The organism is Flavobacterium praedii (genome assembly GCF_026810365.1).
Classification (GTDB): Bacteria; Bacteroidota; Bacteroidia; order Flavobacteriales; family Flavobacteriaceae; genus Flavobacterium; species Flavobacterium praedii.
Map to the genome: position 1 here is coordinate 3,374,062 of NZ_CP113948.1, position 57,671 is coordinate 3,431,732.

General features: G+C 34.2%; 41 protein-coding genes and 2 tRNA genes (2 of these 43 only partly in view). 31 read left to right on the forward strand and 12 right to left on the reverse strand.

Annotated elements, in window-relative coordinates:
* From gdhA to OYT91_RS14345, 10 genes are all read left to right on the forward strand, one after another.
* Positions 1-883: the 3' portion of an NADP-specific glutamate dehydrogenase gene (gdhA, locus tag OYT91_RS14300; protein WP_281238501.1), read on the forward strand. Its footprint begins 461 nt before the window's first position; 883 of the gene's 1,344 nt are visible here — the last part of the coding sequence; its start codon lies off the left edge, out of view; it ends in the stop codon at positions 881-883.
* 485 nt (positions 884-1,368) lie between these two features.
* Positions 1,369-1,884: a GNAT family N-acetyltransferase gene (locus OYT91_RS14305; RefSeq protein ID WP_281238502.1), complete on the forward strand. Its 516-nt coding sequence runs from the start codon at positions 1,369-1,371 to the stop codon at positions 1,882-1,884.
* A gap of 287 nt (positions 1,885-2,171) precedes the next feature.
* Positions 2,172-4,466 carry a type IX secretion system anionic LPS delivery protein PorZ gene (porZ, locus tag OYT91_RS14310; protein WP_281238503.1) on the forward strand — a complete coding sequence of 765 codons (2,295 nt, stop codon included), beginning with the start codon at positions 2,172-2,174 and terminating at the stop codon, positions 4,464-4,466.
* 71 nt (positions 4,467-4,537) lie between these two features.
* Positions 4,538-5,251 carry a DNA repair protein RecO gene (recO, locus tag OYT91_RS14315; RefSeq protein WP_281238504.1) on the forward strand — a complete coding sequence of 238 codons (714 nt, stop codon included), beginning with the start codon at positions 4,538-4,540 and terminating at the stop codon, positions 5,249-5,251.
* 174 nt (positions 5,252-5,425) lie between these two features.
* A complete protein-coding gene (locus OYT91_RS14320; protein ID WP_281238505.1) occupies positions 5,426-6,544 on the forward strand; it encodes a peptidase associated/transthyretin-like domain-containing protein in 1,119 nt (372 codons plus the stop codon).
* Positions 6,545-6,724: 180 nt separating this feature from the next.
* On the forward strand, positions 6,725-8,611 hold the full coding sequence (locus OYT91_RS14325) for a BamB-related PQQ repeat family beta-propellar protein (protein WP_281238506.1): 1,887 nt from the start codon (positions 6,725-6,727) through the stop codon (positions 8,609-8,611).
* A gap of 49 nt (positions 8,612-8,660) precedes the next feature.
* Entirely contained in the window at positions 8,661-10,580 is a 1,920-nt protein-coding gene (locus tag OYT91_RS14330) for a hypothetical protein (RefSeq protein WP_281238507.1), read from the forward strand.
* Positions 10,581-10,913: 333 nt separating this feature from the next.
* The gene (ileS, locus tag OYT91_RS14335; RefSeq protein WP_281238508.1) at positions 10,914-14,363 is read left to right on the forward strand and encodes an isoleucine--tRNA ligase; all 3,450 of its coding nucleotides are present in this window, start codon (positions 10,914-10,916) and stop codon (positions 14,361-14,363) included.
* Positions 14,364-14,367: 4 nt separating this feature from the next.
* Complete coding sequence (locus OYT91_RS14340; RefSeq protein ID WP_264566230.1) at positions 14,368-14,748, forward strand: TraR/DksA family transcriptional regulator; 381 nt, start codon at positions 14,368-14,370, stop codon at positions 14,746-14,748.
* Positions 14,749-14,833: 85 nt separating this feature from the next.
* Positions 14,834-15,436 carry a lipoprotein signal peptidase gene (locus tag OYT91_RS14345; protein WP_281238509.1) on the forward strand — a complete coding sequence of 201 codons (603 nt, stop codon included), beginning with the start codon at positions 14,834-14,836 and terminating at the stop codon, positions 15,434-15,436.
* A 268-nt stretch (positions 15,437-15,704) separates the two neighbouring features.
* On the opposite strand, the gene OYT91_RS14350 is transcribed toward OYT91_RS14345, so the two are convergent.
* The 3 genes from OYT91_RS14350 to OYT91_RS14360 form a co-directional block, all read right to left on the reverse strand.
* A complete protein-coding gene (locus OYT91_RS14350) occupies positions 15,705-16,268 on the reverse strand; it encodes a 5-formyltetrahydrofolate cyclo-ligase (RefSeq protein WP_281238510.1) in 564 nt (187 codons plus the stop codon).
* Complete coding sequence (locus tag OYT91_RS14355; RefSeq protein ID WP_281238511.1) at positions 16,237-17,499, reverse strand: pyridoxal-dependent decarboxylase; 1,263 nt, start codon at positions 17,497-17,499, stop codon at positions 16,237-16,239. Before OYT91_RS14355 ends, OYT91_RS14350 begins: the two co-directional genes overlap by 32 nt.
* Positions 17,500-17,578: 79 nt before the next feature.
* Entirely contained in the window at positions 17,579-18,565 is a 987-nt protein-coding gene (locus OYT91_RS14360; protein WP_281238512.1) for a succinylglutamate desuccinylase/aspartoacylase family protein, read from the reverse strand.
* 151 nt (positions 18,566-18,716) lie between these two features.
* Between OYT91_RS14360 and uvrC the strand changes: the two genes are divergently transcribed.
* From uvrC to OYT91_RS14420, 12 genes are all read left to right on the forward strand, one after another.
* Complete coding sequence (gene uvrC, locus OYT91_RS14365) at positions 18,717-20,510, forward strand: excinuclease ABC subunit UvrC (protein WP_281238513.1); 1,794 nt, start codon at positions 18,717-18,719, stop codon at positions 20,508-20,510.
* A 51-nt stretch (positions 20,511-20,561) separates the two neighbouring features.
* Positions 20,562-22,715 (forward strand): patatin-like phospholipase family protein, encoded by a 2,154-nt coding sequence (locus OYT91_RS14370; RefSeq protein WP_281238514.1) that lies wholly within the window; start codon positions 20,562-20,564, stop codon positions 22,713-22,715.
* Between the two features lie 244 nt (positions 22,716-22,959).
* Positions 22,960-24,123 carry a homogentisate 1,2-dioxygenase gene (locus OYT91_RS14375; protein ID WP_281238515.1) on the forward strand — a complete coding sequence of 388 codons (1,164 nt, stop codon included), beginning with the start codon at positions 22,960-22,962 and terminating at the stop codon, positions 24,121-24,123.
* Positions 24,124-24,241: 118 nt separating this feature from the next.
* Positions 24,242-25,402, forward strand: coding sequence for a 4-hydroxyphenylpyruvate dioxygenase (hppD, locus tag OYT91_RS14380; protein WP_281238516.1), 1,161 nt, complete (start codon positions 24,242-24,244; stop codon positions 25,400-25,402).
* A gap of 281 nt (positions 25,403-25,683) precedes the next feature.
* The gene (locus OYT91_RS14385; RefSeq protein WP_281238517.1) at positions 25,684-26,457 is read left to right on the forward strand and encodes a DUF3108 domain-containing protein; all 774 of its coding nucleotides are present in this window, start codon (positions 25,684-25,686) and stop codon (positions 26,455-26,457) included.
* Positions 26,454-27,392, forward strand: coding sequence for a tryptophan 2,3-dioxygenase family protein (locus OYT91_RS14390; RefSeq protein WP_281238518.1), 939 nt, complete (start codon positions 26,454-26,456; stop codon positions 27,390-27,392). The genes OYT91_RS14385 and OYT91_RS14390 overlap by 4 nt, the downstream gene beginning before the upstream one ends.
* A gap of 13 nt (positions 27,393-27,405) precedes the next feature.
* Complete coding sequence (locus OYT91_RS14395; RefSeq protein ID WP_281238519.1) at positions 27,406-28,623, forward strand: M23 family metallopeptidase; 1,218 nt, start codon at positions 27,406-27,408, stop codon at positions 28,621-28,623.
* Positions 28,624-28,873: 250 nt separating this feature from the next.
* On the forward strand, positions 28,874-30,517 hold the full coding sequence (gene pgi / locus OYT91_RS14400) for a glucose-6-phosphate isomerase (RefSeq protein ID WP_281238520.1): 1,644 nt from the start codon (positions 28,874-28,876) through the stop codon (positions 30,515-30,517).
* Between the two features lie 300 nt (positions 30,518-30,817).
* Positions 30,818-34,147 (forward strand): TonB-dependent receptor, encoded by a 3,330-nt coding sequence (locus tag OYT91_RS14405; RefSeq protein ID WP_281238521.1) that lies wholly within the window; start codon positions 30,818-30,820, stop codon positions 34,145-34,147.
* A 49-nt stretch (positions 34,148-34,196) separates the two neighbouring features.
* Positions 34,197-35,252: a fasciclin domain-containing protein gene (locus tag OYT91_RS14410; RefSeq protein ID WP_281238522.1), complete on the forward strand. Its 1,056-nt coding sequence runs from the start codon at positions 34,197-34,199 to the stop codon at positions 35,250-35,252.
* Positions 35,253-35,342: 90 nt separating this feature from the next.
* Positions 35,343-35,771, forward strand: a complete 429-nt coding sequence (locus tag OYT91_RS14415) for a hypothetical protein (protein WP_269224227.1) — start codon at positions 35,343-35,345, stop codon at positions 35,769-35,771.
* A gap of 74 nt (positions 35,772-35,845) precedes the next feature.
* Positions 35,846-36,340, forward strand: coding sequence for a septal ring lytic transglycosylase RlpA family protein (locus OYT91_RS14420; RefSeq protein WP_281238523.1), 495 nt, complete (start codon positions 35,846-35,848; stop codon positions 36,338-36,340).
* 41 nt (positions 36,341-36,381) lie between these two features.
* Here OYT91_RS14420 and OYT91_RS14425 read toward each other — a convergent pair whose 3' ends face one another.
* Positions 36,382-36,849, reverse strand: a complete 468-nt coding sequence (locus OYT91_RS14425) for a CYTH domain-containing protein (protein WP_281238524.1) — start codon at positions 36,847-36,849, stop codon at positions 36,382-36,384.
* A 195-nt stretch (positions 36,850-37,044) separates the two neighbouring features.
* Here OYT91_RS14425 and dinB point away from each other — a divergent pair, with 195 nt between their 5' ends.
* Both dinB and OYT91_RS14435 read left to right on the forward strand, forming a co-directional pair.
* Positions 37,045-38,127: a DNA polymerase IV gene (gene dinB, locus OYT91_RS14430; RefSeq protein WP_281238525.1), complete on the forward strand. Its 1,083-nt coding sequence runs from the start codon at positions 37,045-37,047 to the stop codon at positions 38,125-38,127.
* Positions 38,128-38,220: 93 nt separating this feature from the next.
* Positions 38,221-38,736 (forward strand): PAS domain-containing protein, encoded by a 516-nt coding sequence (locus OYT91_RS14435; protein ID WP_281238526.1) that lies wholly within the window; start codon positions 38,221-38,223, stop codon positions 38,734-38,736.
* 26 nt (positions 38,737-38,762) lie between these two features.
* On the opposite strand, the gene OYT91_RS14440 is transcribed toward OYT91_RS14435, so the two are convergent.
* The 4 genes from OYT91_RS14440 to OYT91_RS14455 form a co-directional block, all read right to left on the reverse strand.
* Positions 38,763-39,710, reverse strand: a complete 948-nt coding sequence (locus tag OYT91_RS14440; RefSeq protein ID WP_281238527.1) for a transglutaminase family protein — start codon at positions 39,708-39,710, stop codon at positions 38,763-38,765.
* 6 nt (positions 39,711-39,716) lie between these two features.
* Positions 39,717-40,670 carry an alpha-E domain-containing protein gene (locus tag OYT91_RS14445; protein ID WP_269224223.1) on the reverse strand — a complete coding sequence of 318 codons (954 nt, stop codon included), beginning with the start codon at positions 40,668-40,670 and terminating at the stop codon, positions 39,717-39,719.
* Positions 40,671-41,188: 518 nt separating this feature from the next.
* Positions 41,189-41,548 (reverse strand): hypothetical protein, encoded by a 360-nt coding sequence (locus OYT91_RS14450; RefSeq protein WP_281238528.1) that lies wholly within the window; start codon positions 41,546-41,548, stop codon positions 41,189-41,191.
* Between the two features lie 29 nt (positions 41,549-41,577).
* The gene (locus OYT91_RS14455; protein WP_281238529.1) at positions 41,578-43,014 is read right to left on the reverse strand and encodes a circularly permuted type 2 ATP-grasp protein; all 1,437 of its coding nucleotides are present in this window, start codon (positions 43,012-43,014) and stop codon (positions 41,578-41,580) included.
* A gap of 479 nt (positions 43,015-43,493) precedes the next feature.
* Between OYT91_RS14455 and OYT91_RS14460 the strand changes: the two genes are divergently transcribed.
* Together OYT91_RS14460 and OYT91_RS14470 are read left to right on the forward strand one after the other, a co-directional pair.
* Complete coding sequence (locus OYT91_RS14460; protein ID WP_432419413.1) at positions 43,494-43,865, forward strand: ISAon1 family transposase N-terminal region protein; 372 nt, start codon at positions 43,494-43,496, stop codon at positions 43,863-43,865.
* A 22-nt stretch (positions 43,866-43,887) separates the two neighbouring features.
* Positions 43,888-44,841, forward strand: a complete 954-nt coding sequence (locus OYT91_RS14470; protein WP_432419420.1) for an ISAon1 family transposase — start codon at positions 43,888-43,890, stop codon at positions 44,839-44,841.
* 122 nt (positions 44,842-44,963) lie between these two features.
* Here OYT91_RS14470 and OYT91_RS14475 read toward each other — a convergent pair.
* The 3 genes from OYT91_RS14475 to rseP form a co-directional block, all read right to left on the reverse strand.
* A tRNA-Asn gene (locus OYT91_RS14475) sits at positions 44,964-45,037 on the reverse strand.
* A 425-nt stretch (positions 45,038-45,462) separates the two neighbouring features.
* Positions 45,463-45,536, reverse strand: a tRNA-Asn gene (locus OYT91_RS14480).
* Between the two features lie 83 nt (positions 45,537-45,619).
* Complete coding sequence (rseP, locus tag OYT91_RS14485) at positions 45,620-46,963, reverse strand: RIP metalloprotease RseP (protein ID WP_281238532.1); 1,344 nt, start codon at positions 46,961-46,963, stop codon at positions 45,620-45,622.
* A 199-nt stretch (positions 46,964-47,162) separates the two neighbouring features.
* Here rseP and OYT91_RS14490 point away from each other — a divergent pair, with 199 nt between their 5' ends.
* The 5 genes from OYT91_RS14490 (at position 47,163) to OYT91_RS14510 (ending at position 55,525) form a co-directional block, all read left to right on the forward strand.
* The gene (locus tag OYT91_RS14490; RefSeq protein ID WP_281238533.1) at positions 47,163-48,233 is read left to right on the forward strand and encodes an NADH:flavin oxidoreductase/NADH oxidase; all 1,071 of its coding nucleotides are present in this window, start codon (positions 47,163-47,165) and stop codon (positions 48,231-48,233) included.
* 114 nt (positions 48,234-48,347) lie between these two features.
* Entirely contained in the window at positions 48,348-49,388 is a 1,041-nt protein-coding gene (locus OYT91_RS14495) for a Gfo/Idh/MocA family oxidoreductase (protein ID WP_281238534.1), read from the forward strand.
* Positions 49,389-49,679: 291 nt separating this feature from the next.
* A complete protein-coding gene (locus tag OYT91_RS14500) occupies positions 49,680-50,918 on the forward strand; it encodes an MFS transporter (protein WP_432419427.1) in 1,239 nt (412 codons plus the stop codon).
* A gap of 401 nt (positions 50,919-51,319) precedes the next feature.
* On the forward strand, positions 51,320-54,157 hold the full coding sequence (locus tag OYT91_RS14505) for a TonB-dependent receptor (RefSeq protein WP_281238535.1): 2,838 nt from the start codon (positions 51,320-51,322) through the stop codon (positions 54,155-54,157).
* 18 nt (positions 54,158-54,175) lie between these two features.
* On the forward strand, positions 54,176-55,525 hold the full coding sequence (locus tag OYT91_RS14510; RefSeq protein WP_281238536.1) for a DUF5689 domain-containing protein: 1,350 nt from the start codon (positions 54,176-54,178) through the stop codon (positions 55,523-55,525).
* Positions 55,526-55,642: 117 nt separating this feature from the next.
* Here OYT91_RS14510 and OYT91_RS14515 read toward each other — a convergent pair whose 3' ends face one another.
* Positions 55,643-57,671 carry the 3' portion of a glycoside hydrolase family 97 protein gene (locus OYT91_RS14515; protein ID WP_281238537.1) on the reverse strand. The gene runs 89 nt beyond the window's last position, so 2,029 of the gene's 2,118 nt are visible here — the last part of the coding sequence; its start codon lies off the right edge, out of view; the stop codon is at positions 55,643-55,645.

Sequence of the window (57,671 nt, forward strand, 5' to 3'; positions counted from 1 at the left end):
ACACATTGGTGCCAACACCGATGTACCTGCAGGAGATATCGGAGTGGGTGGAAGAGAAGTTGGATACATGTTTGGTCAATACAAAAGACTTAGAAACGAATTTACTGGAGTTTTAACCGGTAAAGGAATTTCGTTTGGAGGTTCATTAATCCGTCCAGAAGCTACAGGATACGGAGATGTATATTTTGCACAAAGTATGTTGGCTACCAAAGGAGAAAGTTTTGCTGGTAAAACAGTTGTAATCTCAGGTTCTGGAAACGTAGCACAATATGCTGCTGAAAAAGCAACTCAATTGGGTGGTAAAGTAGTAACAATGTCTGATTCTGCTGGATATATCTACGATGCAGACGGAATTGATGCTACCAAATTAGCACACGTAATGGAAATCAAAAATGAGTTAAGAGGAAGAATTAGCGATTATGTTGCCAAATATCCAAATGCCAAATATGTAGCAGGTAAGCGTCCATGGGAAGTAAAATGTGATGTAGCCTTGCCATGTGCGACTCAAAATGAGTTAAACGAAGACGAAGCCAAAACTCTTGTGGCCAACGGATGTATCTGTGTTGCCGAAGGAGCAAATATGCCTTCTACGCCAGAAGCAGTTCACGTTTTTCAAAAAGCAAAAATCTTATTCGCTCCAGGAAAAGCATCAAATGCTGGTGGAGTTGCAACTTCAGGACTTGAAATGTCACAAAACTCATTGCGTTTAAACTGGACTTCAGAAGAAGTAGACGAAAAACTAAAAACCATCATGAAAGACATTCACGCATCTTGTGTGAAATACGGTTCGGATGCCGCAGGTTATGTAGACTACGTAAGAGGAGCCAACATCGCAGGATTTGTAAAAGTTGCCGATGCTATGCTTGCTCAAGGAGTAGTATAATTTTTGACTTCAGAATATAAATATATTGAAATGCCTTTTTTCTGTAAAGATTAAAGGCATTTTTTTGTGCTTATAGCGAACTGAATTCAAAAATTGTTAATCATAACTCTGCAGTCTAAAATCTAAAATTTCTGGGCGAAACCCCATTATAGTAAGTGGGCAACTTTAGACCCCGCTTATTCGCCCACTTTCCATAATGCGGTCGGGCTCTCCACGCTACTTCGGTAGCTAGTTCCTATCCCTTTCGCGAACACCACAACTTCAAGGAAAACGAGATATTTATATTTTTTTAAGACCAAAAGTAAAATCACATATTCAAAAATTTTTCAAGAAATTATAAGTATTATTGAATATATTTGAGAACAGTACAGGTAAGTTATGAAGATGTATGTGTTCATTCAGTTTTCGGTGGATTTAATTAATCCCAACCTCTTTTTGCAGCACTAGATAGTTACTGCAATTGTATAAATAAATAAATTACACTAATGGAATACCACTTTAGAAAAGCCAAAATAGCTGAAATCCCTTCAATATGGGCTATTTTGCAATTGGCTATAGAAAGGAGAAAAAAGGACGGAAGTAATCAATGGCAGGATGGTTATCCAAACCCCGATGTGGTACAAAAAGATATTGAAAAAGAGACAGGATTTGTATTGACCGATGGAGAAACAATAGTTGGTTATTGCGCCATATTGATCAATGATGAACCTGAATATGCAAAAATTGAAGGAAAGTGGTTGACCAATGATGATTTTGTTGTGTTTCATCGTGTGGCTATTTCCGAGGCTTATTTAGGGAAAGGTTGTGCCCAAAAAATGATGGAACATATAGAAGACTTTGCTCGCCAGAATAATATTTATAGTATAAAAGCAGACACAAATTTTGACAACTTTGCCATGATTAAAATTTTCGAAAAGTTGGGTTACACTTTTTGTGGCCACGTTTATTTCCGAGGTGGACAAAGAAAAGCATACGAAAAAATGTTAGTTAAATTTTTCTAAGATTGGATAGGTACAAAATCTCCTAAAACCATCAGCAGTCATTTTTTAAACGGAGACTCCTCAATAGGAAAAATATCACAAAGATGCGCAAAGGATTCGCAAAGACACGCAAAGGGAAATCGAATTCATTGAATGGAGCTTAAAAAACTTTGTGATTCTTCGTGTGACTCTGCGTAATAATGTCTAATGCTGAATCCGGGTTAAACTAATGCGTTTAACCGAGAATCATTATTCCAGAATCTTTATTTCTTTCCTTTGTACTATATTTGTGAATCAATATCCATTCCATGCAAAAAAGGCTTTTATACCTACTTTTTTTATTCGTATTACAAAACACTTTTGCCCAAAGTAATTTGTCTTGGCAAGGCTATTTTTCTTTTACCCAAATCAAAGCATTATCTCAATCGCCAACTGCTATTTATGCTGCTTCCGAGAATGTACTGTTTTCCAAAGACAGCAATACAAATAGCATAAAAACCACCACAACTGTTGATGGACTTTCAGGTGAAACCATTACAGCACTTTATTACAGTCCAACTTTTAACAAAACGATTGTTGGCTATCAGAATGGATTGCTCATGGTCATCAACGAAGCCGATGGATCGATGCTCAAAGTGGTCGATATTATTAATAAAAATTTACCTGCCAACATTAAGCGAATCAATAACTTTGATGAATTTAATGGAATTGTTTATGTTGCAACAGACTTTGGAATCGTGCAATTCAATTTGGCCACGTCCAAGTTTGGAGACACCTATTTTATTGGTGACAATGGATCCGAAATAAAGGTAACTCAAACTACAGTTTTCAATGGAGTTATTTTTGCTTCCACTTCGAGCGGAATTCGAAAAGGGGATACCGCCAATCCTAATTTAATCGATTTCAAACAATGGCAAGTGACAACCGCAGGTGATTGGTCAGGGATCACTGCTTTTGGCACCGATTTATATGCAGTAAATTCAGTAGGTTACGTTCATAAATACGATTCGGGTTCCAATACGTTTATTGGTTTTTTGCCATTGGCGGAAGTAATCACTAATTTTCGTTCTACTACCGATTACTTTATCATAACGACAGCCTATAACATCTTTATTTATAACAATCAAATGGTATTGCAACGGCAAATTAACAGAAACCAAATTTCAGAAATAAATTCAAGTTTTAGCAGTACAACGATAATAAAGGATACGATTTATATTGGTACAACCGCAAACGGATTGATTACGACTTCGCTTTTGTCCACATCAACCTATGAAAATATAACACCAATTGGGCCTTCCCGCAACAATATTTTCTCGTTGCAAGTGACTCCAACACAACTTTGGACTGTATATGGTGATTATGATGTTTTTTACAATCCTTATCCATTGGATGATTTTGGAATCAGTAAATACAGTACTTCGGGTTGGTTGAATATTCCTTATGATTCAGTTTTTGGAGCCAAATCGATGACCCGAATTGCAATCAATCCAACCAATGAGAATAATGTGTACGCCAGTTCATTTTTCTCGGGTTTGTTAAAAATTGAAAATGATATCCCAACAATTTTATACAATAAATCCAATAGTAGTTTAGAATCATTAGCTATCAGTCCGCCAGATCCTAATTATATTGATATCAGGATCAATGGTTCTGCCTTTGATAAATCGGGTAATTTATGGGTGACGAATTGCAGGGTTGCCAATGGTTTAAAAATGCTTAGCTCTAGTGGGCAATGGAAAAGTTATGCCATGGATAAAATATTATCGGACTTTAATAGCAATGATTTTGCCACTATGGTCATCGATAAATATGGTACAAAATGGATGGCAACCAATAAAAACGGTATAATCGGATTTAATGAAAGCAGCAATACCTTCAAGAAAATCACTTTTGGCACAGACCAAGGAAATTTACCGATTCAAGATGTTCGAGCAGTTGCTGTAGACACCAAAAACCAACTTTGGATAGGAACAACAAAAGGGTTAAGGGTTTTATCAAACGTAAATAGTTTTCAAACCGAGAGCCAGTTGACAACCCAAAGCATTATTATTTTGGAAGATAATTTGGCTCAAGAATTGTTATACGAACAATTTATAACCGACATAGAAGTTGATGGAGCGAATTATAAATGGATAGGAACTGCCGATGCAGGTGTATTTATGGTGTCACCCAATGGTCAGGAAACCAAGTACCATTTTACGACAGACAATTCGCCATTACCGAGTAATGTAATAAACGATATTAGTATCAACAGCAGTACAGGAGCCGTTTTTATAGCGACTTCCAAAGGATTGATTTCTTTCAAAGGAATTGCAACAACGGCCAGTAATGACCTGAGTAATGTATATGTGTATCCCAATCCCGTTCGCCCTGAATATGAAGGTACTGTAAAAATTAACGGATTACTCAATAAAGCCAATGTAAAAATTACAGACGTGGCAGGCAATCTGGTTTATGAAGCGACTACCGAAGGTGGAACTTTAGAATGGGACACAACTGCTTTTGGAAAATACAAAGTAGCATCGGGAGTATATATGATTTTTGTTTCTGCTCAAGATGGCGTAGAAACCAAAGTCAAAAAAGTGATGATTATAAGGTAGTGTTCAGTGTTCAGTTTTTTAGTGATCAGTGAGCCGTATAACTGATAACGTATAACACATAACCCAACAAAATGCTAGTTAAAACCAAAGCCATAGTCATTTCGTCTTTAAAATTTCAAGAGAAAAGCTTGATTGTAAAATGTTTTACCTTATCGAGCGGACTGAAATCTTATTTTGTTCGGGATGCTTTTTCGTCTCGAAAGGCGAGTCAAAAAATGGCCTATTTTCAACCTTTGACGATCATCGAAATTGAAGCGGTTCATAAAAACAAAGGGACTTTAGAAAACTTCAAAGAAGTAAAAATTTCGTCTCCTTTTCATTCCATCCATTCCGATATTTACAAAAGTACCATGGTGATGTTTCTTTCCGAAATTTTAAACCATTCAATACATGAGGAAGAAAAAAACGAATCCTTGTTTACTTTTCTAGAAACAGCTTTGCATTGGTTGGACCAACACGATGAAATTGCCAATTTTCATTTGATTCTAATGCTGGAAACCTCAAAGTACCTTGGTTTTTATCCAGACACTTCGGATATGGATATGCCTTTTTTCGAAATGACCGAAGGAGTTTTCGCTCCTTTTCATGCCATTAGTTCCCTTAGTGAACATGAAAGCCAATTGTTTAAAAAACTAATTCAATTGAAATTCGACACCGACCAAAAAACGTTTCATGTCATAGAAAGACAATTGCTTTTGAAAATTTTAATCGATTATTACAGTTTTCATCTCGACGGATTCAAAAGACCAAAATCTTTGGATGTTTTGAAAGAAGTTTTTTCTTGATTGTTTAAGTTTTATGCAGTTCATTTTATAGTTGAATTGAAAGTAAAAAAGATAAGTACTTAAGAAGTTATAAGTATAAGAAAATAGTTTATTTTCGCTTTCTAATTCTTACATATTTGGTTTATGCGACTTTTTTCTTTAAGATTATTTTTTGTCATTTTTATTTGTTTCTCTATGCAATCGCAAACTTTGCGAACCAGCAATATAATCGTTGATATCTCGACTAAGTTACCTTTGGGGAATGTAAATATATTTAATGAGAGTGATAATTCTGCAACGAATGAAGATGGTTTATTTTCTTTTGTTTCTGGCAATAACGAAATCAATTTTAATTTACTAGGCTACATTCCGATTAAAACAACTTTTGAAGAAATAAAAAAGCTGGACACCATTTTTATGCAGGCTAAAACGTTTGAATTGAAGGAAGTTGTTGTGTCTAACCTAGATCCATTTATGAAAAAAGTATATGATAAAATGGGTGAAAATTCTATTCCAAATTACACCTCAAACTTTTTTTTAAGAAATGTTTTAAAGAACGACAATACAATTGTTAAGTTACAAGATGTTTACGGTAAAAGAAATAAAAACAACAGCCAAAAAGACAAGACAAAGATTGATATTTTGAATATGAGGAAAATAAGCCTTTTTGAGAAAAAAAACCGTGTAGATTTAAAATTTCCTGATTTTAATGAATTTTTCACGCCACCATTTCCTGCAATTGATAAATGCACTTTTGAGGAAGTAGTTTATAATGATAGTAACTATAAAAAAATTGAATTTGAGGCAAATGAGAAAGATGGATGGGGACAAATTATGAAAGGGTACTTTATTATTAATCGTAATGATTATGCAATAATTGAATTCTATATTTCAATGCTTGATAATTCGGAGGTAGTACCGTATAAAAAAATAATGCTTTTGGGAACACAATACAGGACAGTAAAATATAATAGACTTATACAGTTTGCCAAAAGCGCAACTTTAAATAAATATTATTTGAGTAATTCCAAACTTGATAGCGAAGTAGAAGTGCTAGCCGATAAAAAAATAGAGAAAACATTTTATTATAAGCTTGCGATGGATTATTTCACAACAAACAGTCCAACAAATGAAAATATAAATTCAAATTTTTCTGTTGACCAAGATCTATTCAAAGCGAAATTCTCTTATTCAGAAGATTTTTGGAGTAATCAAAATCAATTGCCTCTGACAAATGAATTAAAATATTTTTTGAAACGAGTTTCTGAAAGTAAAGAGAAGAAAAAAGAATTTGAGATAATTGGAAATTTTTAAAAAAACGTCACTAAATTAATAGATTATTTTAAAATCTTTGGATGTTTTGAAAGAAGTTTTTTCTTAAAATAAATATAAAATTATATATTTGCTTTCAATCAAAATGCATTACTTTTTTTGTGAATTTATTGCATTTTAATAGAAAAAACAAACCAAAAGTTATTTAAAAAAACCAACAAAATGAAAAAAATGAAGTTTTCAATGTTGCTGATTCTATTTGTCAGCATATCGGTGTTTTCACAAAGAAGTTTCGATGAAGTTATTAAGACAGATAGCAATATCTCAGATTTGGTCCAAAACGAAATTACTGGAATTATTGTGTTTAAAGGAAGTGGAAAAATTAGCGGGATAGATGCTGAAACCAAAAAAGTAGTATGGACATTAACCAAAGAGGATTATGGAAATCCATCAACTATGGAAATTTTAGGGGATGGCGATTTTGACAAGATGTTTAAAGAAAAAAAAGAATTAAAAAGTGTTCCTAATAGCCCTTATGTAGAAGCTTATATCAATTCTAAATTCTTAATCATAAACACTGATACTGGAAAAATAGTTTACAATTCATCCAATGAATCTTTTTGGGTTGTACAATCTGATTTTCTTCCTGAAACGAATGAATATTTGATCACTGTAAGAGAAAAAGGGAATATGAATATTGCCTTAATAGATATGTCAACAGGAAGTATCAAGTGGAAAACTGCTGTTGATAAAGCAAAATCTATATTTAGTTTGTCTCTAAAATCAATTATCAATAAAGCTCAGGTAAATGGAGCTACAATTTATTACCTATTATACGGAAAACTATATTCTTTTAATAGAGAATCAGGAAAATTAAATTGGCAAGCCGAAGAAGAATATACTAAATTTTTCCCAACTCAAAACGATAATAATATTGTTGTAATTAATTCTGCTGGAACATTTTCATCAAAAGAGTACCTAAATGTTTTGAGTACTGAAACTGGAAAAAGTATCTGGAAAGAGTCTATAAAAACAAAATATGTAGTTTATCTTGAAGATTGGGGAACCAAATTATTGATAGCGCATTTCGGAGGATTTAACTTTTTCGACCTAAAAACAGGTGAAAAAATATGGAAAAAAGATGCTCGTGGAGATGGATTGAAAAAAGTGATTCCTATCGATAAAGACTTTTTGTATGTTGCCGAAAATGAAATGATGTTGATCAACAAAGACGGAGAAAAACTTTGGAAAAACTTTATTGAAATTGCAGATGACAAAGAAGATCCTATTTTCTACTTAGGAAAAGTGGGAGAAAAAGTAATGTATCTTACTGGAACTTATGGGAATATGGTAGATTACAAAACGGGTAAAAAATTATGGAAACGTAACATACAGTTTAATAAAGATCGTCCAGTTTTACCAACTTTTGATGAATTAACCAATTCGTACTTAGTATATAATGACGAGAAATTATACAAATTCAATCCAACAATTGATGATAAACCAGAGCCCTTTGCAAAAGTGAATATCAAAAGAGAGAAAGAATTAAACAGTATCGAAATGTTTCCTTGGGGAGTTGCGCTTTCTGGACCTGTAGAAGTAATGGGTGTTGCACTTGATGGAACAATAAAATATCATGTTACGTACAGTCAACCGGGTGAAACTGGAAGACAGTTTATAAAAGGAGGTGCAATGTTAGCTAGTTTTGCATTGGGAGCCACATCTGTAGCCACAGGAATTCAAGGTTCTGAATGGACTATGACTACTCGTGATGCCGATGGTAACGAAACTACATCTGTAGTAAAACAAAAAGACAAAGCAAAACTAAATCAATCTGCTGCTGCTGCTGCTGGAGCTGGTGCAATGGCAATGGTAGCCGAAAAATTTGGATCTCGTTTTAATGCGATGAAACAAAATAAAGATTTTGCCTATATTTTTGCAAAAACCGAAACTGGTGAAAAAATGCTAGTAAAAGTTAGAAAATCAGACGGAGTTGAAGTTGATAAATTAATATTTAAAAACAATCACCCCGTTTATGAAATTGATCCAGCCACACAAAACATTTTTTATGTGTTAGATGATTCAATTGAAATTTTTAATAAGAAATAAAAACGTAAGAGCCATCAAAATTTACTTTGATGGCTTTTTTTTTACACATATGAAAAAAGCACTACTTATATTTTTATTATTTCTAGGATTTAACAGCATCAATGCACAGGATAAAGTTACCTCCAAAAAAGGTAAATTCTTTATACCTACTGTCCTTTATTCTCAATATCCTTGTTTAGACAATGCAATTACTCAAACTACTTTTTATCAAATAGATCCGGAATTAAAAACGGAAGAGCAAGTTCTGAAAAAAAACTATTTCAATATTGATGGTTATTTAAAAGATCCTTCAAATGGGAAGTTAAAAATTTACATCACTATTCCTCTTCCAAAATATACCGTTACCCAAATGGATAGTGTTTACAATAGCAAAACCAAAGATTGGAATTATTATCCATATTCTAAATTTGATGTAAAAATTAATATTGAAGTGAAATGTGCCGATAAATTAATTTATTCCAATGAATTTGTAAGTTCTGAGAAAAACGTTTTTCAAGGGAATTATAAAAAAAGTGAAGCCACAGAAGCCGTATCCAACAATAGAAAAATAATGAGTCATTCGGATATTAAAAATGACTTCAGTATTGAGGAATTAGGAATGGATGTGGTCATTTATGCAACAATGGATCGTATTCAAAATTTATTAAATTATAAATTGGGATATTCAAGTGAAGAAAGAAAAGAAAAGTTTGAGTTTATGACCTCCAAGTCGCATCCTGAATACCAACAAATGCTAGCATATGAGAATGAGATTACCCAGCAAATGAATAAAGTGACTTTAGAAAACGGTTTAAATGCCAAAGCATTAATGCCTCATTTGCAGTATTTGGAAAGTCTTTTGACTAAATACCCTCAAGTTCCTGAAAATGAAAACATTCGATTTATAGTCTCTTATGATTTGGCTTTGACGTATTTGCTTTTAGAAAATAAAGAGAAAGCATTGTATTTTGCTGATGTTTTAATAAAAAACGACAAACAAAGTTCGAAAGGAACAAATATTATAGATCGTGTCAATAAAGCTAACTTTGTTGATAAAATAGTCAGAACACATACCAATCGTTTTGTTGAATTAAAAAAATTAGGTTTTAAAATTAAGGAAGAAAAGGAAGAAGCTCGACTTGCTTTTTTTGAGCGAATAATTCAAGAAGATGCCGATTGGGAACAAGAGAAAATAGACAGACGAAACGCTATTGAGAAAAGTATTTCGGAAAGAATGAATATACTTGACTCTGTTTATTTTCAAAAAAATTCTGAATTATTGAGCAAAATCATAAATAGTTTGGGAGGAAATGAAGCTATAAAGAAAATAGAAAAAACACATATTTTATCGAAATTAAAATTAGATGATAATAACATGCCTCAAACGGAAGAAAAGTGGTCAACGGCAACAAATTATCTTTTAAAGAAAAAAACACCCAATAATTATTTTGAAATTGTGAATGGACCAGAATCATGGATGCATGACGATTTGGATAACAGTACCGAAAAATGGAAAAAAATAAATAGTTCCGATTATTCCAATATTGTTACCAATCTAGATCCACTAAATTTGTTGACCTCATTTCGTATTGACTTATGGAATAAGTTTGATTTAGTTGCGGATGAAATGGCAGACGGGAGATCGTGTTATCACCTTACTTATTTTGAGAAAACACTGAATTCCAGTAACCGAATGGTTCCTAAAGCTGAATACAATCTCTATGTAGACAAGGAAAATTTCACCATTGTTTCTTTTGAAAAAACAGAATATTTCAAGGGTAACAAAAGTTCATTTGAACGTAAAATATTTCAAGATTACAGAGAAATTGTAGCGTTAAATAACGGAAAAATTCCACATAAAATTCTGAATGAAATAGAAGATTATTATGGAGAAACCTCCTATCAAGAACTTAGAGAAAAAGTAGAGGTAAATCCTGTTTTTGGCAATAGGATTTTTATGAAAGAAGTTTATTTTGGTGGATTTAAATAAAACTAAATTTTTAAAAACCCGAACTGAAATTGTATTTAGTCGGGTTTTTTTATGCAAATTAAAATCTCTTTGCACACCAAAGTCGTTATAAAGGAAAATCAATTTTGGGTTTTTAAAAGTCCTTTTTCGATTCATGACCTTGTTTCCGTTATGGAAACTGTCAGAATCAGTATTATTTTCAATAGTTTCAAGCACTTCAGTGTGAAGGATAGTTTTTTTTACGTTGGAAATTAATTCAAAAAACAAAAAAAGCAATATGTAACTTTTGCCCATGTCTTTGTCTTTTTATTTTAAAATTTCTTACTTTCGCACCACGATTAAGAAAAGGATAAAATGAGCACAAAATTTACTGAATACAAAGGACTTGACTTGCCAACAGTGGCGTCAGAAGTACTGGATTTTTGGAAGGAAAAAAACATCTTTGAAAAAAGTGTAACCACTCGCGAAGGAAAAGAACCTTTCGTGTTTTTTGAAGGTCCTCCTTCGGCTAACGGATTACCAGGAATTCACCACGTAATGGCACGTGCGATTAAAGATATTTTTTGCAGATATAAAACCCAAAAAGGGTTCCAAGTAAAGCGTAAAGCAGGTTGGGATACCCACGGATTGCCTGTAGAATTGGGTACAGAGGCAGCACTTGGAATTACCAAAGAAGATATTGGAAAAAAAATAACCGTAGCCGAGTATAACGAAGCGTGTAAAAAAACCGTAATGCGTTATACCGATGTATGGAATGACTTGACCGAAAAAATGGGATATTGGGTCGATATGGAAGATCCGTATGTGACTTACAAATCCAAATACATGGAATCGGTTTGGTGGTTGTTGAAACAAATCTACAATAAGGATTTGATGTATAAAGGGTACACCATTCAGCCGTATTCTCCAAAAGCAGGAACTGGTTTGAGTTCTCATGAAGTGAACCAGCCTGGAAGTTACAGAGATGTAACTGATACTACAGTTGTGGCACAATTTAAAAGCCCCCTAACCCCCGAAGGGGGAAATGAGGAGAACTCAATTTTAAAAGCATTCGGTCTTAGCTCCCCTCTTTCGGAGGGGCTGGGGGAGGCTTTTTTCTTAGCATGGACCACTACACCATGGACATTACCAAGTAATACTGCCTTGACTGTTGGTCCTCGAATAGAATATGTTTTGGTAAAAACATTCAATCAATATACTTTTCGTCCATCGAATGTGATTTTGGCTAAAAATTTGGTTGGGAAACAATTTGGCAAAGGATTTTTCGAAAGTAGTGAACCATCCGATTTTGAAAATTTCAAAGAAGGAGACAAAAAAATACCATTTCTAATCCTTGCCGAATGCAAAGGAGCTGATTTAGTTGGAATTCGTTACGAACAATTAATGCAATATGCATTGCCTTACCAAAATCCAGAGAATGCTTTTAGAGTAATTTCAGGAGATTTCGTAACCACCGAAGACGGAACCGGAATTGTGCACACTGCCCCAACTTTTGGAGCCGATGATGCCAAAGTAGCCAAAGAAGCTACACCAGAAGTTCCGCCAATGTTGGTATTGGATGAAAATGAAAATCCAGTTCCATTAGTCGATTTACAAGGAAGGTTCACCTCACACATGGGAGAATTTGGCGGTAAATATGTTAAGAACGAATATTATACTAATGGTGATGTGCCAGAACGTTCTATCGATGTAGAAATTGCCATTCGATTAAAAGAAGAAAACAAAGCATTCAAAGTAGAAAAATACGTGCACAGTTATCCACATTGCTGGAGAACCGACACGCCAATTTTATATTATCCTTTGGATTCTTGGTTTATAAAAATTACCGAGGTCAGAGACCGTATGTTCGACCTGAACGAAACCATCAATTGGAAGCCGAAAGCTACAGGAGAAGGTCGTTTTGGGAATTGGTTGAAAAACGCCAACGATTGGAATCTATCCCGTTCTCGTTTTTGGGGGATTCCATTGCCTATTTGGAGAACCGAAGACGGAACCGAAGAAATGCTAATAGGATCCGTAGAAGAATTATACAACGAAATCGAAAAAGCAATTCAGGCTGGTGTTCAAGTTGAGAATCCTTTTAAGGAATTTCAGATTGGAAACATGTCCGAAGAAAATTATGATTTGATTGATTTGCATAAAAATGTTGTCGATGAAATTACCTTGGTTTCTGCTTCTGGAAAAGCAATGAAGCGTGAGGCTGATTTGATAGATGTTTGGTTTGACTCAGGTGCCATGCCGTATGCGCAATGGCATTATCCTTTTGAAAACAAAGATAAAATAGACGAAAACAAAGATTTTCCAGCCAATTTTATTGCCGAAGGTGTGGATCAAACCCGTGGTTGGTTTTATACACTACACGCTATCGGAACTTTGGTTTTTGATAAAATAGCGTATAAAAATGTAGTTTCCAACGGTTTAGTGTTAGATAAAAACGGACAAAAAATGTCCAAACGTTTAGGAAATGCCGCAGATCCTTTCGAAACCTTAAAAGAATACGGTCCAGATGCTACGCGTTGGTACATGATATCGAATGCCAATCCTTGGGACAATTTAAAATTCGATTTAGAAGGAATTGCTGAGGTGCGTCGTAAGTTCTTTGGGACTTTATACAATACCTATTCATTCTTCAGTTTGTATGCCAATATTGATGGTTTTAAATACGCAGAAGCTGAGATTCCTGTAAACGAAAGACCGGAAATTGATCAATGGATTATTTCAGAATTAAATACTTTGATTGCAGCCGTTGATAGCTATTATGACGATTATGAACCTACAAAAGCGGCTCGTGCGATATCCGAATTTGTACAAGAGAACTTGAGTAACTGGTACGTTCGTTTGTGTCGTCGCCGTTTCTGGAAAGGAGACTATGCACAAGATAAAATTGCAGCTTATCAAACACTTTATACCTGTTTGTTAACCATAAGTAAATTAGGTGCACCAATTGCTCCTTTCTTTATGGATAAACTTTACAAAGATTTAACAGGAGCTACACAGAGCGAAAATTTTGAGTCTGTACATTTGGCACTGTTTCCAGTTTCAGTTGAAAAGTATGTTAATAAAATGTTAGAGAGCAAAATGCAGAAAGCACAGACGATTTCGTCACTGGTTTTGTCACTCAGAAAAAAGGAGATGATCAAGGTACGCCAACCATTGCAAAAGGTAATGATTCCAGTACTTGACGTGAATCAAAGACTCGAAATTGAAGCCGTTTCAGACCTCATAAAAGCAGAAGTAAATGTGAAAGAAATCGTACTTTTGGACGATGCTTCGGGAATTTTGATCAAACAAATAAAACCAAATTTCAAAGCTTTAGGGCCTCGATTTGGAAAAGATATGGGATTGATTTCCAAAGAGATACAAAATTTATCTACGGAACAAATCTCACAATTTGACAAGGAAGGATCTTTAACTATTGTAATTGCGGGAAATAGTGTAATTTTATCACTAGAAGATGTTGAAATATCCTCTCAAGATATCGAAGGATGGTTAGTCGCTAATTCAAACGGAATAACAGTTGCGTTAGATATTACGATTTCTCCCGAGTTGAAACAAGAAGGAATTGCAAGAGAATTGGTCAACAGAATTCAGAATATCCGTAAAGATGCAGGTTTTGAAGTAACGGATAAAATTAAAGTGCATTTGCAAAAGAATGATACTTTGGAAACAGCAGTAAAGGCCAACGAAGACTATATAAAATCGGAAACATTGACAGAAGTGCTTGTTTTTGAAGAGAATATAGCTCAGGGCACGGAAATTGAGTTTGATGGAATAACAACAAATATAATCATAACAAAAAATTAGTATTATGGTAGATGAAATTGCAAGATACTCTGACGCTGATTTGGCAGAGTTTAAGGAGATCATTCAAAACAAAATCGAAAAGGCTCAAGCCGATTTGGATTTGATAAAAAGTGCCTATATGAATGACCTTAACAATGGAACGGATGATACATCTCCCACTTTTAAAGCATTTGAAGAAGGTAGCGAAATCATGTCTAAAGAAGCTAACTCTCAATTGGCCATTCGTCAAGAAAAGTTTATTCGTGATTTGAAAAACGCACTTTTCCGTGTTGAAAATAAAACATACGGAGTTTGTAGAATTACAGGAAAATTAATCGGAAAGGAAAGATTAAAAATCGTTCCTCATGCCACAATGAGCATCGAAGCCAAAAATTTACAACGATAAATTTCTTTTCATAAAATAATTAACGCTCCTTTGGGAGCGTTTTTTTTGATTAAATTAGTACTTTTACGCCATTAAATTTTCAAAAATGTCATTATTCAAAGCATACTTTCTCATCATTATTATATTATTAGTTGATCAATTTTCTAAAATTTATATAAAAACAAATTTTATTTTAGGCGAAGAAGTCCATGTCTTCAATTGGTTTCAAATTCATTTCATCGAAAATGAAGGGATGGCTTGGGGCACCAAAATACCGGGGGAATACGGAAAATTAATTTTAACCGTTTTTAGACTGTTTGCCGTTGTCGGAATTGGATATTGGTTGTGGGACGCCGTAGAGAAAAACAGCTCTAATTATCTCATAGTTGCCATCGCTTTAATACTTGCCGGCGCATTCGGGAACATCATCGACTCTGTTTTTTATGGCGTGATTTTTGACGACAGCCACCAGCAATTAGCCACTATATTTTCAGACAAACCCTATGGCACATGGCTCAACGGTCAAGTAGTCGATATGTTTTATTTTCCATTCATAAAAGACTATCCAATGCCAGAATGGGTTCCATATTTTGGTGGACGAAATTTCACTTTTTTCAATGCCATTTTCAACGTTGCCGATATGGCCATTTCAACTGGAGTTGGAATTTTAATCGCTTTCAACAAAAAAGCATTTCATAAAAGTCATTAGTATTTATATCCCATTTCTTTTCAGAAGAATTTGGGCAAGACCACAATAAAAAATGGGGCTACTTTGCATACGTGCTAGTGGCCCCATTTTTTATTGCGGTCGGGCTGTATGCGCTACTTCGGTAGCCAGCGTCCATCCCTCTTGCGGTCGTAAACCAAGATCATTTGTTTAATAAGAATCCTTTTGATTTTAAACCATTAAGGCATTAAGAGTAATTAAGCTTCAAAACTTAATTGCTCTTAATGCCTTTTAATTTTTGCTTCATATTCTAAAACGCCCAAACTCCATTTGGAGTCACACAAAAATCCAGTAACACATCATTCTCAAAAACATCCGAAATGAGTTCTTCGGGTGCAAAGAACGAAAGACCAATTTTAATGGTTTCTGGTTTGCAGTCGGTCAAGAATTTATCATAGAAACCTTTGCCGTAACCTACACGGTTTCCCTTTTTGTCAAAAGCCAAAAGCGGGACAAAAACAACATCAATTTTTGTAGTAGGAACTTCTAGACCATCAACAGGTTCGGGAATGTTGTACTTGTTTTTCTTTATTTTGGTATTGTCTGTCAAAAGAAAATGAGTCATTTCTCTAGTTTCAAAATCACTTTTTGAAATCACAATTTCTTTGTCTTTTCCAGCCAGTAGGTGAAGAATAAATTCAGTATTGATTTCCTTTTGCTCTTCAATAGGTAAAAAAATGTGGAAATAGGTTTTCTCCCAAATAAGTAGTTTGATAATTTCATTGGCAATAGCCAAACTCTTTTCTTCAATTTCAATTTCAGAAAGGTGGTTGCGTAAGGCCTTATATTTCGCTCGTAATTCTTTTTTTAGCATAAAGTGATTCTTTTAGATCGGTGATAAAAGTACTCAAATGATCTACTTCTACGTGATCCATAATCACAATTTTATACCAGGAATTATCACCATTGTGTTTTTGAGGAACCAAATCGAATTTTTTGACCAAACTTTCTTCGATAAATTGCGCTTGAATGGTTACAATATTCATAAACGGTTCTCTAAAATACCCTACTTTCAATTCGTCCAATTGATCACAGAGCCACTGTGTTCTCATTTGTAAAATTCGAACTTTTTCACACCATCCAAAAGGTCCATAAGTAAACAAAATCATCCAAACTGCAACTGCATTGGCTCCCGATCGACTGCCACAAAGGGTTAAGTCCATTCCTTCTACATACTCAGCTTCTTTGGTCAAAACGTTTTCTATTAAGCCTTTTCGGCATAAAAATATTCCGGTTCCATAAGGAGCTTGGAGCATTTTATGTGCATCAATGGTTATTGAACTAATTTTTGGATTTTCAAAATTCAGATCACTTTCTTTATTGCTAAAAGGGTAGATAAAACCTCCGTAAGCACCATCAACATGGATTTTATACAGTAAATTGTGTTTTTCCAGTATATGGATATAATCGTTAGGATCATCAATAGCACCAAACATAGTAGTTCCCATATTTGATATTACGATAAAATATTTCTTTCCTTTTTCCTTGGCTTTTATAATGATATTTTCCAATTGAAACGTGTCAATTTCACGGGTATTAAAATCAACAGGGACTTTCAGCCAATCCAACATTAGTATATTGGCAGCTTTTGGAATAGAGTAGTGGGTATCTTCAGAGGCAAGTATGGCAATTTCTTGAGGATTTGCGCCAAGTTTATAGTTGAAATAATTGCGATACATCCAAATGGCTTGAATGTTGGCTTCAGTTCCACCTGGAGAAATGTAGCCGTCAAAGGAATTGGGTTGCGCTTTAAAAACATCTACGGCGAGTACATTCAAGACCTCACGTTCCATCTCTTGAGTGCCTTTAAAAGCTTTTTCTGACGTGCCTAATGTGTGGCATCCTATATGATTAGGATTGGCTACATAGGTTTTCAGAGTTGGAGCGTCTTTTAAGAAGGAAGCTTCCTCATTGTAGACTTTACTGTCGAGTTTTGAGGCGGGATATCCTAAAGAAGTATCTAAAGAAAAATTTACATTCTCTTCTAGGGCTTTTTCAATGCGGGCTTTTTTCTCTTTTTGAGATAATTTTTTCCAATACAACATAATCGCTATAATTTGTCCAAAATTACAAGTATAGAATTTTAGAAAATATGATAAATGTTAGTTTTTGGTTTTCAGATTTTTAAAAGACTAATTCTTGATTGTCTTCAGCAGTATTCGAAAGGTGATAAATGGCATCTCCTTGATATACAATTGGTGAGTGGTTGGCATTGAGTACATAACCGTCGTTTGGTGCTTTTATTTTTCGTTCAAATTTTCCAAAAGGGTCAGTTATCATGCCTAATACGGTTCCTTTTTTGACAAATTGCCCTACCAAATTTTGATCAATTAACAAACCTGAACATTTGGCTCTTAACCATCCTGATTTTTCAATATATATAGTTGGTTTTTTTTGGATTGGTACATCATGTTTTGGATCGAGCATGTCTAAATGGTTCAAAAGTCGCTTGATTCCATTGATTCCTTCTTGTGCAACATCGTGATTAATATCTAAAGATTTTCCACCTTCAAAGAGCAACATTTTTACATTCAGTTTCTCGCTGGAACTTCTAAAAGAGCCTGCAATATTTTTTGAAAATAAGGTAAAAGGCGCATTAAAAGCATCGGCCAATATTTTTACATTAGGGTTATTTGGTGTAAGCCTAATTTGTGGCGCGTTAAATCGGCTGGCACCGCCCGCATGAAAGTCGACGGCATAATCTACAAGCGGCATGATGTCGGTGATGATATGATAGGCAAATCGGCTGGCTAATGATCCTTTTTTGCTGCCAGGAAAGACCCGATTCAAATCCCTTCCATCGGGGAAATCTCGAGATCGATTGATGAATCCGTATATATTTATAATGGGAATGCAAATGATGGTGCCTTTTTTGGGTTTGTTTATTTTTTTACTAATGAGTTGTCTTACGATTTCGATGCCATTAAATTCGTCTCCATGAATTCCTCCAGAAAAGAGAACAACAGGACCAGCAATTTTGGAACGTTTAATAATTATCGGAATTGTTAATTTTGTTGTGGTATGTAGTCGAGCTATTTCCAGTTGGATGGTTTTACTTTCGCCAGGCAAAACACTTTCGCCAAAAATTACTAAAGGTTTATAATCTTTCATGGTTTAAAAATAAAAGCTAAATATAGAAATTATTTATTTGGTATTAAAAATTTGATTTTGGTTTACGTCAATGTTATTTGTAAATTTGAAAAAATGAAGAATTGAGATTTGTCTACTGCAATCTATTAATTATCAGAAGTTTTAAAAAAAAATGACCAATCCTAATTTAGCCCTGCAAATACAAACCCTACCTGACGGTCCTGGTGTATATCAATATTACGATAAAGAAGGGAAAATTTTATATGTAGGTAAAGCTAAGAATTTAAAAAAACGAGTTTCTTCTTATTTTAATAAAATTCACGATACTGCGAAAACCAATGTATTGGTCAAGAAAATTGTTACTATCAAGCATATCGTGGTTCCTACGGAAACAGATGCTCTTTTGCTAGAAAACAATTTGATAAAAACCTTGCAACCCAGATACAATGTGTTATTGCGTGATGATAAAAGTTACCCTTGGCTGTGTATCAAGAAAGAGCCTTTTGCGCGCATTTTTGCCACCCGAAGAATGGTAAAAGACGGGTCAGAATATTTTGGGCCTTACACCAGTTTTAAGACCGTACACACTATTTTAGATTTGATAAAAGAATTGTATCCCTTGCGGACTTGTAATTATGATTTAAGTAAAAATAATATTGACAGCGGTAAATTTAAAGTCTGTTTAGAATACCATATTGGCAATTGCAAAGGCCCTTGCGAAGGGTTTGAAACATTAGAAAATTATCAAAAACAAGTCGATGCGATTCGGGAAATTTTAAAAGGGAATTTCAAGGAAAGCATGAAAGATTTCAAACGTCTCATGACCAGTTTGGCACAAGACATGCATTTTGAAGAAGCCCAAAAAATAAAAGAAAAAATAGAAGTGCTCGAGAATTACCAATCTCGTTCTACAATTGTAAATCCGAAGATAACCAATATTGATGTTTTTTCTATCGTTTCTGATGAAAGTGCGGCTTTTGTCAACTTTTTGCAAATTTCTCATGGTTCCATTATTCGATCGCACACGATGGAAATTAAAAAGAAGCTTGAAGAAACAGATGAGGAATTATTAGAATTGGCTATAATCGAATTGCGGGAGCGCTTTCAATTATTGTCCAAAGAAGTGATTGTTCCTTTTGAAGTAGATTTGGGACCAACATTAAAAATTACAGTACCACAACTGGGAGACAAAAAACAGATACTTGATTTATCCATTCGAAATGCTAAGTTTTATAGAATAGAACAACTCAAACAATTGCAAATTGTAGATCCAGATCGCCATACCAATAGAATTATGGCACAAATGAAAAGTGATTTGCGTTTGCCAGTGGAGCCGAGACATATAGAATGTTTTGACAACTCTAATATTCAAGGAACCAATCCCGTGGCGGCTTGTGTGGTTTTCAAAGATGGGAAAGCAAGCAAAAAGGATTACAGACATTTTAATATAAAAACGGTAGTGGGTCCAGATGATTTTGCTTCGATGGAAGAAATCGTTTATCGCCGTTACAAAAGATTGTTGGACGAAAACGAGCCTTTGCCCAATCTAATTATTATTGACGGAGGAAAAGGGCAATTGTCATCAGCATTAAAGAGTATTGACGCTTTGGGACTTCGCGGTAAAATTGCTATTATCGGAATTGCCAAAAGGCTAGAAGAATTGTTTTATCCTGGAGATTCTATTCCATTATATCTGGATAAAAAGTCTGAAACACTGAAAGTCATTCAACAATTGCGTAATGAAGCCCACCGTTTTGGAATTACATTTCACCGCGACAAAAGAAGTAAAGCGGCATTGAATTCTTCTATAGAAAGTATTCCAGGAATTGGCGAAAAAACAATGCTTACGTTAATTCAACATTTTAAAAGTGTTAAAAGATTGAAACTGGCAACCGAAAAAGAAATTTCGGACGTTATAGGAGTATCAAAAGCCAAAAAAATTACCGACTTTTACAACACAAAGTAACCTGCCCTTATGTATAGAATAGTGTTTTTTATTATTTTATTTTTTTCTTGTTTGAATTCATTTTCTCAAGACACTGTAAAAAAACCTAAAATAGGTTTGGTGTTGAGTGGAGGTGGAGCCAAGGGACTAGCGCATATCGGAGTTTTAAATGTGCTTGAGGATGCTGGAATTAAGTTGGATTATATAGGTGGAACCAGTATGGGGGCTGTTATTGGAGGTCTTTACGCAATGGGATACAATGCCAAACAGATTGATTCTATAATTGATGTGACCAATTTTAGTAATGTTATAAATGATTTTATTCCACGTTCTTCTAAAAATTTTTATGAAAAAAGGAATGATGAATTATATGCATTGACGCTTCCATTTAATAAGTTTAGTATTGGTACGCCTGAAGCATTGTCCAAGGGGATGTATAATTTTAATATGTTAAGCCGATTGACCTTGCCAGTGCGTCATGTTAGGGATTTTAAAACCCTTCCTATTCCTTTTTTGTGTGTTGGAACTAATATTGCAATAGGAGAACAAGTGGTGTTTGATAAAGGAGTTTTGGCACAAGCAATAACAGGAAGTTCATCCTTGCCTTCGGTATTTTCACCAGTGATAATTGATAATAATCTTATTGTGGATGGTGGCGTGATAAATAATTATCCGATAGATGAAGTTCGAAAAATGGGAGCTGATATTATAATTGGTGTAGATGTTCAATCCGGTTTACTTAGTAAAGACGAATTAAAAAGTGCTTCAAAAATTTTCTTTCAAATCACCAATTTGCAAATGATTGAAAGGATGAAATTAAATGCAAATTTAACAGATGTTTATATCAAACCCGATGTAAAAAATTACGGAGTGGTTACTTTTGATAAAGCTACAGAAATAATAAAAAAAGGAGAAGATGCCACATTTGCTGTTTATGAAAAAATAGATCTTTTGGCAGATAAAACAAACCCGTATCATAAACCTAAATTAAAGATCGAAACCGATAGTTTGACTATTGTTGATATCAAAGTAAATGAATTGATAAATTATTCTAGGGATTATGTTATCGGTAAATTAAATTTTAAACCAGGTGCCAAAATAAGTTTCAAAAACTTAGAAACAGGAATTAATAATCTGAATGCCACTCAAAACTTTAGTGCGGTGAGTTATTATTTTGAAAAAAATGGTATGTATGATGATTTGATTCTGACATTGACCGAAAGTCCTGTAAAAACTAATTTAAAATTTGGATTGCATTATGACGGTTTGTTCAAAAGTGCTATTTTGGCTAATGTTACCAATAAAAAAACATTTTTTAAAAATGACTTTTTATCAGTGGATTTGGTAGTGGGGGATAATGTGAGGTATTATTTTGACTATTATATTGATAATGGATTTCAATTGAGTTATGGTTTCAATTCCCATTTAAGCCGATTTAATAAAAATATTCCGGTAAAAGTGATAACTTTTAATAAAAAAGCCTCAAATTCTATAAATGTTGATTATGTGGATTTGTCTAATCAAGTGTATATTCAATCGGTATTTGCCCAAAAATTTCTTATTGGTATTGGAGCTGAATTTCAGTATTTAAATATTACCTCAGAAACACTAGAATTGAATTCTACAATTACAAAAAGTGATTATACCAGTGCATTTGGCTATATAAAATACGATAGTTACGATAATAAATACTTCCCGAAAAAAGGGTGGTATTTTTCAGGTAATTCCCAATTTTATATGTTTTCATCTGAAAAGTCAGAAACGTTTGAGCCCTTTTCTATTTTGAGTGCTGAAGCTGGTATTGCTCGTACAATTTTTAAAAACACCACCATAAAATTTCAAGCCGAAGCAGGAGCTTCAATAGGGAATAAAAGCTTGCCCTATTTTGATTTCATGTTAGGAGGTTATGGATTTAATGGGACGAATAATTTCAAGTATTTTTATGGTTATGATTATTTGAGTCTTTCGGGAAATAGTTATTTGGAAACGACAATTGCCTTGGATTTTGAAGTATTCAAAAAGAATCATCTCAACTTTTCAGCCAATTTTGCCAATTTAGAAGATGATTTATATGATTCCTTAGATTGGATTTCTTGGCCCAAATACTCAGGCTATGCGCTTGGTTATGGTTTAGAAACCATTATTGGTCCTGTGGAAATAAAATATTCATGGTCACCAGAAATGTCAAAATCATATCTTTGGTTTACGGTTGGATTTATTTTTTAATTTGTGTTTTTTATTAATAAAAATTACGATATTTGTAATTATGAAAACAAATTGGATCGGTTTATTAGAGTATCTTCAATTCTTAATCAAAAGAAATCCAGAGTGATTCTTTGGGTTTTATACCTATTGTAGGATCATAGAATAAGATGCTTTTATGATGTTTAGCAATGCATTTGCAATGCAAAAGGCAACTTTTATATGGACTATTGCTTTAAAGAATTGTTTACTATCTAATCTAATTGTTATGCCAATATATCACAAACTAGGAAATATTCCTCCTAAAAGACACACCCAATTCGAAAATCCAAATGGAGGTTTGTTCTTTGAGCAACTCTTTGGTACCGAAGGTTTTCACGGACATTCTTCATTGTCCTATCACATTCACAGACCTACTCAGGTCAAAGAAATACTAAAATCATATTCGGTTGAACCCAAAATTGCAATTGGGAAAAACATAAAATCATTATTGCTCAAAGGCTTCGATCTAAAACCCGAAGATGATTTCCTAGACAGCCGTAAAGCCATGTTGGTTAATAAAGATTGTACTATTGGGCTGGCAGCGCCAAGAAAATCATTGACAACCTATTTCTATAAAAATGCCGATGCAGATGAGATGCTATTCATTCACAAAGGAAAAGGAAAACTCCGTACCATGTTAGGAAATATCCCTTTTGAGTATGGTGATTATTTGATTATTCCACGTGGTATTATTTATCAAATCGAGTTTGAAACCGAAGAAAATCGCTTATTTTATGTAGAGTCTTATGCTCCTTTTTATACTCCAAAACGATATAAAAATGATTCTGGACAACACTTAGAACATTCTCCATTTTGCGAGCGTGATTTTATTTTGCCAACCGAATTAGAATCGCATGACGAAAAAGGAGATTTCGTTATCAAGATGAAAAAAGAAGGGATGATGCACGAAGTGGTGTATGCCACTCACCCTTTTGACGTAGTGGGTTGGGACGGCTACAATTTTCCGTACGGTTTCAGCATTCACAATTTCGAACCTATTACAGGTCGTGTGCATTTGCCACCTCCTATTCACCAAACTTTCGAAACTAGCACTTTTGTGGTCTGTTCTTTCGTTCCAAGATTGTACGATTACCATCCAAAAGCCATTCCGGCACCTTACAATCATAGTAATATTGACAGCGACGAAGTGTTGTATTATGTAGACGGTGATTTCATGAGCCGCAACAATATTGAGCAAGGACATATTACTTTACACCCAAAAGGGATTCCACACGGCCCAGCTCCTGGCGCTATGGAACGTAGTATCGGACACAAAGAAACGCAGGAATTGGCCGTAATGGTTGACACCTTCCGACCACTTATGGTGACCGAAGAAGCAATGGGAATAGACGATGGACAGTATTATAAATCTTGGGTAGATGCCCCCTAGCCCCCAAAGGGGGAATTGTAACTTCTCAACACTAAATAGAACGTAAAGTATAAATTGTTAACTAAAATCCTATTTACCCCTAATAGGAATTCCCCCTTCGGGGGCTAGGGGGCTTATCATGGCAAAAGAAGTAAAATCAGTAGAATACGGATTAGAGAAGATATTTGAGGGAGCGCAAGATTTCCTTCCATTACTAGGAACCGATTATGTCGAATTCTACGTAGGTAACGCAAAACAATCGGCACATTATTACAAAACCGCTTTTGGTTATCAATCATTGGCCTATGCTGGACTGGAAACAGGCGTAAAAGACAGAACATCTTATGTCTTAAAACAAGACAAAATCCGAATTGTTTTAACCACTCCCTTAACACAAGATTCGCCACTACACGACCATTTAAAAAAACACGGTGACGGAGTAAAAGTTGCCGCACTTTGGGTAGAAGATGCAAGAAGTGCCTACGAAGAAACCATGAAACGTGGCGCTCGTTCTTTTATGGAGCCAACGGTGGAACAAGATGAATTTGGTGAAGTAATTCGCTCTGGAATTTATACCTATGGCGAAACTGTGCATATTTTTGTAGAACGAAAAAACTACAACGGCGTTTTCTTACCAGGCTACAAGGAATGGAAATCCGATTACAATCCAGAACCAACAGGTTTGAAATACATTGATCACATGGTAGGAAATGTGGGTTGGAACGAAATGAACACTTGGGTAAAATTCTATGAAGACGTCATGGGATTTGTGAATTTCCTTTCTTTTGATGACAAACAAATCAATACCGAATATTCGGCTTTGATGAGTAAAGTAATGTCAAACGGAAACGGAAGAATCAAATTCCCAATAAACGAACCAGCTGAAGGAAAGAAAAAATCACAAATTGAAGAATATTTGGATTTTTATGGTGGACCTGGAATTCAGCATATTGCTATTGCAACTGATGATATTATTAAAACAGTGTCAGAGCTAAAAGCAAGAGGAGTTGAGTTTTTGTCTGCTCCACCTCATACCTATTATCAAGCTATTCCAGAACGATTGGGAGTGCATATGGAAATGATGAAAGAAGATTTGAACGAAATTGAAAAATTAGCCATTATGGTCGATGCCGATGAGGATGGTTATTTGTTGCAGATTTTTACCAAACCCGTTCAAGATCGTCCAACTTTATTTTTTGAAATAATTCAAAGAATGGGAGCCAAAGGGTTTGGTGCTGGGAACTTTAAAGCGCTTTTTGAGTCCATAGAACGAGAGCAGCAATTACGAGGTACATTATAAAATTTAGTTATTTTTGCGGTATCAATAAAAATAATAGTTAATTAACCCTTAAAATTGCAAATGTTGTGTTAAACTTGACTTTTCGCTAAGAAAACCTTGATTTATACAATACCTTTGCACTCGCAAATCAGGAAGGGGTGGTTTCCTTCTTAGTTTCATATAAATTTTCATAATTTATAGTTTTTTGGTTAGTTAATAGCATAAAAACTCAGTCATTAATTTGACTGAGTTTTTTTGTTTTAATACATTTGAGGTTATTTTAGTTATAATGTATCGAATCTATGAAAAAAATTATAATTTTCTCGTTGTTGCTTTTCACTTTAGGTTTCGATACACAAAAAGATGAAGCTTTTTCATCAGGTGAATATCTAAAGTTTAGAGTGCATTATGGAATCATAAATGCCGGCTATGCCACAATCGAAGTTAAAGATGCTACGCTAAACGATCAGGCTGTTTTTCATGTTATAGGGAAAGGGTATTCTACTGGTATGACCAAATTCTTTTTTAATGTAGAAGATATTTATGAAAGTTACATTGATAAGAGTACAAGGAATCCCTATCGATTTGTTCGAAAAATCAACGAAGGAGGGTATACCAAAAACCAGGAAGGTTTTTTTAATCAAAAGACCAATAAAGTTTTGGTAAAAGATTACAAGCATAAAACCGAAAAAACTTTTGACTTTCCCAAAAACGTTCAGGACATACTTTCTTCCTTTTATTATTTACGAAATTATCCCAATGTTAATAAAATTAAGATTGGAGAGTCGGTCATTATCGATATGTTTTTTGACAATGAGACTACAAAATTTAAGTTAAAATTCATCGGGAGAGAAGATATTAAAACTAAATTTGGTGTTGTATCCACTATGATTTTTAGACCTTTGGTGCAGTCTGGACGGATTTTTAAGGAAGAAGAAAGTTTAACAATTTGGATTTCAGATGACTATAATAAAATACCTATTCGGATAAAAGCAAACCTTTTGGTAGGATCACTCAAAGCCGATTTGGAGGAATACAAAGGATTGAATAATCCGTTTAAAATTAAATCAAAATGACAATTAATGATACCACAGCATCAATTTTGGATGAAATTGATCATAAATTTCAAGCTATAAATCAAAAAACAGATACGCATCTTGAAGGACTACTTTGGTCCAAACCTATAACCTATTGGGATTACATTCAAACAGATGCTTTATTGAATTTGCAAATTCAAAGAACGACTTTGCCCGACGAAATGGTTTTTATTATGTACCACCAGGTCAATGAATTGCTTTTTAAAATGATACTTTGGGAAATGCATCAAATCTCTTATGCCGAAAAATTAACAACAGAGTTTTTCACAGAACGGTTAATGAGAATAAGCCGTTATTTTGATATGTTGACCACTTCTTTTGATATAATGGGAGACGGTATGGAAGTAGAACAGTATATGAAATTTAGAAATACGCTTACACCTGCAAGTGGTTTTCAAAGTGCACAATATAGAATGATTGAGATTGCTTCGACCGATTTAATCAACCTTATCGATTACCGTTTTCGAGCTACCATAGACAGAAATACACCATATGAGCATGCCCTAGACCACATGTATTGGCAAGCAGCAGGGAAAGATCATGAAACAGGTGAAAAGTCTTATTTGCTTTTGGAATTTGAGCGTAAATACAAAACTGCATTCATAACTCAAATGCAGGAATATAACACCATCAATCTTTGGCAAAAATTTAAACAATTGCCAGATGCTGATCGTGAAAATCCAGATTTGGTAAAAGCAATGCGTCATTATGATCATACAGTAAACATTACATGGGTGATGGGGCACCTCAATGCAGCCAGAAAATATATAGACAATGGTAAAGGTGATGGAGAAGCAACCGGGGGAAGTGACTGGAAAAAATACATGCATCCCAGATACCAAAGAAGAATTTTCTTCCCGGAATTATGGAGCGAGGAAGAATTGAGGAATTGGGGAATTGAAAACTTAAATTAAAAGTAAGCAAAGTTTGAAAAAGATAATTCTAATTTTAGTACTATTGTTTTCCATCATATCCTGTAATAGGAAAGAAGAAATTATGGAAAACCAAGTAATTCCAAAATCCAAAAAGAGTGATTTTGGATTCAAGTTTTCTGATTTTAATGTTGTCCAAGATTCTGTAAAATCAGGAGATACTTTTGGTAGTATTTTGCAAAGGCAAAATATTGGCAATAAAAAAGTATTCGATATTGTAGCGCAAGTAAAAGATACTTTTGATGTTCGAACCATAAGATTAAACAAACAGTACACCCTACTTCGTTCAAAAAACAAAACTAATACGCTGGCTGTTTTTATATACCAACCGGATGCATTAAATTATTACGTAGTGGATTTGAGAGATTCGATAGCAAAAGCCTATAAAAAAACAAAACCTTTGACATTAAAAAGGAGAACTATAGGCGGGATTTTAAAGGGTTCGCTTTCGGAAACATTAGAGTCTGCAAATGTGGAAGGAGCATTAGCTACTAGGATTTCAAAGATATTTGCTTGGTCTATCGATTTTTTTAAAGTAAAAAAAGGAGATCGATTTGGTCTGACTTTTACCGAGAGGTACATCAATGATTCTATTTATGATGGTGTAGACAGTCTTGAAGCCGCTTTTTTTGAATATAAAGGAAAAATTATTTATGCTTTTCCATTTGAACAAAATCCTGGTTCAGGTAAAATGGATTATTATGACGAAGATGGTAAAACGCTAAAGAATTTTTTTCTTAAAACACCTATAAAATTTAGCCATATTACTTCTCATTTTTCGATGAATCGTTTTCATCCCGTACAACAAATTTGGAAAGCACACAAAGGGACAGATTATGCCGCACCAACGGGTACTCCAATTTCTACTACAGCTGCAGGTATTGTTGAGCAAACGGGCTATACTGCGGGTAATGGGAATTTTGTAAAAGTAAAACACAATAAAACCTATTCTACTCAGTATTTACATATGTCTCGAATACTGGTTAGAAGAGGGCAGCATGTAAACCAAGGGCAAACTATAGGACTGGTTGGAAGTACAGGATTGGCTTCAGGTCCACATGTGTGTTATCGTTTTTGGAAAAATGGTGTTCAAGTAGATGCCCTGCGTTTAAAATTACCAAATGGAGAACCAATGAGCTCAAAAAATAAAGAGCGGTTTTTAAAGAAAATAGAGCCATTGAAGTTCGAATTGGATAGTGTGTCGAATTTATAAGTATTAATAATAAAGAATCTATTCTAAGTTGTGTTTTTTAGATAGGATATTAAATAAATTTTGTTGCAGATTTCTCAAGTTATTACAGTTTATTTTGTGATTTTTTGAGAAATCTGTTTTCTTTTTTCAACAAGGTTGTTTTTAAAGCATTTCTGTTTTTTTTAACTATTTAATAGTTATATAATGTCCTGATTTTAGTCCATTCAAACTTATTTCAGTAAATTTGCACAATTATAAAAAACTAGAATAAATGGCTTTAAATACAATAAACCCAACTGAAACTTCTGCTTGGAAAAAACTTCAAGCACACTATACTGAAATGCAAAAGGCTTCAATGGCAGCAATGTTCCAAGCCGACCCGTCAAGAACTGAAAAGTTCCATTTGAAATGGAACGATTTTTTAGTAGATTATTCCAAAAATAGAATCAATCAAGAAACTCTAAATTTGTTAGTTGAATTGGCTAATGAAACAGGTTTGAAAAATGCAATCACCGATTATTTTGAAGGAGCTATAATAAATCAAACAGAAAATCGCGCTGTTTTGCATACTGCTTTGCGTGCCCCAGTAACGGCTGTAATAAATGTAGATGGTGTTAATGTAATGCCAGAAGTATATGAAGTAAAAAGTAAAGTAAAAACGTTTACAAACGAAGTAACCTTAGGACAAAGAACAGGATACACCGGAAAACCATTTACAGATATCGTTAATATAGGTATAGGTGGCTCCGATTTGGGACCTGTTATGGCTGTTGAAGCTTTACAATATTATAAAAACCATTTGAAGGTTCATTTTGTGTCCAATGTTGATGGAGATCACGTTAATGAAATTATAAAAAAGCTAAATCCAGAAACAACATTATTTGTTATTGTTTCTAAAACATTTACTACTCAAGAAACCTTAACCAATTCTGAAACGATCAAAGCTTGGTTTTTGAAATCAGCAAAACAGGAAGATGTTGCCAAACATTTTGTGGCGGTTTCAACCAATTTACAAAAAGTAACCGAATTTGGTATTAATCCAGACAATGTGTTTCCAATGTGGGACTGGGTTGGAGGTCGTTTTTCTCTTTGGAGTGCAGTTGGACTTTCTATTAGTTTGGCGGTTGGTTTTGATAACTTCAACGATTTGTTAAGTGGTGCTAATGAAATGGATGAACATTTCAAAACTGCAGATTTTGATAAAAATATTCCTGTAACACTTGCTTTATTAAGTGTTTGGTATAATAATTTCTTTGGTGCCGAAAGTGAAGCTTTGATTCCTTATACACAATATTTGCAAAAACTTGCACCTTATTTACAACAAGGAACGATGGAGAGCAATGGCAAAAGTGTAGGTCGTGACGGAAAACCGGTAAATTATGAAACGGGAACCATTATTTGGGGAGAACCAGGTACAAATGCTCAACATGCATTCTTTCAATTAATTCATCAAGGAACCAAATTGATTCCTTCTGATTTTATTGGATTTGTAAAACCTTTATATGGAGATGAAGATCATCATGATAAATTGATGTCCAATTTTTTTGCTCAAACTGAAGCTTTGATGAACGGAAAATCTCAAGAACAAGTACAAGCTGAATTTGACAAACAAGGATTAAGTGCTGAGAAAGCAAGTGAACTTTTGCCTTTCAAAGTTTTCTCTGGAAACAAACCAACTAATACGATTTTGATTCAAAAATTGACTCCCAAATCATTAGGTTCATTAATAGCAATGTATGAACATAAAATATTTGTGCAAGGAATTATTTGGAACATATTTAGTTTTGATCAATGGGGTGTAGAACTTGGAAAACAATTGGCGAATTCAATTTTAGACGAGATTAACACCAAACAGGTAAAAAATCACGATAGTTCAACTCAATTTTTATTGAATCATTTTTTAGAAAATAAATAGATTTATTAAGAAATATAATAATTACAAAAGCCTTGATATCTGAAAATCAAGGCTTTTTTTTAGTCTAAAAACGAATAAAGTTTTCAAGTATTCAAAGTAATAATATTGTTTTGCAAAATTTTGTTATCATATTCATATTTTTTAATTCTAAATTAAGAATAAATCGCAAAAAATTAATTAATAAACGTAAATATGTTTATTTAGTATGCGTGTATTGTAAAAGGAGCATTTTCTTAATACAATGTTAACATTTATTGATTCAAATGTTATAATTTTGCCAAACTAAACAAACAAAATAATATGAAAAAAATCACCTTTATTTTTATTTTTTTTCTGTCGGTTATTGGTTACTCTCAGGTAACTACTTCAGGAATTTCAGGAACAGTGAAGTCTGTTACTGGCGAGAACATAGCGGGAGCGTCGGTGCAAGTGATTCACTTACCTACTGGAACAAAGTATAATGCAATTACAAATTATACAGGCGGTTACTCAGTTCAGGCTATACGTCCAGGAGGGCCATATACTGTTAAGTTTACTTTCATTGGTACAAGATCAAGTGAAATTACAGATATTACAGCTCCATTAGGAAGTACAGTTACTGTAAACACAGTTCTTGAAGACGAAACAAGTCAGTTAAAAGAAGTTGTTGTTTCTTCTTCAAAATCAAATGGTGCTTTTTCTAAAGGAAAAACAGGAGCTTCGCAACAGTTCTCCAATAGACAAATTAATGCTGTACCAGTTATTGGAGCTCGATCTATTAATGCTATTACTAAATACAATGCCAATGCTGGAAGCGGTGGTACTTTTGGAGGACAAGATTCAAGATTAAACAACTTTACTATTGATGGTTCTGTTTTTAATAATGGTTTTGGTTTAGGAAATGATGCACAAGCGGGAGGTAGAACGGGTTCTACTGCAATCTCTCTAGATGCTATTGAACAATTACAAGTAAACATTGCTCCTTTTGATGTACGTCAAACTGGTTTTACAGGATCTGGAATCAACGCGGTAACTCGTAGTGGAACAAACGAAGTTGAAGGATCAGTCTATAACTCATTCAGAAGTAATAAAGAAAGTTTTGTTGGAACTAAGGCAGGTGAAGTAAAAATTGTACCAGCTACTTTTGATGAAACAATTTGGGGGGCTAGAATTGGTGCTCCAATTATAAAAGACAAATTATTCTTTTTTGGTAATTTTGAAACGATTGAAAATACAAGTCCTGCAACGACTTGGACGTCTACAAATTCTCCAAATGGAGGTGCACAAGTATCTATTCCTACATTTGATGAAATGCAAACTCTTTCTACTTTTATGAAAGATAAATTCAATTATACTACAGGGCCTTGGGAGAACTATGACGCAAAAAAAGAGTCTAAAAAATTCCTTGGTAGAGTAGATTGGAACATCAATGATGATCATAAATTATCGGTACGTTATGTACATAGTGATTCTTCCTCTGATGAAGTTACATCATCATCGAACTCTTTAGGATTTGGGGGTAGAACAAAAAATGTAAATTCGATGTCTTTTAAAAACAGTGGCTATGTAATTGAAGACAATACTAGGTCTATCGTTGTACAATTGGACTCTAAACTGTCTGATACATGGAGCAATAACTTTATTGCTGGTTATGATAAACAAATCGAAGACAGATCCCTACAAGGAGGAGGTTTGTTCCCAACAATTGACATCAAAAATGGAACGCCTAGTACTGTTGGTAATTTAAACTTTATTTCTGTAGGTTTGGATCCATTTACTCAAGGAAATAAATTGAGATATTCTACTTTGCATTTTACAGACAATGTAACTAAAACTTTTGGAAAACATAGTTTGTTGTTTGGTGCCAATTATGAGCATTTTAAATCAGAAAATTTATTTTTCTCTGGATCAAACGGAGTTTATATTTTTAATTCTTTGGATGAATTTTATAAAGCTGCCAATGAATCTTTAATTTTACTAGGAGCACCTTCTGTAACCAATTTGCCAGTTCGAACTCAATTTCGATATTCAGCATTGGATGGAGGTGTAGAGCCTATGCAAATAATGGAATCTGATAAGATAGATTTATATGCACAAGATGATTTTAAAGTAAATGAAAATTTCAGAGTTATTTTTGGTTTACGAGCTACATCTGTTTCATTTAAAGATACAGCAATAGAAAATAAAGCTATTACAGGCATGACTTTTGCAAATGGAGAAAAATTTAACACAGGTGATATGCCTGATACACAATATTTATTTGAGCCTAGACTAGGTTTCAACTTGGATGTTGCTGGTGATTCAAAAACTCAAGTGAGAGGGGGAACAGGAATTTTTACCGGAAGACCTCCTTATGTGTTTTTGTCTAATGCTATTGGAAACAATGGGGTCCTGACTGGATTTGTTGACGCAAGTGATGTAGCAGTTGCTACTGGTGGATATGGATTTACTGCTAATCCTTCACAATATTTTACACCTGCAACACCTACTTTGCCATCTACATTTGATTTAGCATTTACTGCTAAAGACTATAAATTTCCTCAAGTTTGGAAAACGACTATTGCTGTAGATCAAAAATTACCTTTTGGTTTTGTAGGAACTGTAGAAGGAATTTTTAGCAAAAACATCAATGAAGTAGGGTACTATAATGCGAATTTAGCCAATCCAGTTGGAAAAATTGCTGGGCCAGATAACAGACCCTTATATGCAGGTAATGATAATGGTGTTCGTATAAATAATACTGTTTCAAATGCTATAGTGTTGACAAACACGAATCAAGGGTATTTTTATTCTACTACTTTTAAATTAGAATATCCATATAGTAAAGGATTGTGGGGTTCATTTTCTTATACACATTCTGCAGCTTATGATTTGCTTTCAGCTGGTTCTATCGCTTCTGGTTCTTGGACAGGTGCAAAGTCTATTAATGGAAACAATGATTTGGCTTTAAGTCTATCTAATAATAATACTCCTCATCGTTATGTTGGTATTATTGGATACAAAATTGACTATGGCACAAAGTATGGTGGATCTACTTCTATAAATTTAGGTTATATTGGAGAACAAGCCAGCCCATTTACTTATGCCTATGGAGGAGATTTAAATGGAGATAGAGTAAATGGGAATGATTTACTTTTTGTTCCTCTTAAAGCTACAGACATAAGATTTAGTCCAATTACTCAAAATATAGCTGGAACTTCAGTAGTACTGTATACTGAAGCGCAACAACAAGAGGCTTTTGATAAATTTATAGATCAAGATTCTTATTTATCTAAAAGAAGAGGGCAATATGTAGAAAGAAACTCTAATATCTTACCAATGTTGCATAAAATAGATCTTTCTGTTACACAAGATTTCTTCGTGAATATCGCTGGCAAAAGAAACAGTTTTCAGTTTAGAGCAGATATCTTAAACTTTACAAATTTCTTGAACAGAAATTGGGGTATTTCTCAACGAGCTACTGCATCAAATATATTGAGTGTAGCTCAAGCACCAAGTGGAGCTAATGGTAATATTCCTTTTTATACTATGGCTCTTCAAACAGATAATGAAGGAAAAAGATTTTTAGCTAGAGACACTTTTCAAAAAAATGCATCTATATTTGATGTTTGGCAAGCTCAATTTACCTTAAGATATACTTTCGGGAAATAATATTTATTAAAAACTAGACGAATACTTTATAAACAGAAAAACAAAAATTATGAAATTTAAAAATCAAATCCTATATTTTGTTGCCGTTTTATCGGTTGCATTAATGACTTTTTCTTGTACTAATGATGATAACAAAGATGTAGTAAAACTTCCTTCTATAGTTGATATTGCAAAAGCAGATCCTGCTAATTTTAGTATATTAGTAGATGCATTAAATAAAACTGGATTAGCAACTACATTAAGTAATCCGGGTTCTTATACTGTTTTTGCTCCTACAAATGCTGCTTTTACAGCTGCAGGGGTTACAAGTGCGTCTATTATTGCTCTTGACCCAGTTGTTAATGCTCAACAAATTGCTGATTTAAAATTATCTCTTCAAAATCACATTATAGGAGTAGGAACAAGATCGGCAGATTTAGTTGCCACAGCTTCTTTTAAAACTTTTGGATATTATAGAAATAATCCTTTGGCTTTTACAGGTGCTAACTTGAATATGACTATTAGTAAAACTGGAACAGATATTTTAATAAATGCCGGGGAAACAAATGGAGGTGCCAAAATAACTAGTGTAGATATTGAGGCTAGTAATGGAATAGTTCACGTAATTAATAGCGTATTAAAATTACCAACAATAGTAAATCAAATTATTTCAACCCCAAGTTTATCATCTTTATTAGGAGTTGTAAGTAGCCCTGCTCAAGCAAGTGTATTAGCAATTTTAACAAATGCAACATTTACATCCACTGGCGCTGTTACGGTATATGCTCCAAATAATGATGCTTTTACAACTGCATTGGGAACAGGTGGTTATTTAGTTGGAAAAACAGATGCTGAAATTACAAATATCTTAAAATATCATTTACAAACAGGAAATAATACAGCAAGTTCTGCAACCTCTTATACTTCTTCAACGGCTTTTGCAGACGTTAAGGTTAATACTTTATTTAGTACTCCTGCACCTGCTAAAACATTTACTATTACCAAAGGAACAGTTAAAATTACAGATTTAGTTACTCCCGTAGTTAATGGAAATATTAAAGTTATAAATATTCAAGGTACTAATGGTGTTATTCAAATAATTGATAAAGTATTACAACCAATGTAGAATATATTTTTTTTCTAAAAAACCCAGAAATTTTTTCTGGGTTTTTTTATGACTTTTTTGCTTATATTTGTTTAAATTAAAAAACTATTTATGTACACTATTTTACAAAAATTTCACTCTGGCTGGGCATATATTGCATTGTTAGTTCTTGTTATTGCTGTTGTTAATGCTTTAATTGGATTGGCTACTAAAAAAGAATTTACGGCCAAAGACAGAAAAATTGCGCTGTTTGGTTTAATTGGAATACACACACAATTGTTGTTTGGTATAATTTTATACTTTGTATCTCCACTAGGACTTGCCTCTTTTGGGCTAATGTCTGATAAAGCTTTACGTTTGACTTCATTGGAGCATCCGTTAATCAATCTAATCGCAATTGCCTTAATTACAATCGGTTGGTCAAAACATAAAAAATTAACTACAAGTGAATCAAAATTCAAAACCTTCTCTATATTTTACGGTCTAGGGTTGTTATTGGTATTAAGTAGAATTCCTTGGTCGCTATGGTTTAAAAACTAATGAAAAGTCCTGAAAAGGACTTTTTTTACCCATAATTTTTTTTATAAATCAGAGTTTCACCTAATAAACTATAAATGAAAAAAATAATCACATTGTTGTTTTTACTTGCCAATATTGGTCTAGTAAGCAGTCAAAGTTCCATTATAAACAGCAAAAAATTTACCATTAATAAAGACACCGTAAAAAAATCAACAAAGGTTGTACTAAAAGATGTTGAGCCAATTGCTGTCGCCCCAGACTCAGCAATTATCGAAACTGGTAAATTTGTTTTCTTCAAAAAAAATGCACATGCTTCCTATTACCATGATAAATTTAATGGAAAGAGAACAGCAAGTGGCAAACGTTTTGATAATCAAAAATTAACTGCAGCTCATAGGAAATTCCCTTTCGGAACCAAACTAAAAATCACCAATGAAGCCAATGGAAAATCCGTTATTGTAGAAGTGATTGACAGAGGCCCTTTTGCCAGAGGAAGAGAAATTGACTTAAGTAAAAAAGCTTTTATGGATATTACATCCAACAAAAGGAGTGGCGCTGTTAATGTAAAAATTGAGGAATTGAGAAAATAATTGCTTTTTTAGGAACTAGTAACAAAATATTACTCAAACAATTACCAACTCTTAAAAGGATTCTTACTCAAATAAGCATTGTAGTATCTGTTGTCATTAGTGACTTCTTCTCCCAGCCAAATTGGTTTTTCAAAGGATTCTTCTTCTGACTGTAATTCAATTTCAGCCATAATCAATCCTTCATTTTCGCCATAGAACTCATCTACTTCAAAAATATGATGGCCCGTTTTGATTTCAAAGCGGGTTTTGTCTATTACGCCCTTTTCACATAAAAGCAATAATTTCTCGGCTTCATCAACAGGGATCTCTTTTTCCCATTCAAATCTGGACATGCCTGATTCGTTTGATATTCCTTTTATAGTCAAAAAACCTTTGTTGCCTTTCACACGAACGCGAACCGTTCTTTCAGGAATGGAGCTTAAATAGCCTTGCTTTATTCTGTTTTGATTGAAAGCCACTTCTTTGAAAGCTTTCGAAGTAACCAAAAATTTTCTTTCTATTTCTACCATTTATTTGAAGTATAAGGAGCTTTTTCCAGCTGTACACTATATTCCCAATTAACAAAAACTACGACAAAAAAGTTTTGTTTTTCTAAATCGGGAGATGCCGTTTCCATCTGGGCTAGTCAGTGCATCAAAGATATTCATTTATTTTTTAACAGTTCCGTTGTTCCATTTTTTTCAAAACGTTTTTAAATTTGTAAAATGCTCGAACCACCTCCATATAGAAAAATCATACACATTGACATGGATGCTTTCTATGCTTCAGTCGAGCAAATGGACAACCCTGATTTAAAAGGAAAACCTATAGCAGTAGGCGGTGCCGAAAATCGAGGTGTCGTTTCTGCGGCTAGTTATGAGGCTAGAAAATTTGGTGTTCGTTCAGCTTTGAGTGGAGTTTTGGCTAAAAAAAATTGCCCAGAACTTATTTTTGTAAGCCCTCGTTTTGACCGATACAAGGAAATATCCAAAAAAATCCATAAAATATTTCGAGATTATACAGATTTGATTGAGCCTCTATCTTTAGACGAAGCTTATCTGGATGTTACTCAAAACAAGAAAGGAAATCCTAGCGCCAGTTTATTGGCACATGAAATTCGCCAAAGAATTTTTAATGAAGTTGGGCTTACGGCTTCGGCTGGAATTTCGGTCAATAAGTTTGTCGCCAAAATTGCCAGTGATTACAATAAACCCAATGGTCAAAAAACGGTAAATCCTGACGAAGTTATTCCTTTTCTGGAGCAATTACCCATTCAAAAATTCTATGGAGTGGGGAAGGTAACAACCGAAAAAATGTTTCAACTTGGGATTTTTACAGGCTTAGATTTAAAAACAAAATCAATCGAGTTCCTTGATAAACATTTTGGAAAGTCTGGCGGTTTCTATTACAATGTAGTGCGGGGCATTCACAACAGTGAAGTAAAATCAAATCGGATTACAAAATCAGTGGCAGCAGAACATACTTTTGATATCAATCTTTCTTCTGAAATATTTATGATTGAGAAACTTGAAAAAATTGCGGCCGAATTAGAACGCCGTTTAAAAAAACACCAAATTTCAGGCAAAACGATTACGTTGAAAATAAAATACAGCGATTTTACTCAACAAACACGAAGTAAAACAATGCCTTATTTTATTTCGAATAAATCGCTTATTCTGGAAATTGTAAAGGAGTTATTGTACCAAGAAAAGATGAAAGACTCTGTTCGACTTCTTGGAATTTCCTTAAGTAATTTGAATACAGAAATTAAAAAAACAATTGTCGTACAGCTTAAATTTGATTTTTGATCAATAAAACTTTGGTTCAACAATAGTTAAACCCTAACGAATTGTATTGTGTTCTTTGTATTGTTTTTATATTTGAACCTTAAAATCAATATTATGGCAACTCAAAATGACAATAATAATCCTAAAGCAAAGTATCTCTGCTCCTTAAAGTGGAATGCCATTCCTTTAATTTCTTGGGGTTTTAGTGCTACTTATAAAACGGAACTAAAAAATGTAGTTTTGGATTATAATAAAATCGCGATAATTTCCAATTCAAAAAAATGGAAAAATGCAGATTGGGATTTCAAAAATAAATTGGAAGAAAAGGTTATTTTGATCACAGATGCCAATTTGAATATTGTTTTTGCATCACATAGTTTGCATAAAATGAATGGATATAGAGAGCAGGAAGTGCTTGGAAAAAGTCCAAAAATGTTTCAGGGCAAAGCAACTGTTATGACAACCTCCCTTGAAATCAGAGAGGCAATTACACTACAAAAACCATTCGTTAAACAAGTTTTAAATTATAAAAAAAGCGGAGAACTATATTATTGCAATATTGAAGGTTTTCCCATTTTTAATAAAAAAGGAGAGTTAGTAAACTTCATAGCATTTGAGCAGGCTGCTTAACTTATAAAAGATACTTATTTAGAATACTATTGTTGTTGCTGCTGATGTTGTTCTATATAGCTTATTTGTTCCTTAACTTCCTGTGGAATTTCTTCAAGAAGAACATCGTTTATTTCTTCATAATGTCTGCCGTCTTCATAGCCTATTGATACACATACAGAGAGCGTTTGTCTTGCAAGTCCTTTAAAAGTTCCTTTAATTGGGGTGCAATCATAAAAATTTCTTCCTACAGCCAATTTTACATGATTGTCCATTGTCCATATATTATTGGTGGGATCTAAACCTAACCAGCCTTGCGAAGGGGTGTAAATTTCGACCCAGGCGTGTGTCGCTCCTTCGCCCCTTAATCCGCTTTCGTAGGGGCAAATGTATCCACTCACATATCTGGCAGGAATGCCAACAGTACGAACTAGTTGCAACAATACATGCGCAAAATCTTGGCATACTCCCTTTTTAAGGGTTAGAATTTCATCAATTGTAGTTTCGATATTCGTAATTCCTTTAGTGTAAGTAAAGTTATCGAATATGTACTGATTGCATAATTGTGCAATTTCTATAATAGGTTTATTGGTTACATCTATTGATGCCAAAATGGTTTTTATCTCCTCTTGTTTTACAATAACCTCTGGATAACTAAGTCTTAATAAGGTTATGTTTTCACTTTTTTCTTTCTCAATGTCTTTTATGGTATTACTGTCAAAAGCGGGTATTTTTAGAGAATGATTCACTTGAACAGTCATTCTGGATTCAATGACCATTTCTTCATGTGCCTCAAGATTGTTAAAATTGGCAACTTTATTACCGTAGTAGTCATGATAATATTCTACTTCTGGATTATGAGTGATTAAAAGTTGGTAATCGATGACGTCTTGATTGCTAAAATTATGAGGAAATAGGCGTAACTCGTTTATACTTTCTTTTATTGGCCAGTTGTATTGGTATTTTGTAATGTGAACTATTTTGAATATTGCCATAAGTTATTAGGTGTAGGAAAAAAATAATTTTGAGAAGTCAACTGAAAACTGATTTAATTGTGTTTTTGTAGTTTCCAGAACCTCTTCTAACTGTGTGCCAGTTAGGTGATGATAGTCTGTAAAGTCAACATAACTTTTTAATCTTCCAAATTGATTGTATAATTTTCGAGCTTCACTTATTTCACTGTCTTTAACGAGGCAATCCAAATATTTATTAATTAAATCTAACGTATAGATTACAGAATGGGCAAAATCGCGATTGAAAATCACATGTTGAACTATTTTTCTGTTGTGTTTAAGGTTGCTGTAACTTTTTAGATATAATTCATATCCAGATAATGAAAGTAATAATCTTCTCCAGTACATTACATCTTCATTTCCTTCCAAATTGTATTGAATCGGTGCATAATAGGCTTGAGTCATTGAGATGGTTTGTAAGCATCTCTCAATTAGTTTTCCAATATTCGAAAAACTCCATCCAAGTCCTCTTGGCATAGTAACGTGTAATATACCATTATAGAGCAAGAGGTCTTTATTGAGTTTATTTACAATTTGTAAAGCATCTGAAGTTTCTAGTTTTTTGGGAAGATCTGGGGAATTCATAAAGTGATACAATGAATTGATATGTTCCCAAAGCTCTTTGGTTATTTTGTCTTGAGATCCTCTCGCATTTTCCCGAGCTTTTAAAATCAAATTTTTTACCGAATTGTGGTTTAAGCTATCGCAAATAATGTATTTCAAAACAAAGTTAGTATCGTATTGAAATTCGTTTATCTGACTGCATGTTAGGTCAGTGTAGTATTTTAACAGCGGTTTGTAGCCTTGGCAATCCTCGGTTTCTTTGTCGAATGACAATATGTAACTGGTATTAAGAGTTAGCAGCATGCCATCGGTTCTTTCCATATATCTGTTGAGCCAAAACATTCCGTCTGCAACTCGACTTAGCATATTTGCTTTCATTTGATCCGATTTATAAAATGTAAAAAAACTTTGTTTAGTAATAGATTTGGGATAGCTTTTCAATCCTAATTATTGGGGCGTGACTCTGTTGAGCAAAGGGGCTTACATACAGTGCCGCTTATACAGCCCCTTTACTCAACAGAGTCGGGCTATCACGAGCGCACGGCGCCTTGCTCTATCCCTCACGCAAAATGACGTTAAGTTTAGATATTTTAGATTAAGGATTGCCGATTTTTTATGACAGAGCTTGTCTTGCTAAATATTTGATTGTCAATTTCACAACCATTTTTATATCTGTTGTCAAAAAGCGTAAATCAAAAATCTGCTATCATTTTATCCTTAACTTTATCAAATTGCCTCGGTAAACCCCATAAATCATCAGCTCCTAAATAGTTGCGAGTTCATAATGATTGGAGAATAGTGCCTAAATGATGCTCTATTTTAACATTTGTAGATAATAGGCTCCACAATTGATTCTATTATAGATTCTATAATAGCAGCTTGATTTTCAATTTGACTTAACATGTTTGTTTCCATTTTGTTTGATTTATAAATTGATAATAGTAGTTTTTTAATTTATGTAAAAATTGCATTATAGAATTTTCTTCTGATTTACTTTTTGGCCTTTCCAAAATTGGTTCAAGAGTTGTTTTAGACGGTTTTCTTTTTTCTTTTTTTGGGATAATTTCAATATTGGATTCTAAATTCGGGATTTCTGGTTCTGCTGATATTGTTATTTTTTGGATTATCGGTTCTTCTGAAATCTCTGCTATAAGTTCATTTGGTTTCGCTTCGTTTAAATGGATTAAAACCATTTCTGGTAAAAAAGCAAACATTGGTTTGTCGTTTTTTTCTGAGTTTAAGATTTTCTTTTTCATTTTGATTCATTTTAAAATTTAAAACGAAATTACTTTATGATCCAAGTGTCTTTGCTTCCTCCACCCTGAGAAGAGTTTACAACCAATGAACCTTTTGTTAGTGCGACTCGAGTAAGTCCTCCAGGTACTATTTCTACTCCATTGGGTCCACATAAAGCATAAGGTCTTAGATCAACATGGCGTAATTTCAATTGGCCATCTATTAAGCAGGGAACGGTGCTGAGTTGAATGATAGGTTGTGCGATAAAATTTCTGGGGTTGGCAAGAATGGCTGTTTTGCCATTTTCAAGTTCTTCTTGAGAAGCTTTGTTTCCCATAATCATTCCGTAACCGCCGCTTCCATTGGTTTCTTTGATTACCATATTTTCCATATCGGCAAATACCAATTCTCTTTCTTCTTTGTTTTCCATTTGGTATGTTGGAACATTTTTAAGTATGGGTTCTTCGTTAAGGTAATATTTTATCATATCAGGAACGTAAGCATAGACCGCTTTGTCATCGGCAACTCCATTACCTACAGCATTGACTAATGCTACGTTGCCGTGGCGATAGGCGCTAATAAGTCCGGGTACGCCCAGTGTGCTTTCGGGTTTAAAAACCAATGGATCGAGATAATCATCATCTAAACGTCGGTAAATTACATCCACTTGATGCAGTCCCGAAGTGGTTTTCATATACACTTTGTTATTATTTACTACCAAATCTCTTCCTTCTACAAGCGGAATTCCCATTTGGCGGGCCAAGAAAGTATGCTCGTAGTAAGCCGAATTATAGACGCCCGGTGTAAGTAAAACCACGTTAGGATTGGATATATTTCGGGGAGATAGCGATACTAGTATATTATGAAATATCATTGGATAGTTTCCTACCATGCTTACTTTGTTGGAGGTAAGCATGTCTGGAAAAATTCGTTTGGTAATTTCGCGATTCTCCAACATGTAACTCACACCGCTGGGACATCTCAAGTTGTCTTCAAGAACGTAAAATTCACCTTTTGCACCACGAATTAAATCAATTCCAGCAATATGTACATGAATGTTATGAGGTACTTTTATTCCATGAACTTCCTGTATATAATGCGGGCAAGAGGCTACTAATGCAGCAGGAATTATTCCATCTTTTATTATGTGCTGTCCATTATAGACATCTTCCAGAAATAGATTAAGGGCTTTTAGGCGTTGTTTAATCCCCGTTTCTACTTCGCTCCATTCGGCTTTTGTTATGATTCTTGGAATGATATCAAAAGGGAATATTCTTTCTATCCCTTGATCATCATCACTATATACTGTAAATGTAATGCCCTGGTTCATGAACAAATCCGAAGCCTGAATTTGTTTGTCGTTTAGGTTTTCTGGATTTAATCTTTGTAAGGTTTGAAGAACTTGAGCATAGGAATCTCTCACGCCTTCATTGGAGAACATTTCATCCCATCCTTTTGGGTTTAGTTTTGGCATCACTTTCATCATATTTCTCAGTATTAAATAATTAATAAGTATGATTCAAAATGGCTTTTAGAGCTTAATTTTGAACTAAAATATTAAATTATTATCACCAAAAAATACAATGTTGTGATTATTTGGTAATTTATATGACTTTCTTTTTGAGGGAATCATTTTTTGTCAATTCTAATTTTTTTGATTGAATTTTTTTTTGATTTCGCATTTGGAAAATGGAATTTATTGACAACACCCTTGTTTAGTGATGGGTGTTATAAAGTTTATATCGAAAATTACTTGAAAATTTCAATTTGTTTTTCAATATTTAGTGTTTGTGCTTTGTTTTTATAGGGAGTCTGAGGAAATGACTCTCAATCTTATGCGTTTTTATGAAATTCAAGTCTCATATCAAAATTAGAAGTGAATCCAATATAGAAACGTTTTTGACTTGATCCGTTTTAGTGGATCAAGAACAAAACCTGGGGAGAAATAATTAAAAAGTCTGATATTTGCAAAAAACTAGTAGAGAATTGGAATCGTATATAGAACTATTGAAATTAATATTACCTGAGTTTTTGATTGAGAATTTTAATCTAACCTCATTCAAGAATTCAGAAGAAAATCTGCATTTGTATTTTGAAGAAAAAGCGACTACTCCCAAAGAATTTACTGCTGTAGAATTGATCTCCAAAGGCTTTCTGGACGAGGTCACTATTCAGGATTTCCCTCTAAGAGGTAAGTTAGTATATTTGCATATCAAAAGACGTCGTTGGACCAATAAGACCACAAGAGAAATTATTAAAAGAGATTGGACTTTAGTTGCTAAAGGAACCCGCATGACTCATGAGTTTGCGGCTTTTTTAAAAGAAATTAATAGATAATAGCGCTACCGATTGTCATACCATTGGAGGCTTCTTTGGAGTCAACGGCAAAAAACTTCAAAGACAATATAAAAAACACCTGAGTTCCTTCAACACTTGGGCTCCACGAGAACACGCCCATCAATGGATTCTTTACCCTGAAAATATGGGGACTCATTTATCAATTGACGAAGTAGCTTTATCTCAAGGAGAACTTTATACTATTGTAACCAACAAGCAATCCAAAGGCAAAAAAGGATCCTTAGTTGCTATTGTTGCAGGAACAAAGGCAGATCAAGTCATAGAACATATCAGTAAGATTGATTATAAAAAAAGAAGCTGTGTCAAAGAAATAACACTTGACATGGCTAATTCCATGAAGTTAATTTCAAAGCGTTGCTTCCCAAAAGCAGTACAAGTAACCGATAGATTTCATGTTCAAAAATTAGCATTGGAAGCCTTACAAGAGATTAGGATCAAACATCGATGGGAAGCTATGGATTTTGAAAATCAGTTGATAATACAAGCAAAAAAAGAGAATAGAACCTATATTCCAGAGCTCTTACCTAACGGAGACTCTGTAAAACAATTACTAGCCAGAAGTAGATATATACTTTATAAATCTCGTGAAAAATGGACGATAAATCAGAGAGAAAGAGCTAAAATGTTATTTGACCTATATCCAGACATTAAAAAAGCCTATAACCTAAGCCAACAACTTCGAGGTATTTACAATAATAACAATGATAAAAACATTGCAATGACCAAACTAGCACATTGGTATAGAAATGTGGAGGAATCCGGATTTAAAAACTTTAATATCCTGCTCAATACTATAACTTTTAATTACCAGTCAATTTTGAACTATTTTGATAATAGAAGCACAAATGCTTCTGCAGAATCTTTCAATGCAAAAATAAAAGCTTTTAGAAGTCAATTTAGAGGAGTAAGAAAAATAGATTTCTTCTTATTTAGATTATCCAATCTTTTTGCTTAATCCCCAACTTTTGTACCTGATCCGTTTTAGTTTTGCTGAATATAGAATGTAAACACAATTTATAGTTTTGGATTTTATGCAAAAAAAAAAGACCATCATTGCTGATAGTCTTTTTAATAATGCTCCCTCTCTTGGGCTCGAACCAAGGACCCTCTGATTAACAGTCAGATGCTCTAACCAACTGAGCTAAGAAGGAAAGTGTGATTCACTTTTGAAGCGGTGCAAAGATATAATTTTATTTGAATGTGGCAAACATTTTTTTTAAATTTTTAAAAACCTTTTGAGGTGTTGGATTTGCTGTATTTTAAATAGAAAAAAGGGTGTTATTTTTAATAAATTATGTTTCTCATTAGCTTTTAATTTTTTTATTGATCGTAATGGAATCTTTCGTTTGGTTTCTTGTTGAACTCTTGATGCTTGTGTAGATTTTATGGGTGGTGTTTGTTCTAAATTGTTCTAAAATGTTTTATTTTTTATAGCTTAAGAAAAGGAGTTATTTATAGAAAGGAAAACTTTGCCTGATAATTAGTTTTGCGGAATATAGAATGTAAACGCAATTCATAGATTTGGGTTTTATGCAAAAAAAAAGCCTCACATTTCTGTAAGGCTTTCTGCTTATTGCTCCCTCTCTTGGGCTCGAACCAAGGACCCTCTGATTAACAGTCAGATGCTCTAACCAACTGAGCTAAGAAGGAAAGTGTGTTCACTTTTAAAGCGGTGCAAATATATGACTTTATTTAAATGTAGCAAATAAAAAAGGCAAAAAAAACATTCTTTTTTACTTGCCCACAATAGCTTTGTAGATGTCATTTCCATTGGCAAAAAGCAACAGACTGATAAGTAATACGAAACCAACCATTTGAGCATTCTCTAAGAATTTATCACTTGGTTTTTTACCGCTTACAATTTCAAATAATAAAAACATTACGTGACCACCATCAAGTGCCGGAATAGGCAATAAGTTCATTACACCAAGCATAATCGATAAAATCGCTGTGATGCTCCAGAAAGTTTCCCAGCTCCAATAACTTGGAAAAATATCAAATATTGCTTTAAAACCACCTACTTGTTTGTAGGCTTTGGTTTCAGGATTGAAAATCATTTTTAATTGTTTTCCATAACCTACTAATTGATCTTTCCCTTTTTGAATGCCAAAAGGAATCGATTCCATAAAACTGTATTTTTGATGTGTAATGGTATAATAGCCAAGTTTTTCTAAAGAGTCAAGACCTAAACCACCAAGTTGTACTCCTAGTTTTCCTTCGCCATTTATTTTTACTTGAACAGGAACTTGTTTTTCTTCTCTTAGAACAATTGCAGTAACTGTTTTATTTTTGTTGTTTTCTAAAATTACTTTGGCTTGATCAATATACTTAGTGGTTTGACCATTTAATTTCAAAAGAATGTCTTTTGCTTTAAGCTCTTTGTTTAAAGATTCATCAGGAATGTTTCCAATAACAAATGGGCTTCTGATAGTTAGTAAAGAAGATTTTTCAAATTTAGACAGTTGATCTATAAAATCATTTGGCATTTTTATCGTTTGTAGTGTGCCATTTCGTTCAACAACTACTTCTTTTGCCATAACCACTTTTGAGTTCATCTCCTTGTCAAAGCGTACTATTTTTTCACCATCAACAGCGATTATTTTATCACCAGTTTTAAAACCAGCATTAATCATCGCTTGGTTTTCTATCAAAACACCATCTTTCAAATCTGAATTAGCAATATAGGAATCCCCATATACAAAAGCCATACCAATATATATGATGAAAGCTAGTATAAAGTTGACCGTTACACCACCCAACATAATAATCAAACGTTGCCAAGCCGGTTTGGATCTAAACTCCCAAGGTTGCGCAGGTAATGCCATTTGCTCCTTGTCCATACTTTCATCAATCATTCCGGATATTTTTACATAACCACCAAGAGGCAACCAGCCAATACCATATTCGGTTTCACCAATTTTCTTTTTTAGAAGGGAATATTTTACGTCAAAAAATAAATAAAATTTCTCGACTCTGGTTTTGAATAATTTTGCAGGAATGAAATGTCCTAATTCGTGAAGTATAATAAGTAATGATAAGCTCAATAAAAATTGAGAAAGCTTGATAACTATTTCCATTTTTTAATTTTCGGTTCTTTAATGACTGACAAAAGTACTATTTTCTATTTTATTATTTACGGTATATTTTTGGGTATCGTTTTAAATGTTTGTTAATTAATTCATTTTTCATTTTTATTTTCGTGTTAGTACGATAACTTTACTAGATATAAATCTAGTTTTAATTCAAAATGGTTAAAACATTAATATACTTATATATATGTCTTCACAATTATTTTCTCGTCTACAAATAAAAAGTATTGTTTTCAAAAATAGAATCACAATTTCCCCTATGTGTCAATATTCTGCACAAGATGGTTTTGCAAATGATTGGCATTTGGTACATCTTGGAAGCCGCGCTGCAGGTGGTGCTGGTTTAATCATTCAGGAAGCTACTGCTGTTTCTGCCGAGGGAAGAATTTCTCCAGGTGATTTAGGGTTGTGGAGTGATGACCACATCAAGAAATTACAGGCTATCACCAAATTTATCATTAGTCAGAATTCGGTTCCCGGAATACAATTAGCTCATGCGGGTAGGAAAGCCAGTGTCTCGTCTCCTTGGTACGGCAATAAAAAATTGACTCAAAATCAAGGCGGATGGGAAACGGTTGCGCCAAGTGCGATTGGGTATCATGACAATGAGCAGGCTCCTGTAGCCTTGGATAAAATTGGAATTCAGAAAGTTATTGCTGATTTTAAATTAGCTACGCGAAGAGCGGAGCAAGCAGGGTATCAAGTTCTTGAAATTCATGCTGCCCACGGATATTTATTGCATCAATTTTTATCTCCTTTGTCTAATACACGTACCGATGAATATGGTGGCTCTTTTGAAAACCGTATTCGGTTGCTTCTGGAAGTATTGCAAGCCGTACAGTCTGAATGGTCAAAAGTATTTCCTTTGATGGTTAGAATCTCAGCTACAGATTGGGCTGATGAAGGTTGGAATGCTGAAGAATCAGTTCAACTTTCTAAAATTCTAAAAGAAAAAGGTGTTGATTTAATTGATGTTTCTTCAGGCGGATTGGTATCGCATCAACAAATTCCTTTGGGGCCTAATTATCAGGTACATTTTGCCGAAAAAATCAAAAAAGAAACAGGGGTTTTGACTGGAGCGGTTGGTTTAATAACCACTTCTCAACAAGCCGAAGCTATTGTGGCGAGCGGGAAGGCTGATCTTGTTTTCTTTGCTAGAGAATCGCTTAGAAATCCAAATTTGGGATTGACTTTTGCGCAAGAATTAGGTGTTGATGTTCAATGGCCAAAACAATACGATAGAGCCAAAACGAGATAAATTATTTTCTATTCAATTTTCCTGCAAGGTTTTTTTTGACCTTGTAGGTGCTAAATTAATTATACCTACAAGGTTTTTGGAAACCTCGCAGGATTGTAAAATACCATAAAAAATATGCAAAAAATAAAAGCTGCATTACTGTCTTACGGGATGTCTGGAAAAGTTTTTCACGCTCCTTTTTTGGAATTTCATCCTGGATTTGAATTGGTTGGTTCTTGGGAGAGAAGCAAACATTTAATTCAATTGGATTATCCAAATGTAAAAAGCTATCCAACTCTTGCGACATTACTTCAGGACGATATAGATTTGGTCATTGTAAATACGCCGGTAGGAACTCATTTTGAATATGCGAAGCAAGTTTTACTTGCTGGGAAACACGCTATAGTAGAAAAAGCGTTTACGACAACAGTTGCTGAAGCTCAGGAATTAGTGAATTTGGCCAAAGAAAAAGGATTAAAACTTTCGGTTTTCCAAAATCGAAGATGGGACAGTGATTTTAAAACGGTACAAAAAGTGGTTACCGATAAAGTGTTGGGCGAATTAGTGGAAGCCGAGTTTCATTTTGATCGTTACAATCCGTTTTTGAGTCCGAAGGGGCATAAAGAAACGGTTAATTCTGGTGCCGGCATTCTAAAGGATTTAGGACCGCATATAATTGATCAGGCATTGTCTTTATTTGGATTCCCCCAAAGTGTTTTTGCTGATATTAGAATCACACGCGAGCATTCTTTGGTCGATGATTGGATAGATATTTTGTTTTATTATTCGGATTTTAGAGTGCGATTGAAAGCTGGTTTTTTTGTTCGTGAAGCAAACCCTGCGTATGTTATTCACGGTAAAAAAGGGTCTTTCCTGAAACCACGTGGTGATGTGCAAGAAGACGAATTAAAGCTCGGAAAGAAACCAAACCTTGATTCATGGGGGAAAGAAGTTTCTGGTAACGAAGGATTGTTGCATACGGAGATTGATGGGAAAATTATTAAAGATAAAATTCCAACGCTGCAGGGAAATTATTATGACTTTTTTGATGGTGTTTATCAGTCGATTGTGAATGATACCAAAGAACCAGTTACTGCTCAAGAAGGTTTGCAGGTAATGCAAATAATAGAAGCTGCTATTGAAAGTAATGCTCAAGGGAAAATTATTGCGTTGTAAGGAATGATGTTTTTAATACTCAATATCTCGTTTTGCAGTTTGGGTGAGGGATAGCGCCAAGTTACCGAAGTAACGGCAATAGCCCGACCCCGTTGAGTAAAGGAGCGGAATAAGCGGTACTAAAAATTAGCTCCTTTGCTCAACGGGGGCACCCCCACACGAGCTTTTGCGAACTGACGAAGTAAATGATTTTTACTTTGGATAGAATTGGATTTATTTTCTAACAATAACGTTATAAATAATACTTACTGATGGGTTTGCGTCTTTGAAATGTTTCTTTTTGTATTTTTGATGACCACAATCCCAAAAACAAACATTTTGACAGATTTAGATCTTATTGGTAGTTCTCAGCCCAAAGGCAAATACAAGAAAACATATAAGGATGCAAAAGCCTCTTATTTATTTAGAATTCGTGGAGCAGTTTCTATGTTTTATTTTGCTATGGGATTGTGTTTCGCTACTTGGGCAAGTAGAATTCCAACAATCAAATCGGATCTGCATTTAAGTGATGGTCAATTAGGAACCATTCTGTTTGCTTTGCCTGTTGGTCAGTTATCAATGATGTATTTTTCTGGTAAATTAGTAACTCGTTTTGGTAGTCATCGTATTTTACTTTTTTCTATTTTGATGTATGCGATTAGTTTGACTAATTTGGGATTGGCACAAAATGCATGGCAACTTGCTCTTGGATTGTACTTTTTTGGAGTTTTTAGTAACCTAACGAACATTTCTGTAAACACACAGGGGGTTTATACCGAAGGACTTTTTAAAAGAACCATTATGTCTTCCTTTCATGGAATGTGGAGTATGGCTGGATTTACTGGTGCATTGGTAGGATTGGGAATGTTAGCATTAGGTCTTAGTACGTATTCTCATTTTCTTATTGTTGCTTTCATTGCTTTTTTGTTGATAGTATTCAATTTTAAATTCTTAATTAAAGCCAAAGAAACTATTAAAACAGAGAAGAAAAAGGGATTCCGAAAACCAGATACGACTTTAGTTTTACTTGGTATTATTGGATTTTGTAGTATGGCTAGCGAAGGAATCATGTTTGATTGGAGTGGCGTATTCTTTAAAGATATAGTCAAAGTTCCTGGAGCTTTAGTGATTTTAGGGTACACCTCTTTTATGATTATGATGGCCAGCGGTCGTTTTTTTGGAGACAAATTAATCAATAAATTTGGACGAAAAACGGTAATGCAAATTAGTGGAATTATGATTTCATCCGGTTTTTTTACAGCGGTTATATTTCCATATTTGATACCTTCAATGATTGCTTTTATGGTTATTGGTTTAGGGGTTTCAACAATAGTTCCTACTCTCTATAGTATTGCAGGGAAACATCCAACGATACCTACTGGTGAAGCTTTAACAGCTGTTTCTAGTGTAAGTTTTCTTGGCTTTCTGATGGGACCACCTATGATAGGATATATTGCAGAAGCTTCTAGTTTGCGTTATTCCTTTGCTTTTATTGGCATTTTTGGTGTTTTCATTGCATTTATGGTAAGCAGAATTAAGACAATTAATTAAAAAACAAAGAAAATAATTACTTTTTACATACAACTTAATAGTTTTTTACTTAAGTTTATCGCTTGAATTTCAATCGGATGTTATTTTTTTGATTGAAAATTCAAAATACCACATTTTTTCCAAAACTTTTTTTTCTTTTTGGTTCTACCACGAATTGTGTGGGGTTTTTAAATTTAAGATTAAATTTAAAACTCTAAGCCATTAAGGAATTAAGATTCATCAAGGTTACAATGGCTTAATGAATCTTAATTCCTTAATGGTTTATTATTTATCAAAATTTATTTTGATAAAAGTCTCTATTTGATAAAACCCACACAGTTGAGGTTAGAACCTACTTTTTTAAACGAATCTAATTCTTGGATGCGCCACTTGCTGTATCCAAATAAGTTTACAAAATAAGTATGGGTAAATCTTTGTTAGGAATGCTTTTTTTATTGAAAATTACTTTTGTGTTTTCACAAAAACCAACTGGAATTAAAGGGAAAATTATTGATGCTAAAACTCAAAAACCATTAGAAAATGTAGTGGTTACGATTGAAAATACGCAGTTGATGCAACTCACAACAACTGATGGTATTTTTAGTTTTTATGCAGTAGTCCCCGGAAATCAATTGTTGCTTTTGCACAGTCAAGGGTTTAAGGATATGATACTGCCAGTTGTTATTATCAAAGATGAAATGGTAGATTTGGGTGCTATTCCATTAGAAGACAATCAAACTTCAGAACAACAAACAGGAATAATTACACTTCTTGAAAGTGATTTGAGTGATGATAATAGTGGTTCCGAAAGCACTTCGGGGCTTTTACAATCTTCCAGAGATGCTTTTCAGCAAGCCGCAGCTTTCAATTGGGGACAGGCGCGTTTTAGGATTCGCGGGTTAGACAGTCAATATGCAACGACCATGATTAATGGGGTTACGATGAACAAACTCTTCGACGGCAGACCACAATGGGGTGATTGGGGTGGTTTAAATAATGTGGTTCGGAATCAGGAATTTACCGTGGGTTCTTTTCCCTCAGATTATGCTTTTGGAGGGATTTTGGGTACTCAAGAAATTAATACGCGTGCTTCGATTTATAAGCCAGGTATGATTTTATCTTTTACAGGAACCAATACCAATTATTCTTGGCGAATGGTAGGGACTTATGCTTCTGGAATGAATAGCAAAGGGTGGGCATTTGTGGTTTCAGCAGGAACTCGCTGGGCTGAGGAAGGGTATTTTGAAGGAACTAATTATAATGCCTTAGCAGGTTTTATAAGTGTAGAAAAGAAAATAAACGACCATCATTCGTTGAATTTTTCTGGGTTCTACACACCCAATTCACGAGCCAAAAATTCACCAAATACCGCTGAAGTCACCGAATTAACTAGCTACAACTACAACTCGTATTGGGGTTGGCATGAAGGAAAAAAGCGAAATACCAGAATTAAAACTATCGAAGAACCCATCTTGATGCTGAATCATTTTTATACAATAAATGATTTCACAACTCTGCATTCAAGTTTGACGTATCAATTTGGAAAAATCACCAACAGCAATATTGATTACCAAAATGGTAATAGTCCAGATCCCACTTATTATAGAAAAATGCCGAGTTATTACAGTTCACTCTATGCGCCGGATGATGGTGCGTTTTCGGGAGCGTTTACACCTGATTTTGTGAATGCAGACAAAAGTAGAGAACAGTTTCTAGCCAATAATCAAATCGATTGGAAGGCGATGTATTTTGCCAATCAATCTCCAATTATAGATGCAAACGGTCAAATAACAGGTTACGCTCCCACCAAAAGTAATTATGTTTTGTACGAAGATCGAACGGATGACCAGACTTTGACGGCCACTTCTACTTTTAATACACAAATAAGTGACAATCTTTTCTTGACAGCCGGTGGTTTTTACAGCCATTTAAAATCACATAATTACCAACAATTAACGGACTTACTAGGAGGTTTGTATTTTGACGATTTAGATGTTTTTTATAATGGAAATCAAGCGCAATCCGATTTGAATCATCCCGATAGACAGGTTGTGGTAGGAGATGCTTATGGTTACAACTTTAATTACAATGCGAATACTTTAAACCTTTTTACCAACTTTAAATTCACTTATGATGAGGTTGATTTTTATTTGGCTCAAAATTTTATAAGCACCAATTATCAAAGAGAAGGCTTGTACCAAAACGGAATTTATTCAACCAATTCTTTCGGGAAAAGTGAGAAAGTTCAATTTGAAAATTTTGGTTTTAAAGGTGGAATTCTTTTTAAGATTTCGGGGAAACAACAGTTAAGTTTTAACGGTGCCTACCTTTCTAATGCACCAACTATCAGGAATACATTTCCAAATTCGAGATTGAACAATTCGGTTGTTTCTGGTTTAGAAAGTGAAAATATAAGCAGTTTGGATGCGAGTTATTTTTACAGGACTCCAAAATGGCAAACCCGTCTCACTCTTTTTTATGCCAAAATAATGAACATCACTCAAACTTCGTTCTTTTATGCCGAGGGAATTTTTGATGATGGAGCAGGATATGCCAATACAGACGCTTTTGTGAGTCAGACTTTGAAACATTTGGATAAGAAAAATTTAGGTGTGGAATTCAGTTTTCAATACCAATTAAGCCCAACACTAATGGCAAATTTCTCGGCTGGATATGGTCAATATACAATTGACAGCAACCCGAATGTTACGATTACCAATGATGCTCAGGCAACTTCTGAAAATCCAAATCCAGTATTTGATTTTGGAACTGCATCCTTAAAAAATTACCATCTAGCGGGAATGCCTCAGCAAGCTTTTGCTTTAGGAATCGAGTACAGAGATCCAAAATATTGGTGGATTGGTGCCAACTTCAATTATTTGGCTGACAGTTTTATAGATATTTCTCCTATTTCCAGAACGGTAACTTTTTATAAAAATCCTGCTAGTGGTTTTAATTTTCCAGAAGCCTCAGAAGAAAGAGCGAGGGAATTATTAAAACAAGAAGCATTTGATCCAACAACTTTGTTAAATATTTCAGGCGGAAAATCATGGAAAATAAAAGGAAAGAATATTGGAATTTTTGCTACAGTAAATAATGTTTTGGATCTAACGTATAAAACTGGAGGGTATGAGCAAGCTCGAAATGCCAATTTCAGACAACTCAATCAAGATGTTTCTAGTGGAACTCCCAATTTTGGAAACAAATATTTTTACGGTTATGGGAGAACGTATTTTGTAAACCTGTACATCAATTTATAAATTTTAAAATAAAAGAATATGAACTTAAAATTCTATACTGTTTTTTTAGGAATTACATTGACTTTTGGCAGTTGTGCTACAGAAGAATTTGATATACTAAAATTAACTTGCACCCAACCCGATTTGAAAGTAAACCGGACCGTTGAAGAAGTTCGAGCCGTTACAGGTTCCATTGTAACACAATATACGTACGATGATATTATTGAAGCGTATGTGATTTCGAGCGATGAGGCTGGAAATTTTTTTAAGACCATTTCGTTTCAAACTTTGGCTACAGCCGCAACCCCAGCAGTAGGTTTTAGTGTTCCTGTAGATGCTTCGAACACTTATATTGATTTTAGATTGGGTAATAAAGTCTATATCAAAATGAAAGATCAATATACGGATGTTAATTTTGGAGGGATGCGAATAGGAAGCATTTACGTCAATACGTACAATGAAGGAGGTGTGGGTAGAATTTCTCCAAATGATTATAAAAAAGTACTGAACGCTTCTTGCACAATGGTGAGTGAGGAACTTTTAGTGCGTCCTGTTTCTATTCCTGATTTGTTGCAGGATGCCAATATAAATACCTTGGTAGAATTGTCTGATGTGCAATTTACTTCTGATGCCATTGGACGCCATTATTACGAAGAATCGAACGATGTTGGAGGAGCAACCAATTGGAGTTTGAAGGATAAATTAGGAAATCAACTGTTATTTAGAACCAGTAGTTTTGCTGATTTTGCAGATAAAATTGTTCCCGACGGAAGTGGAAAAGTACGAGGCGTTTTGACCAAGTTTGGGTCAGATTATCAATTGTTGGCACGATCTGAAAACGATGTAAAGTTTACAGGAACGGCTGCAGTTCCGTTCTTTGCAGAAAATTTCCAAAGTGTGGAAACCAATACCAAACTCAATCTTTCAGGTTGGACAAATTTGGTGCAAAAAGGAACAAAATTTTGGTTGGGAACCGTGTATGCAGGCAATGGTTATGCCGAATTCAATACTACAGGAACCAAAGTAGTATCCAATATTGCATGGCTGATTTCTCCAAAAATTGATATGGATTTGCATACCAAAGAAGTACTCACTTTTAGATCGGCGCAACATCACTTAGATGTGGATTCGCCATTAAATTCAATCGAAGTTTATGTTTCCCAAAATTTTGATGGTTTGAATATTGACAAAGCCACTTGGATTTCGCTAAAAGTTATATTGCCTAAACAAGCTACGCCTTGGTATCAGTTTGTGGGTTCTGGAGGAGTAGATTTGTCATCCTATACCGGAAAAATAAACATTGCTTTCAAGTACACAGGTTCTGGAAAAAACCTTGCTTTGGATGGCGCTTTTCAAATAGATGATGTTCAGATTTATGGAGATAAATAATATAAACTTTAAAATTTTAAACCATTAAGAAATTAAGGCTCATTAAGTTTTTAATCCTTAATGAAGCTTAATGTCTTAATGGTTCACTTTTTTTAATCCGTTCGGATTAGGAAAAAATTATTTCTTATTTTGAATGATGCTTATTGCGTAACCGCCTCCAGCTGCACTTAGTTGAGAAAGTTTAGAAGTATTGGTTACCTGTATTTTTCGAACGGTATAAGCCTGTGGATTTGTTTTGTAATTAGCGTCTTTTCCATCAGCATAAATCGTGGCTGTGTATTTTTTTCCTTTTTCTAAAAATGATAAATTGATACTTGAAGTACGAGGTTCGTATCCATTTACATTCCCAACAAACCAGTTGTTGGTTCCTTTTGCTTTTCGGGCTACGGTAATATATTGTCCTGGCTCCGCTTCCAGATAATTACTTTCGCTCCAATCTACCGCTACATCTTTAATAAACTGGAATGCATCTGGAAATTTATTGTAGTGTTCAGGAAAATCGGCAGCCATCTGCAACGGGCTGTAAAGGGTTACATATAAAGCCAATTGATTGGCAATCGTGCTGTTTACGTGCGATTTATTGTTGGGACTAAATTTACTTAAATCCATTTCAAAAATACCGGGAGTATAATCCATTGGGCCACCAATTAATCGAGTAAAAGGCAATAATGTTACATGGTTTGGTTTGGATCCAGCAAAAGCTTGATATTCTGTTCCTCGAGCAGATTCGTTGCCAATTAGGTTTGGGTAAGTTCTGCAAATACCCGTTGGGCGAACTGCTTCATGGGCATTAACCATAATTTTATAATCAGCTGCTTTTTCTAAGGCATATTGATAATGGTTTATCATAAATTGATTGTAATGATTGTCTCCATTAGAGATGATGCTCCCTACATAACCACTTTTTACCGCATCGTATCCATTGTCTTTCATAAATTGGTACGCTTGATCCATATGACGTTCATAGTTTCGAACAGATCCAGAGGTTTCATGGTGCATAATCATTTTCACCCCTTTGGATTTTGCATATTCTTGTATACCTTTTACATCAAAATCTGGGTAAGGCGTTACAAAGTCAAAAACATAATCTTTAGAATGACCAAACCAATCTTCCCAACCTTCGTTCCAGCCTTCAACCAATACAGCACCAAATCCATTAGCAGCAGCAAAATCAATGTATTTTTTCACATTGGCATTATTAGCGCCGTGTGTTCCGTTTGGTTTTGCTTTAGAATAATCAGTAACACCCAATTGTACCGAGGGAAATTCATCGGTGTACGACCAGGAACTTTTTCCGCTAATCATTTCCCACCAAACACCAACATATTTTATGGGTTTAATCCAAGAAGTATCTTCGATTTTACAAGGGTCATTCAAGTTTAAAGTCATTTTGGAAGCCAGAATTTCTCGAGCATCATCACTCACGATAATGGTACGCCATGGAGAATGTGTGGGAGCTTGAATGTTCCCTTTATCTCCTTTTTCATCAGGAGTTAACCAAGATTCGAAAACCATATTTTTATCATCTAGATTCAAGTGCATACAGGAATAATTAATCAACGCCGCTTCATGTAAATTGATATATATTCCATTTGCTGTTTTCAGCATTAGAGAAGTTTGAACGCCAGTTGGAGAAAAGGAGGTTTGCGATAAATTACTGGTTTTTGCTTTTTCAGTTAATCCTCTAATTTCAGATAATTTCGAAATGGTGTAATCGTATTCTTGGGTGTCATAATCTCCCGGAATCCAATAAGCAGTATGGTCTCCCGTCATAGCAAATTGTGTTCTTTCTTCTTTTATAACAAAATATACCAAGTTTTTTTGGGTTGGAAATTCATATCGAAAACCCAATCCATCATTAAACAATCGGAAACGGATGATGATTTGTCTATCTGTTTCTTTTTGGTTTAGTGTAACTGCCAGTTCGTTATATTGATTTCTAATATTTTCAACTTCGCCCCAAACGGGTTTCCAAGTTTCGTCAAAAGAGGTAGTTTTGGTATCAATTATAGTAAAATCATTCAACAACGATTTTTTGTCTTTTTTTAGCTCAAGTCCTAATTTACTTGATTTTATGACCTCTTTGTCTTTATAGTTTAAATGGTAACTTGGAGTTCCATCTTTCAGTAATGTAAATTCCATGGAG

Excerpts from the sequence above, each read along its gene's own strand:
- OYT91_RS14305 (WP_281238502.1), top strand. The coding sequence starts at position 1,369 with ATGGAATACCACTTTAGAAAAGCCAAAATAGCTGAAATCCCTTCAATA.
- porZ (WP_281238503.1), top strand. The coding sequence starts at position 2,172 with ATGCAAAAAAGGCTTTTATACCTACTTTTTTTATTCGTATTACAAAAC.
- recO (WP_281238504.1), top strand. The coding sequence starts at position 4,538 with ATGCTAGTTAAAACCAAAGCCATAGTCATTTCGTCTTTAAAATTTCAA.
- OYT91_RS14320 (WP_281238505.1), top strand. The coding sequence starts at position 5,426 with ATGCAATCGCAAACTTTGCGAACCAGCAATATAATCGTTGATATCTCG.
- OYT91_RS14325 (WP_281238506.1), top strand. The coding sequence starts at position 6,725 with ATGAAAAAAATGAAGTTTTCAATGTTGCTGATTCTATTTGTCAGCATA.
- OYT91_RS14330 (WP_281238507.1), top strand. The coding sequence starts at position 8,661 with ATGAAAAAAGCACTACTTATATTTTTATTATTTCTAGGATTTAACAGC.
- ileS (WP_281238508.1), top strand. The coding sequence starts at position 10,914 with ATGAGCACAAAATTTACTGAATACAAAGGACTTGACTTGCCAACAGTG.
- OYT91_RS14340 (WP_264566230.1), top strand. The coding sequence starts at position 14,368 with ATGGTAGATGAAATTGCAAGATACTCTGACGCTGATTTGGCAGAGTTT.
- OYT91_RS14345 (WP_281238509.1), top strand. The coding sequence starts at position 14,834 with ATGTCATTATTCAAAGCATACTTTCTCATCATTATTATATTATTAGTT.
- OYT91_RS14350 (WP_281238510.1), bottom strand. The coding sequence starts at position 16,268 with ATGCTAAAAAAAGAATTACGAGCGAAATATAAGGCCTTACGCAACCAC.
- OYT91_RS14355 (WP_281238511.1), bottom strand. The coding sequence starts at position 17,499 with ATGTTGTATTGGAAAAAATTATCTCAAAAAGAGAAAAAAGCCCGCATT.
- OYT91_RS14360 (WP_281238512.1), bottom strand. The coding sequence starts at position 18,565 with ATGAAAGATTATAAACCTTTAGTAATTTTTGGCGAAAGTGTTTTGCCT.
- uvrC (WP_281238513.1), top strand. The coding sequence starts at position 18,717 with ATGACCAATCCTAATTTAGCCCTGCAAATACAAACCCTACCTGACGGT.
- OYT91_RS14375 (WP_281238515.1), top strand. The coding sequence starts at position 22,960 with ATGCCAATATATCACAAACTAGGAAATATTCCTCCTAAAAGACACACC.
- hppD (WP_281238516.1), top strand. The coding sequence starts at position 24,242 with ATGGCAAAAGAAGTAAAATCAGTAGAATACGGATTAGAGAAGATATTT.
- OYT91_RS14385 (WP_281238517.1), top strand. The coding sequence starts at position 25,684 with ATGAAAAAAATTATAATTTTCTCGTTGTTGCTTTTCACTTTAGGTTTC.
- OYT91_RS14390 (WP_281238518.1), top strand. The coding sequence starts at position 26,454 with ATGACAATTAATGATACCACAGCATCAATTTTGGATGAAATTGATCAT.
- pgi (WP_281238520.1), top strand. The coding sequence starts at position 28,874 with ATGGCTTTAAATACAATAAACCCAACTGAAACTTCTGCTTGGAAAAAA.
- OYT91_RS14405 (WP_281238521.1), top strand. The coding sequence starts at position 30,818 with ATGAAAAAAATCACCTTTATTTTTATTTTTTTTCTGTCGGTTATTGGT.
- OYT91_RS14410 (WP_281238522.1), top strand. The coding sequence starts at position 34,197 with ATGAAATTTAAAAATCAAATCCTATATTTTGTTGCCGTTTTATCGGTT.
- OYT91_RS14415 (WP_269224227.1), top strand. The coding sequence starts at position 35,343 with ATGTACACTATTTTACAAAAATTTCACTCTGGCTGGGCATATATTGCA.
- OYT91_RS14420 (WP_281238523.1), top strand. The coding sequence starts at position 35,846 with ATGAAAAAAATAATCACATTGTTGTTTTTACTTGCCAATATTGGTCTA.
- OYT91_RS14425 (WP_281238524.1), bottom strand. The coding sequence starts at position 36,849 with ATGGTAGAAATAGAAAGAAAATTTTTGGTTACTTCGAAAGCTTTCAAA.
- dinB (WP_281238525.1), top strand. The coding sequence starts at position 37,045 with ATGCTCGAACCACCTCCATATAGAAAAATCATACACATTGACATGGAT.
- OYT91_RS14435 (WP_281238526.1), top strand. The coding sequence starts at position 38,221 with ATGGCAACTCAAAATGACAATAATAATCCTAAAGCAAAGTATCTCTGC.
- OYT91_RS14440 (WP_281238527.1), bottom strand. The coding sequence starts at position 39,710 with ATGGCAATATTCAAAATAGTTCACATTACAAAATACCAATACAACTGG.
- OYT91_RS14445 (WP_269224223.1), bottom strand. The coding sequence starts at position 40,670 with ATGAAAGCAAATATGCTAAGTCGAGTTGCAGACGGAATGTTTTGGCTC.
- OYT91_RS14450 (WP_281238528.1), bottom strand. The coding sequence starts at position 41,548 with ATGAAAAAGAAAATCTTAAACTCAGAAAAAAACGACAAACCAATGTTT.
- OYT91_RS14455 (WP_281238529.1), bottom strand. The coding sequence starts at position 43,014 with ATGATGAAAGTGATGCCAAAACTAAACCCAAAAGGATGGGATGAAATG.
- rseP (WP_281238532.1), bottom strand. The coding sequence starts at position 46,963 with ATGGAAATAGTTATCAAGCTTTCTCAATTTTTATTGAGCTTATCATTA.
- OYT91_RS14490 (WP_281238533.1), top strand. The coding sequence starts at position 47,163 with ATGTCTTCACAATTATTTTCTCGTCTACAAATAAAAAGTATTGTTTTC.
- OYT91_RS14495 (WP_281238534.1), top strand. The coding sequence starts at position 48,348 with ATGCAAAAAATAAAAGCTGCATTACTGTCTTACGGGATGTCTGGAAAA.
- OYT91_RS14500 (WP_432419427.1), top strand. The coding sequence starts at position 49,680 with ATGACCACAATCCCAAAAACAAACATTTTGACAGATTTAGATCTTATT.
- OYT91_RS14505 (WP_281238535.1), top strand. The coding sequence starts at position 51,320 with ATGGGTAAATCTTTGTTAGGAATGCTTTTTTTATTGAAAATTACTTTT.
- OYT91_RS14510 (WP_281238536.1), top strand. The coding sequence starts at position 54,176 with ATGAACTTAAAATTCTATACTGTTTTTTTAGGAATTACATTGACTTTT.